Here is a 55,153-nt window from a genome sequence, read left to right as displayed (position 1 = left end):
CGGCGGAGGTGCCGTAGACCCAGATGAAGAGGCCGAAGGTGGCGATCATGACGATGTTGTTGAGGACCGGGGTCCACATCATCGCGCCGAACTTGCCGCGGGCGTTGAGGATCTGACCCATCACCACGTGCACACCCATGAAGAAGATCGTGGGCAGGCAGTAGCGGGCGAACGTGACGGCGACGCTGTTGGCCGCCGCGTCGTCGGCGATGGTGTTCGACATCAGCCGGATCAGCAGCGGTGCCGCGAAGACGGCGAGGGCGACGATCGCGCCGAGCGCGACCATCACGAGGGTCAGCAGGCGGTTGGCGTAGGCCTCGCCGCCGTCCTCGTCGTTCTTCATCGAGCGGACCAGCTGCGGCACGAAGACCGAGTTGAGACCGCCGCCCACGGTGAGGATGTAGATCATCGTGGGCAGGGTGTAGGCGATGGTGAAGGTGTCACCGAGCAGGGCGGCGCCCAGGGCGCCGGTGATCACGAGGCTGCGGACGAAGCCGGTGAGGCGGGAGACGAGGGTGCCCGCGGCCATCACGGCGCTCGACTTGAGCAGGCCGGAGGCGCGCCCGGACTTCTTCGGGGCGGGCGCGGGCAGGGGGTTCGGCTCCGTGGAGGGCGGAGGCACCTGGCCCGGCGTCTGCTGGTCCCGGTAGAGGTGGGCGAAGGCGTCGGGCTCCGGCTGGTCCTCCCCCGCCCGGGTCACCAGGTCGTCGACGCCGGTGAACTGGACGGTGCGGGCGTCGTCGCCGTACGGCAGGTGCCGCGACGGCCCGTCGGGCTCGGGCGCCGGGGTCTGCGCCCACACCCGGGGGTCCGGGGCGTGCGGGGGCGCGGCCGGCTGCTGGTAGAGCGGCTGCGGTTCCGCATAGGTGCCCGGCGGGGGCGGCGGGTGCGCGGCGCGGTCGTAGAGCGCCTCGGTCACCGGGTCCTGCGCGGAGAGGTCCCGGCCCTGGTACGGGTCCTGGGCGTAGGCGTCCTGGACGTACGGATCCTGGGCGTACGGGTTCTGCTGGATCGGTGCGTACGGGTCAGGCGCGGGCTGCTGCGGCGGCGGCACCGGCATGGGACCGGGTGCCGGTGCCGCGGGCGTCCCACCGGCGGGCGCGGTGCCGCCCGCGGCCTGACCGCGGTCACCGTCGTACGGCGCGTTCATGGTTACCCCACCTCATCGTCCCCGGCCGACCGGCCACGACATCGCTCAACGGTCCACTTTCTCACCCGGGCCCGACGGGTCGCCGCTTTCGGGACCGGTGTCCGGTGTCGGGTCACTCGGCTGCCCGGGATCGGCGTCCTCGGAGGCCTCGGCAGATGCCTCCGGGTCCGGGTCCGCGTCGGCTTCGGCCTCGCCCTCGGCGTCCGTGCCCGCCTCCGCTTCTTCGGCGTCGGCGTCGGCTTCGGCTTCCGCTTCGGCGTTGCGGGCGGCGGCCCGCTTGCGCTGGGAGTACATCCGCACACCGGCGAGGACCAGCAGGAGCACACCGCCGGCGATGACCAGCATCACCGTGGGGGTGATCTCGGAGACCTTCACGGTGAACTGCATCGGCGGGCCGTAAGGCGTGTTGTCCGCGGTGTAGAGCTGGGCCGTCATCGTGACCGGGCCGTTGGCGTTGGCCGAGGCGGGGAACTTCACCGACTGGCTGTGCCCGCCCTCGATCTTCACCGGGCGCTCGGCCCACGCCTCGCCGTCCACCTGCAGACGGGTCTTGTTGCTGGAGGTCAGCCGCAGCTTCAGGTCGTCCACGTCCTGGAGCAGCCTGTTCTGCACCGTCACGGGGATGGTGGCGCTCCGGCCGGAGAGCGTGAGGTCCGACTTCTCGATCAGCTGCACTTCGCGAGTCAGGCTCAGCAGGTACTGGTGCACGTCCTGGCGGTAGAGCGAGGCCGAGGCCGCCTGACCGCGCCACGAGGTCGACATCTCGCGGCTGATCGCGTTGGTGAAGGGCGGCACCACCCGGTCGGGGGCGGTCAGGATGACCTGGAAGTCGTCCAGCTCCTCGCGGGTGCGCTTCATCTGCTTGAACGCGTCGGCGTCGAGCTCCTGGGCGCGCAGCTTCTTCGGGTAGGCGCTGCCGCGCGGCACCTGCTGGGAGGCGTCCGTGTCCGGCGGGGCCACGGCGGCGCCCATCAGGTCCAGCGGCGTGGTCCAGCGCCCGGGGGCCAGGCCCTGGAGCGCCGTGGCCATGGTCTGCGCCTGTGCGGCGGTCGGCATGCGCTGCGGGGCGACCACGACACTGCGCTGGTCCTCGGGCCGCTCAAGGGTGACCGCGAGCGACTGGGCGAGGAAGGACTGGACGGCGAGGGTGGAGTTCTCGGTCCTGATCAGATCGCCGTCGAAGGCCGTCGAGAGGGTGGCGTCGCTGACGATGGCGGTCGTGCCGCCGCCGACCGGACGCGCCGCGGTCGGCGTGTACGGGAGGTCGTCGCGGAAGCTGTCGCTGCGGGCGATCACGTTGTGCGCGCCCGCCGAGGTGGCGACGGACATGATCGAGGGGTCGACCGCGCCGTCGACGGGCCAGGAGAAGTCGGTGGACGGCTTCACATGGAGGATGGTCTCGACCGTGGTCGTCGCGAGGGCCGTCGCCTGCTGGAGGTGACTCAGCGAGCCGGGGACGTCCTTGCCCCGGTGGGCCAGGGAGGCGAGGTCGGGGTCGGCGAAGGGCAGCGCGACGACCTTCTTGCCCTGGACCGCCCGCTCCAGGGAGTCCAGCCACTCCTCGGCGACGTTCTGGTTCTTGCCCGGGACCTCGGTCGTGCCGCTCTTGACCCGGTACGGCTTGGCCATGGCGTCGACGCTGGCGAGCAGGTCGGGGTCGATCACCCAGGTGACCGGGAGGTTCGTGCCCAGGCTCACCATCTCGTGGAGCCGGCCGCCGGGGGCGATCTCGGCCGCGAGGTCGTCGTTCTCGAAGACCGGGGTCTGCTGGAGGTCCGGGCCCGTCTCGGCGGAGACATGGGTGGTGGAGATCAGCGGCCACAGATAGGTGAGCTGGGTCTTCTTCTCGGTCTCCTCCGGCTGGTACGGGAGGAAGGTGCGCTCGATGCCCAGGACCCGGCTGTAGGGCTGGCCTGCGGTCTGCCCGGTGAGGGAGACCCCGAGCTGGTAGACGCCGGGATCGTCGACGCCCAGCTTGGAGACGGGGACGGAGAGCGTGAAGTCCTGACTGAGCCCGGCTCCCAGCTTCGGGATCTTGACCCGGTAGGCACCGCCGAGTGGATACGGATCGCTGCCGTCCCGGTAGCCACGGCGCCCGGAGACGTCCTCGATCTCGCTGCGGCTGGTCATCCGGGGGCCCACGCGCAGATCCACGGTGGCGTCGGTCACGGCCTGCTTGCCCTTGTTGGTGACCGAGCCGGTGAGGGTGAGCGTGTCGCCCTCCACCGGGGCGCTCGGCGTCAGCGTGTCGACCGACACATCGACGCTTCCGGTGCTGCTCGCGCTCTCGGCGGCCTGCGCCTCGGGCGCGGTGAGGCCCGGGAGGAAGCCCGCCAGCAACGGAGCCGCGAAGGCGAGGGTGATCAGGCGCCGCAAGCGGCGGCGGGCAGGTGAGGGACCGATCCCCTGGATAGCTGCCGCCTCGGCCACGCGTCGCCCGTCCTCGTCGTTGTCTGTGGTGCCTGTGGTGTCGGTGGTTCCCGGTTGCTGTGTCCAGGCATGGTAACGAGGCACGCGGCGGCCAAGTGCCGGGGACTGCTCCAGCCGATCGGGCGAAGGGCTCCGAAGGCGGCCGGGGAAGCGTCGGAAGCGCGGGAAAACGGGGGCATCGGTACGAGCTGGGGCACGTACCCTTTTCTGTTGTGCCGAACGCCAACGAAGACACCACGACTGCACTGAGCCAGGTGCAACACCGCGCGGTCAGTGAACTACTGCGCGTGTCCCCCGTCGCCGACGACCTCGCCCGCCGCTTCCAGGAAGCCGGGTTCAGCCTCGCACTGGTCGGCGGCTCGGTCCGCGACGCCCTTCTCGGCCGTCTCGGCAACGACCTGGACTTCACGACCGACGCCCGTCCCGAGGACGTGCTGAAGATCGTCCGACCCTGGGCCGACGCGGTCTGGGAGGTCGGCATCGCCTTCGGCACGGTCGGCTGCCAGAAGGACGGCTACCTGGTCGAGGTCACCACCTACCGCTCCGAGGCGTACGACCGCACCTCGCGCAAGCCCGAGGTCTCCTACGGCGACTCCATCGAGCAGGACCTGGTCCGGCGCGACTTCACGGTCAACGCCATGGCCGTGGCGCTCCCCGCGAAGGAGTTCATCGACCCGCACGGCGGCCTGGAGGACCTGGCCGCCCGGGTGCTGCGCACTCCGGGAACGCCCGAGGAGTCCTTCTCCGACGACCCGCTGCGCATGATGCGCGCCGCGCGTTTCGCCGCGCAGCTGGACTTCGAGGTGGCCCCCGAGGTCGTCACGGCCATGACGGAGATGGCCGAGCGGCTGGAGATCGTCTCCGCCGAGCGGGTACGTGACGAGCTCAACAAGCTGCTGCTCTCCGCACACCCCCGCAAGGGCCTGGGACTGCTCGTGGACACCGGCCTTGCCGCCTATGTGCTGCCCGAGCTTCCGGGGCTGCGGCTGGAGAGCGACGAGCACCACCGGCACAAGGACGTCTACGAGCACTCGCTGACCGTCCTCGACCAGGCGATCGACCTGGAGGAGGACGGCCCGGACCTGGTGCTGCGCCTCGCGGCCCTGCTCCACGACATCGGCAAGCCGCGCACCCGCCGGTTCGAGAAGGACGGCCGGGTCTCGTTCCACCACCACGAGGTGGTCGGGGCGAAGATGACGAAGAAGCGCATGACGGCGCTCAAGTACTCGAACGAGATGATCAAGGACGTCTCGCGTCTGGTCGAGCTGCACCTGCGCTTCCACGGCTACGGCACGGGCGAGTGGACCGACTCCGCCGTCCGCCGCTATGTACGCGACGCGGGCCCGCTGCTCTCGCGGCTCCACAAGCTGACCCGCTCCGACTGCACCACGCGCAACAAGCGCAAGGCCTCCGCGCTCTCCCGCGCGTACGACGGCCTGGAGGAGCGCATCGCGCAGCTCCAGGAGCAGGAGGAGCTGGACTCGATCCGTCCCGACCTCGACGGCAACCAGATCCAGGAGACCCTGGGGATCCGCCCGGGGCCGGCCGTCGGCCAGGCGTACAAGTTCCTGCTGGAGCTGCGGCTGGAGAACGGGCCGATGAGCCAGGACGAGGCCGTCGCCGCACTCAGGGAGTGGTGGGCGGCTCAGGGCGAGTAGCGCGAGCGCCGCTGTTTCACGCGCGATGTTTCACGTGAAACAGCGGAGGGCCGGCACCGGCGAGGGGCGATGTTTCACGTGAAACATCGCCCCTTCGTCGTCAGGTCCTGTGGGAGCTCCTGACGCTTCTCCATAGCGCCAGCGCGATGGACGCGTAGAGAAGGGCCACGAGGATCACCAGCGGCGCGGACCGGCCGTCCGGCGGCAGCATCAGCGCCGCGACCCCGGCTGCCCCGACGAAGGCGACGTTGAAGAGCACGTCGTAGAGGGAGAAGATCCGCCCGCGATAGGCGTCGTCCACCGAGGTCTGGACGACGGTGTCCGTCGCGATCTTCGCGCCCTGTGTGATCAGACCCAGCAGGAAGGCGGCCACGAGGAACGGCGTCCGGGCGAAGGTCAGCCCGAGAGCCGGGGTGAGCACGGCGGCTGCTCCCGCGCAGAGGGTCATCCAGCCGAACGGCCCCAGCTTCCCGACGGCCCAGGGCGAGAGGACGGCCGCCGCGAAGAAACCGGCACCGGAGGCGGCGACGGCGAGCCCGAGTACGGCCAGGCCCTCCGACTCCGTCGAGCTCCACGCGTACCGGCAGAGCATGAGAACGGTCACGAACAGGGAGCCGTAGCAGAAGCGCATCAGCGCGATGGCGGTGAGCGCCCGGGCGGCCGGGCGCCGCTCGGCGAGATGGCGCAGCCCGCTCGCCAGCCCCCGGGCGGTGGACTTCAGCGCGCTGGACAGGCGGGGCTGGACGCGGTCCGGGTCCGGGCCGAGGAGTCCGCGCGGGATCCGGAGCGAGACGAGCGCGGAGCAGAGGTAGAGGACGGCGCCGAGGAGGACGACGGCCGCGTCGGAGTTGTCGGCGACCAGTCGCACCCCGAAGGCGAGTCCGCCGCCGAGCGTGGCGGCGAGGGTGCCGGCGGTCGGGGAGATCGAGTTGGCGATGACCAGCCGCTCGTCGTCGACGACACGGGGGAGGGCGGCCGAGAGGCCCGCCAGGACGAAGCGGTTGACGGCCGTGACGGAGAGGGCGGAGGCGTAGAAGAGCCAGTCGGGTGGGGAGGCCAGGACCAGCAGCGCGGTGCCGCAGGCGAGGACGGCCCGCAGCAGGTTGCCGTACAGGAAGACCTGGCGCCGCTGCCAGCGGTCGAGCAGGACACCGGCGAAGGGGCCGACGAGGGAGTACGGGAGCAGCAGCACCGCCATGGCCGAGGCGATGGCCGCGGGGCTGGTCTCCTTCTCGGGGGAGAAGACGACGTACGTGGCCAGCGCGACCTGGTAGACGCCGTCGGCGCACTGGGAGAGCAGGCGTACGGCGAGCAGACGGCGGAAGTACCGCAGGCGCAGAAGGACGCGCAGATCACGCACGACGGACATGGCAGCAAGACTCACATACGAAGAGGGCCCCCGGGCAGTGCCACGGGGACCCTCGTCAGTGAGCTGTGCGACCGTCAGGTCAGCGCTCGACCTCGCCCTTGATGAACTTCTCGACGTTGGCCAGGGCCTCGTCGTCGAAGTACTGCACCGGCGGGGACTTCATGAAATACGACGTAACCCACTATCCCGACATCAGAAGTTCTAGCAGGTCAGAGGCCATCTTCTTGCGTTCAGCCTCTGGGAGAGTGGCCAGGATGGGAGAAATTTGGGAGATGATCTTGGGTTGGGGGTTGGCGAAGTGCTCCGTTAGCAGCCCGTCGAGAACACGCACGGGGGACCACGGGCACATCGCCGCTCGCGCGGCCAGGGCCTGGCGCCAAACATCGGTCAGCCCCTGCTTGAGCCGCAGCCGCATGCCGTTGGTGACGTGGGAATAGATGGCCGGCGTCGAGCCGTCGATGTGGCCCATCCGCTCGTCGATCAGAACCTTGGGTGCACCGAGCTCCTCCATGAGCGCCTTACCGGTATGCCGCATCCCATGAGGGGTGAGGTCCCGTTCGATCGGGACCCAGCACGCGTCCGCCTGCGAGGCAGAGTGACGGCCGCGTACCACTTGCCCGGGCCAAGGTTCTGCCCGCACACACACCGGCCGTGGAGGGTCCAGCGTGCCGCGGGAGGGATACCAGCCGCTCGCGGCCGGGACGAAGACGCTGTGCCGGAACTCGCCGCGGCTCCAGTGCGGCATGTACGTCGGCGGGCGGGCGCTGAGCAGCCTCGCTGCGGCGTCCTGCACGCGCGTCCGGGACTCGGCAGATACGGAGCCAGTACCAAGCGCCCGGCTCACCGTAGCGACGCCCACACCGGCCTCAGCGGCGATCTCCGCTCTTGTGATCCGGCTCTCGGGCGTCAGGTAGCTCGATCGGAAAACGAATCGTCGGCCATGGCACGCGCACGGCTCCGGGCGCGTGCGCTTGATGTGACCCCGGACCAGCTGGGTGAGCCAGTCCATGGAGTCGATGGTCCGGAAGCTGTCGTCCTTGGGCGGACACCATATGAGCGAGCCGTCGTTGAGCTCGTACAGCTGCGCTTCGACGCGGAACGTCTCGTCGCGGACATACTTCTCTTCGAGTCCGTTCACCTCGCCCCACCGCATCTGCGTGTAGGTCATGAGCACGATCATGACGAACTCGTCGTCTCGGCCGGTGAGGATAGACGCCCGCTCGGCGAGGAGGAGTGCGCCGAGGGCATCCGTGATCGCCTTCTCGGCCGTGCGAGTCGCCGAGCGGCCGGCACGCCGGCCGCGGCCCCGCCGGCGGCGTGCCGGGTTCGCCCCCTCCAGCTCACCCTCGTCGATCGCATCGTCGAGGATCAGAGCCAGAATCCTCCGGTACGTGGCTACGGATGATGCCGCGTAGAGCTGCCTTTCGGCGAGCTCCCACGCGTCGACCATGGCGCGGGTGATGTCTGTGAGCCGCAGGTGCGCGAAGGCAGGCAACAGGTGCGCCTCGATGTGGCTCTTGTAGTTCTCCATGGTGGACAGGGCCAGTGACTGGCGCGCGTACCAGCGGGCCACGTACTCGCCGAACATGGGCGCCAGGACCACGTCGGCGCCCGCCGGCTTCCCGCCTTCCCTCACCTTGGCTTCTGCATCGTTCGCGGCGCGGCGCGCTTCCCGCTCCGTCCGGTACTTGATTACCCGGCCGGACTCGTCCTTGACGCTCGGGTACGTCCCGTCAGCCGCCTTGTACCGTGCGCGGTAGTAGCTGCCACGCTTCTCGGGAAAGCCCATGTCCCCCTCCTGATGGCCCCCTGATCACGCCTATCGCGGTGCTGCGGCCTGGTGTACGAACTGCGCCAGGCCGAGGGTGAAGATCTCCCCGTGGTGGAGCTGCACGAGGCTGCCCTCGGCGAGCTGCGCCTGGACGGCCGCGTTCATGGCCGCAAGCATCTCCGGCAGGGTGAGCGACGGGTCGATGTAGAACGTGATCTGTCCGGGCCGCTCAACGATCGTCACCGGGAAGAGGGCCGGCATGGGCGCCTCGCGAAATCGGATCATCGGTCCCCCTCGGTGTCGGCTTTCTCGGCGGCCTCGATCATGGCGAGCCACTTCTTACGGTCCTTGGGCTCCATGCCCGCGAGGTGCGCCACGATGATCCGGACGTCATCGTCGTAGCCGGACAGCTCGGTGGCGTCGTAGCCGAGCCACTGAATCGCGGCCGCACGCTTGACCAGGGCAATCGGCTTGCCGATCGCAGCTGCGATTGCTTCGAGTCGGTCTTCCGACGGCGAGCTCGCTACGTTGTTGGTGGCGATCTTCTGCATGTACGGCTTCGAGATCGAGTGGCCGGCCCCCGCCGCCCGATCTGCCATGTCTTGGTAGGACGCGCCAGAATCGTTCGCTTCTCGCACCATGCGACTCAGCTCGTCACGATCCATCTCTCGTGCCAACCGATCCGGGATATGGGTGGCGTCCTGCGATCCGCTTCGGGTGCGTTCCGCTGCCATCGCTGCCTCTCTGGCGCTCGCGAGACCCATGCGTCTCGCGAGCACTGCTTCGTGATTTCCAAAACACCTGTTCAGGCGGGCCGATCGTCCCAACTTGCAGACGAATCGTCTACAGCTCACCGTAGCCGCTGCCCCCGATTTTGCCGAAGATTCACATCCGGCCGTTCTGATTCGTAGACGATTCGTTCCCTTGCGTGCTTAACTGTTCCCGTTCGTAGCCGCAATGGTCTGATTGGGAGACGGTGAGCACCCTTTATCGACTCCGCGACCGTGACGTTCTCAAGTTCGTCATGAAGCACCCCGGGCGCGGGGCGCCGTACAGCGTGGGGACCCTTGCCGAGGAGTCTGGCGTCCCGAGGTCGACGGTTGGCCATCTCGTCTCCGGAGGTCGTGTGACCTGCGGAGTGTTGGCCGCACACGACCTTGCGCAGGCTCTCGGGGTCGGTGTCCTGGTCCTTTTTGCGCCCCCTGCGTCTCCAGAATAGAACGATTCGTCCATCAAAGATGTGAGAGCTGAGAGGAAGTGGGTAGGCGTGAATCGTCGGACCCGTCCGTGCCCGCCGCACGGCCTGATCTATATCGAAGACACCGCGGCTGGCCCCGGGATTGCCAGTCGGCTGGGAATCGCTCCCGGCACCGTGCGCCGGTGGCGCTCCCTGGGACGGGGGCCGGCCACCTTCCGTATCGGTAAGCGGGTGGTTGCCCGGATCAGCGTCATCGACAACTACCTCGTCGAGCGCGAGCGCGAGGGGCTCCAGTCCCACGCGAGGGCTGCCTGATGAGTCGCCTCCCGGTCCTGCACACGCCCGAGGAACTCGCGGCCTCGATGCGCGTCTCGGCCTGGTGGCTGAAGGACCAGGCCAGGAAGGGTGCGATCCCCGCTATCAAGATCGCCGGTGCTTGGCGCTTCACGGAGCAGCACTACGTGCAGATCCTTCGGCAGCACGAGGCCGCTGTCCGTCCCAGCGCTATGCCCCCCACCTCGTCTCGAACGACGGCCACGGAGCGCTACGTCGGGGATCCGGCACCCGTCGCGACCCTTACGCCCCGCACGCCCCGCCGCCGCAGAACCGCGGCCTGAACAAACGGGGGCCGCGCGGACCCAGCCCGGTCCATGCGCGACCCCTCGGCACCTCAACCACGAATCGAGGAACCGTGACTCACCGTACCGAACCCCCTCCCGTCCCCTTCTCCGTCGTCCAGGCCGCGGACGGCACCTGCTGGCGCACCGCCGGCCGCGCGCCCGACGGCGAGCAGCTGTACGTCCTGGACGGGGTCGACGTCGAGACCTGCGCCCGCTGGGTCCGCGTCGGCGAGGCCGAGCTCGTCGAGCTCGTCGGCGCCCTCACGCCGGTCGTCGACCGGACCGAGGCGGGCGCCCGATGATCACCGCCGCCTGCGCCCTCGTCTGGCTCCTGGGTGTGCTCGCCGTCCGATACGCCCTCACCCGCAGCGACCGCCGTACGGGGGGTGGCCGCTGATGAGCACGCGACTCACCGCCGAGCGTCTCGCCGAGATCCGCGCCGGACGCCGCGAGTACCGGACCACCGAGCAGCTGGACCGGGACGTCGCCGCCCTCCTGGACGACCGAGAGGCGCTGCTCGCCGAGCGGACGGGGAAGGGCACCGCGACGACCGGCGGCGAGCTCACCCCGGCGCCGGCCTCCGGCCGCGCGCCCCGCGCCGAGTTGCAGTTCGCGGTGTGGGGCACGGTGCCCCTGCTCGGCGCCTCGCTGTGCGACCTGGACCCCGACTGGTACGGGCACACCTACCGCCAGATCGGCGGCTGGCTGCCCGACATGGTCGGCGTCGAGCTGCCGCACGGCACGGAGCGCCTGGAGCACGCCCACTACCCGGGCCACGTCATGCCCTGCGAGATCAACGTGCAGGTCAACACCCGCCCGACGCCGGACGGGGGCCGCTACATGACCGTCGAGTGGCGCCGCGAGGTCCCGCGATGACCGACCGCGCCCGCTCCCTGCCCCAGCTCGCCGTGGCCTGCCCGACGCGCGGGGCCGCGCCCGGCGAGCCCTGCACCAGCCACGGCGGTACCCGCCCGCGCCGGACCCACACCCACGTCTCGCGGCGCGCCGCGTGGGCCACCTCCCGGAAGGACACCCGCCGATGAACCCCCAGGACCACCACGCCCTCGCCGAGCAGCTGCTCACCCGGGCCGCCCGCTGGATGGACACCACGGGGACGCCCGACCTGACCCTCAGCGAGCGCCTGGCGCACCGGGGCGCCGACCTGGCGGAGGCTCAGGTGCACGCGACCCTGTCGACGCTGCTCCCGGTGCTCGCCCCGGTCGACCTGACCGTCTTCCGCGCGTCCCTCAACTCCCTGCCGCTCGGCCTGTACACCACCAGGGAGGCCGCCCGGGCCCACTGCGAGGTCCTCGTCCGTCGCGACACCACCGGCGGCTACCTCGGCTGGGTCCCGGACCACGGCGGCAACGACGCCTCCGAGGACCTGGTCGTCTTCGGCCCCGACGGCGACGCCGACGGCCCGGTCGAGACGATCACCGGCTACCTGGTCACGCCGCTGACCGTCGCGGCCTCGTACGACGCCGAGGCCGACGAGTGAGCGCCATCCAGACCGTGGCCAGGGACGGCATCGATCACGGGAGCACCCGCGGCTACTACCAGCACCGCGCCCGCAAGGTGCTCCCGTCCTGCCAGCCGTGCAGGGACGCGTACAACGCCGCCAACCGGGCCAAGCGGGCCGAGGCCCAGCGCTGGAACCGCGGCCTCGTCGGCCCGCCGGCGCCGCCCCGGCCGGTCCCGACCGGACGGGAGTGCCCGGCGGACGGCTGCGGCGAGCTCACCAGCATGCCGCAGCCGTCCACCGGGATGGTCGCCGTCTCGTGGCCGGGGTCGAGGGAGCCCGACCGCTGGTACTGCGCCGGAGCGTGCGCCACGTACGGCCGCGCCCTGGCCGAGGTCCGGGCGATCGAGGTCGGCCGTGGCTGACCTGCTCGCGCTCGGCCTCCTCGGCCTGCTGCTCCTCGGCGCCGCGACCCTCGCCGCCGCCCTCGTGTGCGCGACGGTCGCGGCCGGGCGGGCCCTGCGCCGCCGGCCCGTTCCCGAGCCGCTGCCCGCCGCCGAGCTCCCGGCCCCGCGCCTGTTCGTGTGGCTGGCGTGCCACACGCCCCGGTGCGGGCACCTGGAGACCGCGCACTACCCGGCCGGGCCCGGGTACGTGATGTGCGACCAGTGCGGTACGCACCGCCGCGCGCCCTCGTCGTGAGGCGCCGCCCGCCGCCGTGTGACCGCGTCGGGCCCCATGGCCTCGCGCGCGCCCGCCTGTTCGTCACCGGCTGGTGCTGCGACCGCCACACCCCCGCCGCCCTCGCCGGGCGCCCCGAGGCGCCGCCCGGGCCCGGCTGGCCGCCCGGCGCCTACATCTACGCCACCCCCAGCACCCGCACCACCACGGAGTAGCTCATGAGCACCATCCCGACCCCGGCCGACGTCTTCCGCCGCCAGGCCCACCCGCTGATCGCCCCCGGCCCCCACGACCCGGCCGTCGACGCCCCGTTCCGCCGCCTGTACGAGCGAGGGATCACCGGCTCCCGGCTCATCCCGACCACGCAGTTGGTCGCGCTCACCCTCGCGTCCCACGCCGACTGGACCACCGGCCGGATCCCCGACGGCGCCCAGCCGCACCTCGACGGCCTCGTCGCCGAGACCGCGCTCTCCGCCGGACGCGTCGTCGTCTCGCTCCAGATCCTGGAGAACCGCGGCTGGATCCGCCGACCGGAGCGCCGCGAGCGCTGGAACACCGCGCCCACCGAGCTCACCATCCCGGGCCCGATCCTGCGCCGCCTCCGCGAGCAGCACCCGGCCTGACCGGCCCCGGCCGGGGCCCCGCGCCCCGGCCCGCCCGGTCCCGCACCAAACGAGCAAGGAAGGACGACGTCGTGTCCAGCGATCACGTGCAGTCGGTCCGCAACGCCTGGATCAACCAGGTCAGGGACGAGGCGTTGCGCGCGCGGCGACCCGAGGTCTCCAAGGCCGCCCACATCGGGATCCTGATCGCCACGTACGCCAACGCCGACGGCTCCAGGGCGTTCCCCTCGAACGCCACCCTCGCCGCGGTCGCTGGCGTCAGCGAGGAGACCGTCACCCGGTGCGTGCGGCTGCTCCTGGCCGTCGAGCTCCTCGCCCGCCGGCGCCGCCCCAACCAGTCCTCTGTCTATCAGCTGCTCATCCCCTCCGCGCGCATCAACTGGGGCGAGCACCTGCACATATGGGGCGAGACAAGGCAGGCCAAGGCCCGGCGCAAAGCAAAGGCCGAGGCGCTTGCTGAACGGGAATCCGCCGAGGACCGGAACCCGTCCGGGGACGCGTCCCGGAACCCGTCCCCGGACGAGGTTCCGGAACCCGTCCCTGGCGGGGCTCCGGACACATCCGGTACCCGTCCCCGGACGGGTGCGGACACCGTCCCCGGACGCGGTCCGGAACCCGTCCCCGGCGGGGGCCTACCAGTTCCCCCTACTTCCAGTAGGGACCCACAACCTGACCAGACGACGGCCGATCATCCACCTCAGCCACAGGACGCGCGCGGGCGCGCGAGCGAGGAAACGATCCCCCAGCCCCAGCCCCAGCCCCAGCCCGAGGAGCACCGCCGCTGCGCGGACGGCTGCGGCCAGCCCGTCATCCGGCCCGACCGCACGGTGTGCACCGGATGCGAGCGCCGCGCCCAGAACACCAGTACGGGCCCCGTAGTGCCGGTGCAGGGCGCGTTCCTCATGGTCATGCCCTCCAGCGGCACCCCGGACGCCCCCAGCGCCCCACGGGCCCCTCACGCCCGCACCGACCCGTTCGCCCCGCTGCGGACCTGCGGCTGCGGGCGCGACTACCGCGCCCCCGAGCCCGGCCGCTGCGACGACTGCCTCGCCGCCGAGCGCGAGTACACCGCCGGCACCGCATGACCCACCGACCCACCCCGGAGACCCGATGACCACGCCTCAGGGCTCGACGCCGTGCCCGTCGTGCGGCAAGCCCATCCGCTGGGCCGTCACCGCCGCCGGCCGCCGCCAGGCCCTCAACGCGAACCCCGACCCGACCGGCAACGCCGCCGCGTACACCGACGGCACCGGCCGCCTGCGCGTCCGCGCCCTGACCGGCGAGCGCCCGGCCCTGGAGCACGCCGAGTGGCGCGCCATGCCGCCACGCCGCCACCTGCACCCGCCCCCGGCCCCGCCGCGCCGGGCCCCGGCAGACCAGCGGCGTGCGGCCCGCGCCGTGGCGGGGGTGGCAGCGGTGAGCACCACCCGCGCCACCGCGCCCGAGGAACACGGCGCCGACTGGCGCGAGTTCGGGCTGTGCCGCCAGGTCGACCCCGAACTCTGGTGGCCGGAGAAGGGCTCCTCGACGGCCGCAGCGCGGAAGATCTGCACCGCCTGCGAGGTCCGAACTCCCTGCCTGGACTGGGCCCTTGAGACCGGCGAGCCGGGCGTGTGGGGTGGCACCACCCCGAACCAGCGCAAGGCGATCCGCCGCGCCCGCAGCCCTCTCCGCCAGGCCGCCGAACCGCCTCGCACCGCCGCCTGACTCTCCCGCCTTCACTACCAGGAGCACCACGTGCCCGAGCACTACCCGACCATCGGGGCCGCGATCGGCGCCGCCCTCACCCACAACGCCGCCATGGCCGCGCGGAACCACACCACCCGCCCCGTCGAGCAGGAGCTCGGCGCCGGCAGGAACGCGCGGCTCGTCGCGGACATGGAGCGCCTCGGCGGATACCTGACGGCCGCCCGCCGCGCCTGCGGCGCTCCGTCCTGGCCCGACGTCCCCCGGGCCATCCGCCGTCTCGTCGTCGAGCGCGAGCGGGGCGTCCGCTACCGCCTGGCCTGGCGCAGCGCCCGCGCCCGGGCCCGCCGCGCCGAGGCCACCGTCGCCCGCGTCCTGGCGTGGTGCGACGACCTCGACGCCCTCCTCGTCGCGCGCCACATGGACCCGTACGCCGAGCACCCCCACGCCGTCGCCTTGCGGGAGCTGATCAGCCGCCACCCGGAGGACTCGTGAGCACCTGCCTGATCTGCACCCACTCCGCCGACCAGCCCCGTACGGCGTGCGCCCGGTGCGGCGACCGCCTGCGCGGCTGGCTCGCCGAAATCCCTCGACAGGTCGTCCTTCTGAGGGCGTCCCTGGAGCTCGGGGTCCGCCCCGCCCAGGGGTACGGCGGCGCCGGCCGTGCGCACGCCCCGCTACCCGTACGCGCCGACGTCCTCACCCTCCTCGGCCCCGCCGCGCCCGGCCCCGTACGGGACACCGCCGGCGACCAGGACGGGCCGGCCCCCGTCCACGCGATCCTGCACGCGTGGGCCGACCAGCTCGCCGACGACCTCGGCCACAACCTCCCGCCCATCAACCCTCGCGCCCCGTACGCCGCCTACCTCGCCCGCCACCTCGACCACGTCCTCCGTGCGTCCTGGGTCGCGCTGCTGCATGCCGAGCTCGCCGACGTCGTCCGCCGGATCCGGGCCATCACGAGCACCGAGCCCCGCCGCCGCCACCTGGACGCCCCCTGTCCCTCGTGTGCGTGCTTCGGCCTCGGGCTCACCGACTGGCAGCGGTACGTGGACTGTTCGGCGTGCGGCCGGCTGCTCACCCCCGAGGAGTACGCGGAGCATCGCGCCGCCGTCATGCCGGGCCTCGCACGGATCGGCATCCTCCTGGCCGCCGCCCAGCACACCCGGGAGGCATCGTGACGACCGCTGCGGCCCTGCCCGCCCACATCGCCGAGCGACGCCGCCAGGTCGCCGAGCTGCGGCGGGACAAGCTCACGATCCGGGACATCGCCAAACGCATAGGCGTGGGCCGGACCACCGTCCAGCGGGACATACACGCTCTGGAAGAGGACATGCAGACCCCTGCCGACCAGGACGAAGGGACGCCGGACGAGGCTGTCCCGCCGGGGCCCGAGGACACGGTGGGCCCGGACGGGACGGACGGCGGGACGGTGTCCGGCCGTCCCCAGGCCATGGCGCCCATGTCCCTCATCCTCGCCGCCGACCCGGCGCTCCTGGACGACCTCGCCGTACTGACCAGCACCGGCATCTGCCCCGAGGCCGCGGCTAGGCACGCCATCGGATTCATGGCCGCCGCCTACCGCCAGGCATGGGACGCCGGCATCTACCCCCACACCACCACCCCTGTGATCGGTCATTACACGTTCGCCACCCAGCGATCCACCCGAACTGAGGACAACTCCCCTACGCCGTAGGGATGATGACCCAAGGAGGACTGCATGACCCGAGACCTTCGATCGCCCCTGCCCCTCAGCACGTCGCCCGAGTACTACCTGCGGCTCGCCCGCAAGGGCGCCGCCGCTCGGGGCCAGCTCCTCGTCGAGCGCTACCGCCCCAGCGACGTCCGCCTGGAGGAGTACCTGCGCTTGCTGTACGGCGCCGTCATCTTCAACACCCCCGCTCTCGACCTGGAACCCCACGTCCTCAGCCTCGTCGTACGCACTGAGGACCAGCGGGCCCTCGACAACGTCGACCGGCTCTTCAACCTGCTGGACCGAGCGGCCCTCGCTTTTGCCTCCCTCGACGGTCCCACCCACACCGAGCGCCTGATCACCTACGCCAACCACGTTGAGCACACGGGCGCCCTGCGCTCCCATCCTCTGCATCAGTTCGCCGACATGCAGGTCAGCAACGCCCTCAGGTCCCACCGCATCTCGTCGGATGTCATGAGGGCCGTCGGCTTCCCCCGCGCCGCGGCTGTCGACCTGCTCACGGCTGTGGTGCGCCACGCCGAGGCGCTCCCCCCTGCCCCGCCGGCGCTGAACCGTGAGGCGATCTACCGAGGGCCCGACGGCAGCCACTACGTGATCGACAGCTACACCTCCCGCGGGCTCCTGGTGTTGCTGCGCCCCGTCAGCCAGGACCCGGACACCCGCGAGTGGAAGCAACCGCGGGACAGGTCGACCGTGGAAGTCCCCGAGGACACGGTCCGGCAGTACACCGTGGTGCCCCGTGAACCGCTGGCCGACCCCCGCATCACACGGCTCGGCACGCTGGTCCGCGACCTGTTGGCCGCGTACGAGACCGCCGCCGGACACCCCTTGGGCTCGGCCAAGGAAATCCGGGCCGCGCTCGCCGCCGTAGAGGCCATCCCCGGTGAGACACGGGCCCGTCAGTACAGCGCCTGGTCCGCCGGGAACCGGAACGGGTACAGCAGGGGCCGACGCCGCAGGTGACACGCCCCGCGGAATGCCGCTGGACATGATGGCCACGTAGCGCAACACTGATGCCAGCACCACACGTGTGCCCACACACCACCACGGCCCCCGCCACAGCAGCGGGGGCCGTCGCCGTTCCAGGAGGTGACCGTGGCCGACCTGTACACCGCCGCCGAGGCCGCCGCCCACGCGACCCAATGGCGCCGCTTCCTCTCCGCCGGTGCCGCCGCCGTCACTCCAGCCACCATCCGCTCCTGGGTCAACCGCGGCCACCTCACCCCCACCGGCCTCGACCACCGAGACCGCCCCCTCTACGCCCACAGCGACATCGCCCGCGCCGAGGCCGCCACCCGCGCCCGCGCCCTGCGCCTCGTCGGTGTCCCCGAGACCACCTAGGTCACAGGACGATCAACCAGCCGCGCGCCGCCCAGCCGTCGGCGAGGCTGTCCGAATGCGCAGGAACCTGACCACCATCCTCATCGCCACGGCCACGCTCGCCCTCACGCTCACTGCGTGCGGGAGCAGCGACGAGACCGCCGCCGACAAGCCCCCAGCGACGAGCACCACCCCCGACCCCACCATGAGCAAGGCGTTGGAGAAGGCCGGCATCCCGGCCAAGCCCGAAGGGGCTGAACGCGTGGCCCTGCTCGCCGCACTCAAGGCCGTGAACCCCGCGCTCGTCGCCGACGAGGACAAGGCCATCAGCAACAGCCGCAACCAGTGCTCGACGATCAACGGCGGGGGCAACGCCCAGTCCACCGCGAAGGCCCGGTTCAGCACGAACGAGCACGAGGTCACCGACGCCGAGGCCGTGGCGATCAACGCCGCCCTGAAAGCGACCCTCTGCGGCTGACCCGCCCCTCTACCGCCCGGCCCGTCCGCCCCGCTGCGGACGGGCCGGACCTGTACCGAGGGGAGTCATGGGTAAGCGGACCGACCTCACGGAGTACGGCTACCGCAAGGCCCGCGCCCGCTTCCTCGGCGACAACGACGTCTGCCACCTCTGTGGACACCCGCAGGCGGACACCGTCGACCACGTAGTGCCAGTGAGCAAGGGCACCGTGGACCCCAGCGACCAGGACAACTGGCTGCCCGCCCACGGCGTGAACGGCTGCCCGACCTGCGGGCGCAAATGCAACGGCGAGAAGAGCGACCGCGCCGCGCCCCGCCTCACCAACTCCCGCGACTGGTACGCCGGACCCTGATCAGGCAGCGTCCAGCCACGGGGGCGCGCCGACTCCCCGGAGACTCAGACGCGCTGTGCTCCCCTCGGCGGACGCCATCACGAGCACGCCGCCAGACCGCCCCTCGGGCAGCTCCAGCGTGCACATGCCATGGGGGACGTCGACCAGCTGCTCGACGGGTTCGGCGCCGCCGCACCATGACCGGAGAGTGGTCACCGAGTCGGGTGCTTCCGGCCCCACCACCTCGACCCAAAGGTCCACGCTCACAGGCACACGCTCGCCAGCACCACCGTCCGGAGCGAACAAACAGGCAGGGCCTCGGTATGTCCAGTTGGTCATGCCTGCCATCATGCACCCGCTCTGCCTTGGGAGCGGCCCGGCTCGGCGCGGCTCCGTTCTTTGGGCCAGGCCGCTCCCCAGCCCCGCGCCCAGCTTTTATTTTTCTCCCCCCGCCCCTGACCAGCCCGTATGCGACTCCCGGGCCCGACGTGAGGGGAGGTGGCGTGATGGCCGCACGCACGAGCGAGATCGGCCCCGGCGGCCTGTACGTCGGCCAGGCCGTGGCCCGCCTTCGTGACTCCCGCGGCTGGGACCAGGCCGCGCTCGTCGCTCGCCTCGCCGCCGTCGGCCTGGCGCTCTCCCAGCCGATCGTCTCCAGGGTCGAGGCCGGCACCCGGCGCGTCGACGTCGACGAGCTCCTCGCCCTGGCCGCCGTCCTCGGCGTCACCCCCGCCGCCCTCCTCCCGCCGGACGAGACCGCCGCCGCGGCGCCCCCGAGCACCGGCACGCTGCGGGGCGTGTCCCTCGACCTCGCCGTCGTCGACGAGCTCGGCGCGGTGAGCACGGCGCTCGCCGAGGACATCGTCGAGCTCGGCGACCTGACCGGGATGGAACCCACCCTCGCCGCGACCGCCGTGCGGCTGGCCGAGCAGATCGACGGCGGGCGACCCGTCCCGTGCGACGAGTGCGGCCACCTCGTCCGCGGCCTGACCGACGCTCGCACTCTCCCGCAGCTGACGCGAGAACTCCGGGCCACCGTCGCCGCGCTGCTGGAGGGACGTGCGACGGATGACGATGACGACGACGGCCTCGATGACCTCGGGGTCGTCTGAGACGTGGGCGCCGCCGGCCTCCTTCGCCGCCGACTTGCTGGAGCGCTACGGCCTGACGTGTCCGCCCCGCTGGGGCACGCCGCGCAACCCCGCGTTCCCCAGCCTCGGCCCGAAGCTGTGGAAGGTCATGGCTGCGCTGGGCGCCCCGCCGATGCCATGGCAGAAGTACGTCACTGACGTAGCCCTCGAAGTCGACCCGGCCACCGGCCTGTTCGTTCACCGCGAGGTCGGTCTCAGCGTCTCTCGCCAGCAGGGCAAGACCGAGCTCACCCTCGGTGCCCAGGTCCACCGCGCCCTCGCCTTCCCCCGGCAGAACATCATCTACGCCGCCCAGACCAGAGGCATGGCTCGGCAGCGCTGGGAGGATGAGTTCTGGGAGAAGATCAGCGCCTCGGCGCTGGCAAAGCGGGCCCGGATCAGGAAGAGCAACGGCAACGAGGCAATCCTGTGGGGGCCGACCCGGTCCCGCATGGGCATCACCGCCAACACGGAACGTGCGGCGCACGGTCCGCCGCTCGACCTCGGCTTCATCGACGAGGCGTTCGCGCACACCGATGACCGCCTTGAGCAGGCGTTCTCTCCGGCCATGCTGACCCGTGCCATGGCTCAGCTGTGGTGGGCAAGCGCGGGGGGCACCGAGGCGTCGACCTGGCTCAACAAGAAGCGGACTAAGGGCCGCGCCCTGATCGAGGCGCTGTGGGCGGCGCTCGCCGAAGACCTCGCCGCGGTCCGGCCGCGCGCCGCGTACTTCGAGTGGTACGCCCCCGAGGACATGCCCCGCGACGACCCGGCCACGTGGCGGGCGGCCCTGCCCGCGCTCGGCTTCACGGTCACCGAGGACACCATCCGGGCCGAGCTGGAGAAGCTCGACCCCGCCGAGTTCGACCGCGCGTACCTGAACCGCACCAGGAAGAGCACACCGCCGGACGACCCGAACATCCCCAAGAAGGAGTGGGCGCCGCTCGCCGACGCTGAGTCCCGCCCGGCCGCAGACGAGCTCGCCCTCGCCGTCGACATTGCGCAGGACCGGAGATACGCGAGCATCGGGGCCGCGATCCGCCGCCCGGACGGGCGCGTGCACCTGGAGCTCGTCGACCGGCGCGCTGGAACCGACTGGGTGGTGCCCGCGCTCGTGCGGCTGTCCCGGCTGTGGCGTCCGCTCGTCGTGGCGATCTCCGGCTCGGGCACTCCGGCCGGGTCGCTCGTCGACGAGCTCGTCGCGGCCGGCATCACCGTGCCCGAAAGGAAGGACAAGAAGCGGGACAAGTCCCACCGCGGGCACCTCGTCGTGCTGCGGTCCGGCGACATGACCGAGGCGTGCGGTCAGCTGGCCGACGCGCTGAACGAGGGCACCGTCGCCCACATCGACCAGGTCCCGCTCACGGCCGCCGTGTCCGGGGCCCGGACACGGCGCGTCGGCGACGCCTGGGTCCTCGACCGTACGACGTCGCTCGTCGACGTCGCCCCGCTCGTCGCCGTGACCGAGGCCCGGTGGGCGCTCATCCACCGTGGCCCCCTGGTGCTCGACGACTACGACGTGATGAGCAGCGTCGGTTGAAAGGAGGTGGCGTCATGCCGAGCTGGACACGGGCCCTGGCCGCGCCGTTCAGGCGCCTCGCCTTGGCGGCGCGGCGGGCGATCACGTCCGTGCCGTGGGTGGCCGGCGGGCCGTCGTCGACGCAGGTGTCGACCGAGCGTGCGCTCAGCCTGATCCCCGTCTTCGCGTGCGTACGGATCATCTCCGAGTCGGTCGCCACCCTGCCGCTGCAACTGTTCCGTCGTGACGGCTCGTCCCGCGAACCGCTCAACTACGTTCCCCAGCTGTTCTGGGCGCCGGACGCCCAAGGCGACCTGGTGACGTGGTTGTCGAAGTGCCTCACGTCGATGCTGCTGCGCGGTAACGCGTACGGCCTGATCACGCAGCGGGACCCGCTCGGGTTCCCGACCATGGTCGAGTGGCTGGACCCGGACGACGTCTGGGTCGACGAGACCAACCCGGTCCGGCCCGTGTACTACTGGCGCGGCCGGGTCGTCCCCCGCGAGGACCTCGTCCACATCCCGTGGGTCGTGCTGCCCGGGCATGTGGTCGGGCTGTCTCCGGTGTCCGCGTTCGCGCAGACGATCGGCGCCGGCCTCGTCACCACGCAGTACGGGCTGTCCTGGTTCGCCAACGGCGGCACCCCGCCGGCGGTGCTGAAGAACACCGGCAAGACCGTCACCCCGGACGAGTCGGAGGAGATCTCCGGCCGGCTCGCCGCGAGCATCCGCAGCCGCCGCCCGCTCGTCCTCGGCTCCGACTGGGACTTCACCGCCCTGTCGGTCTCGCCCGAGGAGTCGCAGTTCATTGAGTCGCTGCGGCTCAACGCCACCCAGATCGCTGCGATCTACGGCGTGCCGCCGACCAAGGTGGGTGGCGACTCCGGGGCCTCGATGACGTACTCGAACGTCGAGGCCGAGGCCAACGACCTCGCCAGCATGACGCTGCGCCCCTGGCTCGTACGGCTGGAGAACCAGTTCAGCCGCCTCATGCCCGGCCGGGAGTACGTGCGCTTCAACGTGGACGCCATGATCCGGACCTCGATCATCGACCGGTACACCGCGCACGGGATGGCCCTCGGCCAGGGCTGGAAGAACCGCGACGAGATCCGCACCACTGAGAACTTGTCGCCGCTCCCGCCGGGGGCCGGCGGCGAGGTCTACGGACCGCTCCCGACGCCCGCCGTTCCCGCGGGCGAGTAGGCCAAGGAGGAATGACCATGGGCGACGCCGAGCGCCGATTCACCCGCGGCCTCGTCGAGGTCCGCGCCGCCGACGAGGCCGGCACCGGCCGCCGAATCGGCGGCTACGCCGCCAAGTTCAACCGGCTGTCCCAGAACCTCGGCGGCTTCGTCGAGCGCATCGACCCCTCGTTCTTCGCCAAGAGCGAGGGCGACGGCTGGCCGGACGTGATGGCTCGCTACAACCACGACGACAACCGGCTCCTGGGGACGACCGAGGCCAAGACGCTGCGGCTCGCCGTCGACGGTACCGGCCTCGACTACAACGTCGACGTCCCCGCCTCACGCGAGGACGTCCTCGAACTCGTCCAGCGGGGCGACGTCCGGCGCAGCTCGTTCGCGTTCCGCACCTTCGCCGACGACTGGGGCCAGAGCGAGGACGGGTTCCCGCTGCGCACGCTGCTGTCCGGCGCGCTTGTCGACGTCGCCCCCGTCAACACCCCCGCGTACATGGACACCTCGACCGGCCTGCGCTCCCTGGCCGACAAGGCGGGCGCCGAGCTCGCCGAGGTCCGGGCAGCGGCCGAGGCCGGTGAGCTCGGCCGGTTCCTCGGGCCCAAGCCCCCGATCACCATCGACCTCGCGCCGAGCGGGCAGGGCGCCACCCACCCGCTCATCGCGGTACGGCAGCGGCGCGCCGAGCTGGAGAAGCGCCACACCTTCTGAGGCAGGGCGACACCCACCTCTCACCCATCCACCACCTGACCCCCTCGGCCACCGGCCAAGGGGGTCGTCGTCATGCCCGAAGGAGGGCACCATGCCCGAGTACGTGAAGCGGCTCCAGGAGCAGCGCGCCGGCCTGTGGGAGCAGGCCAAGGCCCTGCTCGACACCGCCGAGGCCGAGAAGCGCGATCTGACCGCCGACGAGGAGCAGACGTTCCAGCGCCTCAACGGCGACATGGACAAGATCGACGCGCGCGCCAAGGAACTGCTCGACGCTGAGCAGCGCCAGAAGGACGCCGACGCCACGTTCCGCCAGCTGCTCGACAGCCCGCCGGCGCCCGAGGCCCGCGGCGGCGCCGCCGACCCGGAGGTCACGCGCGTCCGCCAGTGGCTCACCGGCGCGTCCGGCAGCCGCTCGCTGGACATCGTCCCCGCCCAGAACATCCCGCTCGATCAGCGCACGCTGTCGAAGCTGACCGCCGCCGCCGGCGCCAACACCGTCCCGATCAGCTTCTACAACCGCCTCGTGGCGCACATGATCGAGACGTCCGGCATCCTCGCCGCGGGGCCGACCGTCCTGCGGACCGCGACCGGCGAGCAGATGCAGATCCCCAAGACGACCGCGCACTCGTCGAGCGCGACCCGAGTGGCCGAGGCCGCCCCGCTGCCGACCAACGAGCCCACGTTCGGCCAGGTCCCCCTCGACGCTTACAAGTACGGGTTCCTGCTCCAGGTCAGCCACGAGCTCGCCAACGACACGGGCGTCGACCTGCTCGGCTACCTCGCCATGCAGGCCGGGCGCGCGCTCGGCAACGGGTTCGGCGCCGAGCTCGTCACCGGCACCGGCTCGTCGCAGCCGAACGGTGTGCTCACCGCGTCGACGCTCGGCAAGACCGGCGCCGCATCCGTCGCCGGTGCGCCGTCCGGCGACGACATCATCGACCTCTTCTACAGCGTCATCTCGCCGTACCGGATGTCGGCATCCTGCGGCTGGATGATGCGCGACGGCACCGTCGGCACCCTCCGCAAGCTGAAGGACGGACAGGGCAACTACCTGTGGTCGCCGGGCCTCGAAGGGACGCCGGACACCATCCTCGGCAAGCCCCTGCACACCGACCCGAACATGCCGGCCGTCGGCCTCGGAGCGAAGTCCATCCTGTTCGGCGACTTCTCCACGTACTTCGTGCGGCAGGTCGAGGCCCTCCGGTTCGAGCGCTCGGACGACTACGCGTTCAACTCCGACCTGATCACCTACCGGGCGATCCTGCGCGGCGACGGCGACCAGGTCGACACCACCGGCGCCATCAAGAACTTCACCGGCAACGCCGCCTGATCACCAGGGCGGGCCCCGCCCGGGGCCCGCCCTCCGTCAGTCCCGCACCCCACCGAAGGAGCACACCCATGCGCGTACGGATGCGCGTCCAGATCAGCGGCACCCGCGACGGAGCCGAGTGGCCCGAGCGCGGCGGCACCATCGACCTGCCCGACGACGAGGCCGAGCAGCTGATCCGCTACGGCGCCGCCGAGGCCGACGAGCCCGCGCCCGACGACGCCCCGCCGACCGACACCGGTGAGACCGATCCCGACGTCGAGACCGCCGCCGCCCCCGACAGCACGGAGAAGCGGCCCGGCCGCTCGCGGACCGCCAAGGGGTGAGCGTGGCCACCGACTACGCGACGGTGGCCACCCTGCGGGAGATGCTGAACGTCCCCGCCGACGACACCTCCCGCGACAGCCTGCTCACCCGCGCGCTCGCCTCCGCGGCCCGGGGAATCGACACGGCCACCGGCCGCCGCTTCTACCTCGACGACACCGCGAGCGCGCGGGTGTACCGGCTCACCGGCCGCACCCTGTGCGACGGGGACGGCGAGCGGCTGCTCGTCGACGACATCGGCGCCCCGTCGGGCCTCGTCGTCGAGACCGGCACCGCCGGTGCGTGGTCGGCGGTCACCGACTACGAGACCACACCCGACAATGCGCACGCCCGCGGCCGGCCGGTCACCGGCCTGCTGCGGCCGAGCAGCTGGGGCGAGGGCACCACGCGCGTACGGGTCACCGCCCGGTGGGGATGGCCCGCGGTTCCCGACGAGATCCAGCAGGCCACCCTCCTCCAGGCCGCCCGCCTCTACCGCCGTAAGGACTCCCCCGAGGGGGTCACCGGCTCCGCCGAGTGGGGCGTCGTACGGCTGTCCCGTCGAGACCCCGACGTGTGGGCCCTGATCGAGCACTACATCGCCCCCGGCTTCGGATAGGAGCGGCCCACATGCAGATATCCAAGATCCGTACAGCCATCGCCGCCGCGGCACGGACGGTCGACCTGCCCGCCGGCACCGCCGCCCTCACGACAACCGGCCACGTGCCGGACGCGATCACCGCCCCGCACTTCTTCTGCGCCGAGTACTCGGTCGAGTTCGACAAGGCCATGCGCGGCGGCCTCGACGAGGCCGAGCTCACGTGCCGCGTGCTTGTCGGCAGGCCCGACGACCGCGCGGGCCAGGAGATCCTCGACGCTCTCCTCGACGGCTCCGGCCCCTCCTCGCTCAAGCAGGCGATCGAGGCCGCCCGCGGCGCCCCGGGCGAGTACGCCCTCGGGGGCCTGGCCGACGACCTGCGCGTCACCCGTATCCAGGGCTACCGCTGGTACGAGCACCAGGGCACGCAGTACGTCGGGGCCGAGCTCATGATCCGCATCATCGGGAAGGGGGCCCCGTGAGCAAGCAGATCTTGACCGACGTGAGGCTGTTCGCCGTCGGTGCCGATCTCTCCGGCGCCTCCAACAAGGTCGAGATCTCCGGCGAGGTCGAGGAGAAGGACGCCACCAACTACCGGTCAGCCGGGTGGAAAGAGGTGCTCGGCGGCCTCGGGTCCGCGGAGATCTCCGGCGAGGGCCAGTGGGAGGCCGGGGACCCCTCCCTCGTCGACGACGCCTCATGGGCGCAGCTCGGCGGCCTCGGGCCCTGGACCGTGTGCCCCACGGACTCCGTGGTCGGCGCGCTCGCTTACTTCACCAACGCGCTGCGCGCCGACTACAAGCTCGGTGACGCCGTCGGCGAGGTCGCGCCGTGGTCCGGGACCGCCAAGTCGTCGTGGCCGGTCGTGCGCGGGCAGATCGCCCACCCGCCCGGCACCGCCCGGACCTCGTCCGGGTCCGGGACGGCGCTCAACCTCGGGCCCGTGCCCGAGGGCAAGAAGTTGTACGCCGCGCTGCACGTGCTGTCGGCCGCCGGGACCACACCCTCGCTGTCGGTCTCGGTCGAGTCGGACGACGCCGCCGGCATGGCCACCCCCACCGCCCGCCTCACGTTCGCCGCCGCGACCGCCGCCGGCGGCCAGATCCTCCGCACCTCGGGCGCCGCCATCACGGACTCCTATGTCCGGGTGGCCTGGACCGTCGCCGGGACTTCCCCCTCGTTCATGTTCGCTGTCTCCCTGGGAATCAGGTAATCACCCATGCCCAAAATGGTCCTTACATCGGAGTTCCTCAGCATCAACGGCGTCGACCTCAGCGACTCCACCCGCAAGGCCGAGGTCGCGGCCGAGGTCGAGGAGAAGGACGTCACGACCTACGCCTCGGCCGGGTGGAAGGAGGTGATCGGCGGCCTCAAGAATGGTGAGCTCGGCTGCGAGTTCCTGAACGACTTCGCCGTCGGGAAGATCGACGCGCTCATGTGGTCACTGCTCGGCGCCGTCGTCCCGTTCGAGGTCCGCCCCACCAACGGCCCGGTGTCGCCGTCCAACCCCAAGTACACCGGCTCGATCTTGATCAAGGAGTGGAAGCCCATCGAGGGGTCCGTGGGCGACGAGGCCACCTCGGGCGTGAGCTTCCCGACGTCCGGCCCCGTGCTCCGCGGCACGACCTGATGGCGTCCGGCGGCCTGCCGTTCGAGCTCGGCGTCGAGTCCCACGAAGGCCTGGCCGCGCTCACCCGCGCCATCCGCGCCGAGGCCGACGGCAAGGAGCTCCGCAAGGACCTCGCGAGGAACATGCGGGAGTCCCTCAAGCCCGCCGCCGCCCTCGCGAAAAGCGGAATCATGTCGATGGCCTCGGCCGGCCCCGCCACCTCGCCCGGCCTCCGGTCCTCGATCGCCCGGAAGATCCGGCCCGAGGTCAAGCTCGGCGGACGGTGGTCCGGCGCCAGGATCAAGGCGTTCAAGACCAAGAACATTCGCCACTTCCCCAACGCGCCCAAGCGCACCAACCGCCCCCGCGGCTGGCGCCACCTCGTCTACGGCCGTCCCGACTCCTGGGTCACCCAGCACGGCAAGACGAAGTGGTTCGACCACTCGATGTCCGGCGTCGAGCCGAACGCCCGTGAGGCCGTCGAGCGGGCCATGGAGGACATGGCCCGCCGTCTCGCATCCCGAATCTGAAGGAGAACCCCGTGTACCTGATCTACAACCCCGAGGGCCAGGACGAGCCCATCCGCTGGCGGTACAACCCCAAGCGGATGATGTCCGTGGAGCGCGAGGACATCGAGAAGCGCACGAACCGCAACTTCTCCCAGTTCACCACCGACGTCCTCCAGGGCAACAGCCTGTGCCGCCGGGCCCTGCTCTTCACCTACCTGCGCCGCGACCACCCCAAGACGCGCTGGGAAGACGTCGACTTCGCGTGGGACGAGCTCACCCTGGAGTACTCCAAGCAGGAATGGAAGGCCATCCGCGACGAGGTCATGACGACCAAGGTCGGCGACGAGCTCGCCGACGCCCTCGCCGGAATCGACCGCCACATGGCGGAGGCCCATGACGAGCCGACCGACGAGGGAAAAGCGGAGCTGCCGATCGCCGGATAGCCCAGCTCGGCAACGCCGCCCACCTCCTCGGTATCCGCCCGTGGGAGTGGGACCTGATGACCGTCGAGCAGACCGACGCCGCCCTCGACTGGCTCGACGCCTACAAGGACGCGCAGGACGAGGCAGAGCAGCAGATGAGACGGAGGTGATCGGCCGTGTCGGACACCTCCCTCGTGTTCAACCTGGTCGCGCGCGACAGGACATCGGGCGAACTCTCCGCGATGGGGCAGCGGTTCAGCGCCGCCGCGACGACCATCGGCGCGGGCTTCGCCGCCGGGCTCGGCGCCGGCGTCTACACCGGCCTCGACATGGACGCCACCGCCGACAAGCTCGTCGCCCAGCTCGGCCTCGACCCCGCCCAGTCACAGAAGATGGGCACGGTCGCCGGCGGCCTGTACGCCGACGCCTACGGCGATTCCCTGGAGACGGTCAACATCGCCGTCGGCGCCGTGGCCACCTCCATCAAGGGCATGACGGACGCCTCGGCCTCCGACCTGGAGGCCGCCAGCGAGAAGGCCCTCAACTTCGCGAAGGCGTTCGACACCGACGTCGCCCAGTCGGTCACCTACGCCGGAACCCTGATCAACGCCCGGTTGGCTGGCGACGCCACCGAGGCGTTCGACCTCATGACCCGCGCCTCGCAGCGGGTACCCGCCGCGCTCCGCGAGAACGTCCTCGAAGCGGCCGACGAGTACGGGCAGTTCTTCAGCACCCTCGGGTACAGCGGGGAGCAGGCGTTCGGCCTCCTCGTCGACGCTTCCGCCAAGGGCCAGTACGGCATCGACAAGGCCGGCGATGCGATCAAGGAGTTCACGATCCTGTCGACCGACATGTCGACCGGATCGCAGGCCGCGTACAAGGCGATCGGCCTCGACGCGCGCACCATGGCGAACAGCATCCTGGCCGGCGGCACGACCGCGCAGACCGCGACGCAGAAGATCATCGACGGGATCCTGAAGATCAAGGACCCCGCTTCCCAGGCCTCCACCGCGCTCGCGCTGTTCGGTACGCCGCTGGAGGACATGAACGTCCGGGACATCCCCGCGTTCCTCAAGTCTCTCAAGGGCGGCTCCACCGCCATGGACGGATTCGCTGGGTCCTCGTCCAAGTTGGGCGAGACCCTCAACGGCAACGCCGCGCACTCCCTGGAGGCGTTCAAGCGCTCCGTGATGCTGGCGTTCGCCGACGCCGGCGGCGCCGTCGCTTCCTTCGCCATGGACCACAAGGGGCTGACGAGCGGACTGGCGTACACCCTCGCGGGCCTGGCCGTCGTCGTACTGACCGTGGCCGCCGCACAGCGCGTGTACGCGACGTACACCGCCATCTCGACTGCGGCGACGAACCTGATGAACAGCTCGACGTACCGGGCGATCGCCGGGTGGGGCCGCATGATGGCCGTCGGCCTCATGGCCTATGCCCGGATCGCGGGCGCCGCCATCGCTTCGGCGGCGGCGACCGCCGGCGCGTGGATCGGCTCCGCGCTCGCGTCCATCGGCACGTGGGTCATGGCCGTTGTCCGTGCCGGCATCACCGCTGCGGCCCAGTTCGCGATGATGGCCGGCCGCGCCGTCATCTGGGCCGTGACCATGGCCGCTCAGTGGCTGATCGCGATGGGCCCGATCGGCTGGGTCATCGCCGCCGTCATCGGGCTCGTCGCCCTGGTGATCGCCAACTGGGACACGATCAAGGCCTGGAGCGGGAAGATCTGGGACTGGATATGGGCGAAGGTCCAGGGTGCCGTCCGGTCGGTCCTCGCCGGGGTGGCCTGGCTCGCCGCAATCCCGGGCAAGGTCGCGGACTGGTTCGGCAGGGCCAAGGAGTGGGCCATCCGCAAGCTGGCGGAGATGGTCGTGTGGATGCGCGGCCTGCCCGGCCGGATCGGCTCCGCCGTCGGCAACCTGGCCGGCCTGCTCGTCGACAAGGGCAAGGACGTCGCGCGCGGGTTGTGGCAGGGCATCAAGTCCATGGGCGGCTGGCTCAAGGACCAGCTCATGAGCTTCGCCAGGAACATGGTCCCGGGGCCGATCGCCAAGGCGCTCGGGATCGCGTCGCCGTCGAAGGTGACCACGGAGCAGGGCCGGTGGATCGCCCGGGGCCTGGTCGTCGGGCTCATGGGCTCCGCGAAGCAGGTTGCAGCTTCGGCCGGGCACCTGGCCGGCATCGTCCGCAGTGCGCTCGCCCCGGGCCGCGGGCAGCGCGCCGCGCTCGCCCGCATCGATCTCGGCGAGGCCGCGCTCACCCGTCTCGCCACCCGCGAGGTGGCGCTCGCGGCCCGACTCAAGGCCGCCACCAAGTCCCTCGCCGACCAGGTCAAGGCCCGCGCCGCCCTCGCCGCGACTGTCCGCAAGGGGGTGCTCGACGCCGCGAACGTCACGCAGAACGTCGAGGGCCCCGTGTCCGCGTCGAGCATCTGGGCCAATCTCACCCAGCGCCTGGCGCAGGCCCGGCAGTTCGCCGCGCAGCTCGCCACGCTGCGGGCCAAGGGGATTCGGTCGGACCTGATCGCGCAGGTCGCGCAGGCCGGCGTCGAGCAGGGTTCGGCAGCAGCGACGGCGCTGGCCGCCGCGTCCAGGTCAGAGGTGCAGCAGATCAACCGCACCCAGGCGGACCTCGTCGCCGCGGCGGGGAAGGCCGGCGCCGTCGCGGGCGACGCGATGTACGGGGCGGGGATCCAGGCCGCGCGCGGCCTGGTGCAGGGGCTACGTGCGCAGCAAGCGGCGATCGAACGGCAGATGCTCACCATCGCCAGGACGATGCAGTCCGCGATCAAGCGGGCGCTCGGGATCGCGTCGCCGTCGCGGGTCATGGCCGCACTCGGCCAGTGGATCCCCGCCGGCCTCATGCAGGGCATCGACGCGGGACGGCCCGAGCTGACCCGCACTATGGGCGCGCTCGTCGACGCCCCGCCCGCCGCTGCCGCGCTCGCCTCGGGCAGGCAGCTCGCGCCCGCCGCGGCGCCGCTCACCCGCGGCGGGATGGCCGGCGGGGTGGTCGTCGTCCGGCTGGAGACGACCGGCGCCGACTCCGCCGTCCGCACGCTGCTCCAGAAGATCGTTCGCGTCGAGGGGCGCGGGTCGGTCCAAGTCGCCTTCGGGCAGTAAGGAGGTGGGGACATGGCGTTCCCGACGACGCCGCTCGACGTCCGCGTCGAGCTCCAGGTCGGCGGTACCTGGACGGACATCACCGTGGACAGCTACACCCGCTCGCCGATCGGGATCGAGTGCGGACGCTCCGAGGAGAGCGTCCGCACCAACCCCGGCAAGCTGTCGCTGGAGATCAACAACCGCTCCGGGAAGTACAGCCCGCGCAACCCACGCTCGCCGTACTTCGGCCTGATCGGGCGCAACACCCCGGTGCGGATCTCCGTCAAGGGTGCCGAGTCGTACCTCGCGCTCGATGCCTCCCGCGCCGGTGCCGCCTCGACGCCCGATCACGCCTCGCTCGGGATCACCGGCGACCTCGACGTCCGCGTCGAGGCTCAGGCCGACTGGTACTCGGTCGACCTGAACCAGACCCTCGCAGGGCAGTGGGGCGCCGACGGTAACCGGGCCTGGATGGCCCGCGTCTACCAGGGCGCGATCACCCTGTTCTGGACCACGGGCGGTACCGTCGCGACGCAGCTGTTCGCCCAGTTCCCGCTCCCGGCGCTGCCCCGGCGTGCCGCTCTGCGTCTCACCCTCGACGTCAACAACGGCGCCGGCGGGTACACGGCCGCGGCGCACTGGGCGCGCAGCCTGGCGGACCCGTGGACGCTCATCAGCACCGCCACCGGCACGGGCGTGACGAGCATCTACAACTCCACGGCCGCGCTGGAGATCGGCCCGACGCAAGCGGGTACGACGCCGCTACGGGCGCCGCTCGTCGGCCGCGTCTCCCGGGCCGAGGTCCGCAACGGCCTCGGCGGGACCATCGTGGCGGCGCCCGACTTCCGGGCCCTGCCCGAGGGGACGACGAGCCTCGTCGACTCCACCGGCAAGACCTGGACGGTCGCCGCTCCGGCGCGAGTGAGTGACCGCGAGTACCGGTTCCACGGGGACATCTCCGCCTGGCCGGCGCGCTGGGACGTCTCCGGCAACGACCGGTGGGTGCCCATCGAGGCCGCCGGCATCCTGCGCCGCCTCGGCCAGGGAACCAAGCCGCTCGCCTCGACCCTGCGGCGCCGCATCCCCTCCGGCAACCCGCTCGCCTACTGGCCCATGGAGGAAGGAGCGAGCGCCACCCGCGCGCCCGCCACCGACCCGCGCGTCGCCGGGGCCACCTACACCGGCCTCGACTGGGCCGCCGATACCTCCCTGCCCGGCTCCCTGCCGCTGCCGAAGCTGAAGTCGGCGTCGAGCTTCCGAGCTACCGTCCCGGCCTCGCCCACGGCCGGGTGGCAGATCGAATGCGTCTACTTCCTGCCCACCATGCCGGTGGTGCCGACGGAGATCATGCGCATCGGCGTCGCCGGATCGGCCATGCGGGCCGCCGTCGTCTACGCCTCGACCGCCGGAATCCGCATCGAGGCCCGCGCCGCCGACGACACCGTCCTCGCCTTCTTCCTCTACAACGACCCGGCCGCCGTCGCCGACTTCACCGGCGTGTGGAACCGGCTGTCCATCTTCACCAGCGACGCGGGAGGCGGGGTCACCCGCATCCAGGCCGCCTGGCGGGACACCTCCAACTCGGGCGGCTACTGGACCGCCGGCACCACGTTCACCGGCACCATGGGCAGCGCCACGCAGATCCTCGGCAGCTGGAGCACCGCCACCGAGGGCATGTCCATCGGGCACATCGCCGCGTTCGCCGTGCCCGGTGTCGGCCTGAACCCCGGCGTCACGATCTACGAGAACGCCGACGACGGATTCGACGGCGAGCAGGCCGCCGCCCGCATGCTCCGCCTCGCCTCCGAGGAGAGCGCCACCGTCGCCCTGACGTACGCCCGCGGCGGACAGGCCACGGCCGCCATGGGCCCGCAGCTACCGGCCGCCCTCCTCACGCTCCTCCAGGACGCCGCCGACGCCGACGGCGGCATCCTCGGCGAGGCCCTCGACGACACCCGCCTCGTCTACCGCGACCGGTGGACCCTCTACAACCAGACCCCTGTCCTCGTCCTCGACTACACCGCGAACGGAGAGATCGGGCCCCCGCTGGAGCCGACCGAGGACGACCAGAAGACCCGCAACGACATCACCGTCAGCCGCGTCGGCGGCTCTTCGGGGCGGGCCGTCCGCGAGACCGGGCCTCTGTCCATCCAGCCCCCGCCGTACGGGGTCGGGGTGTACGAGGAGTCGGTCACACTGAACCTGGCCGAGGACCACCAGGCCGAGCAGATCGCCGGGTGGCGGCTGAACCTGGGCACCTGGGACGAGGCCCGCTACGCGAGCGTCCACCTCATGCTCCACGCAGCCCCGCACCTCATCCCCGCCTACCTGAGCCTGCGCAACGGCGACCGCATCCGGATCACCAACCCCCCGCCGTGGCTGCCGCCGGGCCCGATCGACCTGATCGTGCAGGGGTGGGCTGAGGTCCTCGACCAGTTCACGTGGGACGCCGTCCTCACCTGCACCCCGGCCGGTCCGTGGACGGTCGGCGTCGTCGGCGACCCCGTCCTCGGCCGCCTCGCCACCGACGGCTGCACCCTCGGCGCCGGCATCTCCGCGACGGCGACCACGCTCACGCTCGTCTCGTCAGTGGGCCGCTGGGTCGACTCCGCCGCCTACCCGGCGCGCTTCCCGCTCGACGTCCTCGTCGGCGGCGAGCGCATCCGGCTCACCGCGATCACGGGGACCACGCTCACCCAGACCGCCACCGGCACCCGGGCCGTCAACGGCATCACCAAGGCCCATGCGGCCGGCGCCGTCGTCCAGGTCGCCGACCCTGCCCGCATCGCCCTCTAAGGAGGTGGCCCTCGCATGGCCCTCGCAGGCGACATCATCACCGCCAGCATGCTCACGGTCCCCTCGAACGAGGCCGAGGACCCTGTCGTCGGCAGGACCACGTCCAGCGGCGCATACGCCGACGCGTCCAGCGGGCCGCTCTCCGCCGCCGTCACCGTGCCCGTCTCGGGCCGGGTCGCCGTCGAGATCCGCTCGACGCAGCGGAACTCCTCGACCGCCAACACCATCACGTCGTGGGTGGCCGTCGGCTCCGTCTCCGGCACCGTCTACAGCCCCAACGACAACGCCGCCTTGATCACCCCGGGCGCCAACAATCAGCCGCTCGACCTGCGCAAGCACCTCGGCGGCCTCACCCCGGGCGAGACCCTCACGGTCACGATCAAGCACCGCGTCAACAACATCTCGACCCAAGGGATCTTCGACTACCGCCTCATCCTCATCGAGAGCTTGTGGGGGTAGTCCTCCGCCCTGCTCACCGGCCCGCCACCGTGCGGGCCTTTCTGCTTTCCAGGAGGACTCATGGCCGTTCCCACGGTCGGACGCATCGTTCACTACATCGACCCCGAGGAGGTGTGCAAGGCCGCGCTCGTCACCGCCGTCCGCGAGGACGGAACCGTGTCCGTGACCATCTTCGGCGCCGAGGGCGGCATGGCCGCTTTCCCCGACGTGCCCGGCTCCGAGGCCGCGCCGCACCCGCACGGCTCGTGGCACTGGCCGGAGGTGGCGTGATGGCAGCACCCCTGACCGCGGACCGCCTCGTCGCCGCGCTCCGCGCCGAAGGCGTCACCGTCGTCGAACACGACGGCTGGCGCACCCACAACCGCAACCACGCCGGCGACTGGGGCCCGGTCGTCGGCGTCATGATCCACCACACCGTGAGCAGCGGCACCGCCGCCTCGGTCCGCATCTGCAACGACGGCTACGAGGGCCTGCCCGGGCCGCTGTGCCACGGCGTCATCGCCAAGGACGGCACCGTCCACTTGCTGTCGGCCGGCCGCGCCAACCACGCCGGCGGCGGCGACCCGTCCGTCCTTCAGGCCGTCATCACCGAGACGTACGGGACCCGGCCCCCGGCGCCGCGCGAGCACCAGGGCAGCGCGGGCGCGATCGACGGCAACTCCCGCTTCTACGGCTTCGAGTGCATCAACCTCGGCAACGGTGTCGACCCGTGGCCGCCCGCGCAGCTGCTCGCGATCGAGCGGGTCTCGGCCGCGCTGTGCCACGCGCACAGCTGGGGCGCCCGCTCCGTGATCGGGCACTCCGAGTGGTCCGACTGGAAGAACGACCCCCGCGGCTTCGGCATGCCCGCGATGCGCGAGCGCGTCCAGCGGCGCCTCGGCCAGGACCCGGCCAAGCCCAAGCCCCCGACGACGACGCCGACCAAGCCCCCGGCCTACGAGCCGTTCCCGGGCACCAGCTTCTTCCGGTCCGCGCCGTCCTCGCCGGTCATCACCGCGATGGGCCGCCGCCTGGTCGCCGAGGACTGTGGCCGGTACAAGACCGGCCCGGGCCCGCGCTGGACGGAGGCCGACCAGCAGTCGTACGCGGCCTGGCAGCGCAAGCTCGGCTTCTCCGGCACCGACGCCGACGGCTGGCCCGGCCGCGCCTCCTGGACCGCCCTCAAGATCCCCAAGTCCCGCTGAAAGGCACACCCATGAACCTGCTCGCCTCCGTCCTGCGTACGGCCGTCCCCCTCCTCGCCGGGTGGATCCTCACCGTGACCGGCGCCCTCGGCATCGAGACCGACCAGCCCGCCATCGTGGCCGGCGTGACCGCGGCCGTCACCCTCGCCTACTACATGCTCCTGCGCCTGGCGGAGCTCGCCGCCGAACGGATCGGCTGGGAGCCCGTCCGCCTCGTCGCAGGCCTGCTGCTCGGCTGGGCCCGCCCGCCGGCCTACACACCGCCCACCGGAACGGTCCCGGTGCGCATCCACTTCGACCAGGCCGCCCTGCGTGCCGATGTCGGCGAGGCACTGCGGGCCGCCGCCCGGGATGCGGGCGGCCGCCCGTGACGCCCGAGGACACCAGCGTCGCGCTGGAACTGGAACGCCTCCGCGGGTCCATGGAGAAAGGATTCGCCCGGGTCGACGGCTCCCTCGCGCTCCTCGTCCAGCGCTCCGACCAAACCGACAAGCAACTCGCCGACCACGAGACCCGCCTCGACACCCTGGAGAGGGCGCGGTGGCCGCTTCCCTCTCTGGCTGCCGCCACTGGCGTGATCGCCCTCGCGCTCACGGCCTACGGACTCACCGCCCGGTGAAATGCACCGTTTCCCCTCCAGCGCCCGAAAGGGACGGGCACGCTGGGTAGATGAGCGATGACAAGATCAGCCCTCAGGTGCTGCAGCACGCAATGTGCGGTGCGTGCGGGTGCAACGTGCTCCCGGACGAGATCACCTCAAACGATCACCTTCCCCCGGCTCTTGGCCGGATCCGCGCCGCCGACATGGGGGATGAGAAGCCCCGGGCCCGCGAGACCGACGTGATCGCTGAGCACACCCTGACTGCCTACAGCGCCGATGGCACCGAGCTGTTCATCCTGAGCTGCGTCGGCACAATGCCCGTACCTGCGGTTGGCGAGGTGATCGGGCTGCACGATGAGTGGGTTCGCGTGGTCAGCGTCCTGACTCGCTACGGCCGATCCATGGGACGCCCCAGCATTTTCACGCAGATCGTCGTCGAGTCAGACGACGAGCCGGACGACAAGTCCTAGCAGCTGAAGCACTGATGCCCCCTCCCGCCTTCGGGCGGGAGGGGGCATTCAGCGTTTCCCCAGCACCTCCGGGGAGTACGTTCTGGGTGTCGAGGTCAGAACGAGGAGCCCAGTATGCCTGAGCAGCCCAGCCCCGAACCCACACCTGAGACATTCGCCCAGCGCGCCCGCCGAGCCCGCGACCGGGCCGGCCTCACCCGCCCCGTTGCCGGCGGCCTGGTCGGCCGGTCAGCCGAATGGGTCAAGGGAGTCGAGAACGGCACGATCGGAATGCCCCGCCTGCCCATGCTGATTCGCCTCGCAACCATGTACGAGTGCGACATCGCCGACCTGACCGGAGACGACCGCATCGCCGCCGCCACCTACACGAAGGCCGCCCACGCCGAACTCCCTGCCATCAAGCGGGCCCTCACCACCTACTGGCTCGTCCCCGCAGACCGGGAGCCTGAGTCTGCGGAGGTGCTTGCAGCTCGGGTGAGGCAGGCCTGGACGCTGTGGCACGCCGCGGGCGACCACAGGTCGCGGATCGCTGCGCTGCTGCCCGACCTCCTCGCCGACACCCAGCACTCTGTTCGGGCCCTGGGCGGCCCGGACCGCCGCCGCGCGCTGGTCGTGCAAGCCCAGGCGTACCACCTGGCGCAGCTGTTCCTCAGCTTCCAACCCGTGCCCGACCTGATCATGTTGACCGGCGACCGATCGATGACCGCCGCACAGGACGCCGACAGCCCCCGCGCCATCGCCGGCGCCGCCTGGTACATGAACCACGTCCACCGCGACGCGAACGAGGCGGCGGAGGCCCGCGTCGAACTGGCAGAGCAGGCATCAGCGTTGCTCCGGCAGGACAACGACGATGACCTCGCGCGCTGGGGACTCCTGCAACTCGCCGTTGCCCTGAGCTACGCCAAGACCGGCCGCGCCGGGGACGCGTGGCGGTACTGGGACCGCGCGAACGATGCTGCCCGCCGCCTCGGCGACGGCTACGCACACCCCTGGCTGATCTTCGGGCAGGGCATCGTCGATGGCTACGCCATCACCATGTACAACGACCTCATGCAGCCGGGCAAAGCCCTCGATGTCGCCCTGGCGCTCGACCTCGACCAGGTACCGTCCGCGACGCGCCGTTCGTACCACCTCGTCGAGACCGCACGCGCCCACGGAATGCAGGACGAGGGCGTGGCCGCAGTCGCCCTACTCCAGAAGGCTTTCCGGGAGTCGCCGGAAACCCTCCGGTACAACGTGTACACCCGCATGGTCCTGCCGGAGTTGGCGAAGACTGGGCCCCGCATGGTCCGGGCCGACGCTCGCACCCTGGCGCAGGAACTCGGCGTGGCCGTGTGATCACGTAGGAGGTAGAAACCCTACCCCCCGGCGTAGGGGTAGGACCCCTACCCCCTGCTCGGTCCACCCGCCCCTACCGTCGTAGACACCGCAGGGCACGACGGTAGGGAGCGAGCATGGACGAGCAGCCCCAGCACGACAGGCCGGCCGAGGCACTGGTCGTCGTCGACCTCGTCGGCGCGCTCGCCACGGCGGCCGACGGCATAGAGGGGCACGTCGAGGCGGAGGCCGAGCGGTACATCACCGCCGCCGTCAAGCTGGAGCACCACTGCCCGAGCGACGTGGTCATCGCCCAGATCACGAACAACCTGCTCACGTACTGCTCGTCCCTCGCCATCGGGGTCTCGCAGATCCCGGAGGACCAGCGGCCCGAGCGCGGAACGGCCGCCGTGCGGATGTGGATGGAGCTCGTCGCGGCCGGACCGCAGGACGGCCCGCTCGGGAACTGGAGCCACGCGCGTCAGCTCGGCATCGCCGGCCGCGCGCTCCTCCAGGCCCTCCACGAGCACCGGCACGCCAGCAGCCGTCGCGCAAGGTTCGTCGGCCGGACCGAGCTGCCGCCGGTGCCCGCGGAGTCGCCGTGACGGAGCTCCGACGACAGATCTGCTACGTCCTGATCGTCCTCAGCCTGCTCGGCCTCATCGCCATCGGCATCACCACCTGAAGCTCCCGCCCCGGGCGCACATCCATCCCGGGGCGGAGGCGGGCGCCTGCGAGACGTGCGCCCGCGCACAGCCCCTGTCCAGCCGGACAGGTCATGCACCACCCATCGAGAGAAGGGAACGGAACATGGCACAGGACATCACCCGATGGACGGTCATCGCGGGCAACGAGGAGAACAGCTCCGGCGAGACCGGCTCGGGCAGTGACGGGCAGGAAGGCAACCCGTCGCAGGGCTGCGGCGACAACTAGCAAGGTGCGATGACCGCCAGCTCCGCTCTGGCAGGATCGGGGCGGAGCTGGCTACGTGAGGAGCGAGGAATGGCGCGGCACATCGCTGGCGAGGGACGGGTCACCGTCTTCCCGCTGTTGCACAACTGGCCTGAGGGCATTTCCGGGGTCATCGCGTACACAACCACTGGACACTTCGGCGACACGGCGGTCATGGGGTACATCCCGATCCCGGAAGTCCCGGACGTATCCCTGCTGAACGTGGCAGCACGACACCTTCCGTCGGCCGCCAATCCGGAGGCTCACGCCGTGTGGGCCCTGTGTACGGGCTGGAGCGCCCGGACCGTGATGAAGCCCGGAACGCTGGACATCCCTGAGGCAAAGTGGGAGCTGGAGATCGAGGCCACGACGGCCCCGAAGGAGCAGGTCTACGGCCACAGCCGTCTGCACGTCGGGCGGTTCTCCATGCCGGACGACACCCTCATGGATGCCGCCCGCGCGCTACTCCCCGCCCTCGCTGGCTGACTAGACCACCCCGGCCGGGGCTTACGCGACGTTTTTGTCCTCGCTGGTGGCCCACCAGACCATGAGTTGATTCGTCGACCTCATGCCCAAGGTGTCGCGGAGAGCTTCGAGCTCTCGCCCCACCTCGCGCCCGCTCACCCCCAGCTGGGTAGCGACAGCGGACTGGGTATCGCCCTTGGCCAGGCCGCGAAGGATCATTCGCTGGACAGGGGTCGAAACCGCGTCGTCAAGGGCGGCCTGTGCCTCCTGCCACGGCGTAGCTCGACTCCAGTAGCTCTCGAAAACATCGCGGGCGAACGCGGTTGCTGCCACGTCCTGGATGTGCCAGCCGGCGGCATCGTCGCTCTCGGGCACGTGGTTCTTCACGAAGAGATCTCGCCCGGCCAGGACCATGCGCGGGGGGAGGTCTTGCCCGACGCGTACTTCCCCACCGTGCTCCAGGACGAAGGTGGCGTACTCCGCAGTCGGTGGATGCGTGAGGGCGGCTGAGGGGTAGAGCGAGCGGACTGGTACGCCGCGCTCCAGGAGTGCGCGCGCCCGGCGGATACCGTCCTGGAGTGCGGCGGGGGACCGGTCGCTGGGTACTCCGGGCTGCGCGGTGAGAAGGCCGTCGTGGGTGTCGGCGAGAACGTGGGCGATCCGCTGGTTGATGAGGTGTCTACTCTGCACCCGCTCGCTCACCGGGCCGCCGTAGTAGCGGCCGGGGTCGTAGTGGCGCGCCAGCGTTTCCAGGTTCGAGACCTGACCCATCTGCTGGAGGGTCGCCGCCAGGGCCGCGTGGTGGGAGGCGAGGTGCTGCTGGGCAACCACCCTCGGGTCCACGGCGACGTACTCATCCCCGACCTGCGTGACCAACCCGATCGACACCAGGTGAGCTACGGCCTCCGGGGCGTCGACTGGCTGCCCCTCCGCGATGGCGCGGTAGGTGGCCTCCTCTTCGGTGGTCACCGTGAGGACGCTCGCCGCGATTTCCATACCGCCGCCCCTGTTCTTGTCCACTTTCGGACCTGTCTCATATTTCCTGGACGGAGCCCCTGGCATACGCCAAACGCACATGTCAGCCTAGGGGTCACGTCAAGGGCGTGTATGTATGTTCGATTTGTGATCGATACTCTAGGAGATCATGTTGAAGCAGAGGGCTACCAAGATCATTCTCGCTGTGCTGTTTTCCGCCGTCGGCGTCGCGGGCACCGCGGCCACGGCGCAGGCCGCCGATCCGGGCTGGGACGCTCCGATCGTGAACTCCGCCGACCCGGGTTGGGACGCCCCGGTCATCACCTCCGTCGACCCGACGCCCCCGCAGCGAGTCAACGACCCCGGCTGGGACTAAGCAGGCGCATCCATCCCGCTCGCCCTGCCAGTCCCCACCTGGCTGGGCGAGCGGTGTATTTGACCGATCCGCGCAACGTCGAGCCCTGAGGGGGTCACGCCGGCCTGCGCGGCTGCCACAAGGTGAGGTTCGCTCATGAACGCCGCCCCGGCGGTGGTGCCCCGGTCCTTCACGGCTGGGAAGCAGGTTGAACAGCAGGTACGTAGTGGGGCTCCTGGCGGGCCCGGCAGGAGTGCGCCGTCTCGCGTTGCGATAGCGGGGGGCCAGGGCCCAGAGAGGATCTCGCCAGCGGAGGTTCTCGCTGCGTACTCATGGAGCCACAACGGCCGCTGCTTTCGGTGTCGCGAGGGCGGTCGCCGCGTGACGCTCGTAGCGACGGTTCGAGTCCCGCACATGGCCGGCCCCGTCGCCTACCCCCTGGCGATGTGCGGAAGGTGCGTACTTGCGCAGGAAGAGCGGATGGAGGTGCGTGCGCGGGCGAGAGGTCTGCCGTACGCCCCGGGCGGCATCCGCCCCGCTTGCTGAACGTGGGGCGTCTCCGTTTCTCCCCGGGAGAAATTTGGGAGATGATCATGAAGTGGGCCCCGACGCAGGCCGTCGAATCCTTACCCTAACCAAAGAGGTCCCCGGCGCACGCGTGTGCGCCGGGGACCTCTTTGGTTAGGGTGTCGTCCCGGCACTGGAGACATAGAGTGCCAGGTCACAGGGGCTATGCCCTCAGCGCTCGACCTCGCCCTTGATGAACTTCTCGACGTTGGCCAGGGCCTCGTCGTCGAAGTACTGCACCGGCGGGCTCTTCATAAAATACGAGGACGCCGAGAGGATCGGGCCACCGATGCCCCGGTCCTTGGCGATCTTCGCGGCGCGGACGGCGTCGATGATGACACCGGCCGAGTTCGGGGAGTCCCAGACCTCCAGCTTGTACTCGAGGTTCAGCGGGACGTCGCCGAAGGCACGGCCCTCAAGGCGGACGTACGCCCACTTGCGGTCGTCGAGCCACGCCACGTAGTCCGACGGACCGATGTGGACGTTCTTCTCGCCCAGCTCGCGGTCGGGGATCTGCGAGGTGACGGCCTGGGTCTTCGAGATCTTCTTGGACTCGAGGCGGTCGCGCTCCAGCATGTTCTTGAAGTCCATGTTGCCGCCGACGTTGAGCTGCATGGTGCGCTCAAGACGGACACCGCGGTCCTCGAACAGCTTGGCCATCACGCGGTGCGTGATGGTGGCGCCGACCTGGGACTTGATGTCGTCGCCGACGATCGGGACACCGGCCTCGGTGAACTTGTCCGCCCACTCCTTGGTGCCGGCGATGAAGACCGGGAGAGCGTTGACGAACGCGACCTTGGCGTCGATGGCGCACTGCGCGTAGAACTTCGCGGCGTCCTCGGAGCCCACGGGCAGGTAGCAGACGAGCACGTCGACCTGCTGGTCCTTGAGGACCTGGACGACGTCCACGGGAGCCTCGGGGGACTCCTCGATGGTCAGGCGGTAGTACTTGCCGAGACCGTCGAGGGTGTGGCCACGCTGGACCGTGACGCCCTTGTTCGGGACGTCGCAGATCTTGATGGTGTTGTTCTCGCTGGCGCCGATGGCGTCGGAGAGGTCGAGGCCGACCTTCTTCGCGTCCACGTCGAAAGCGGCCACGAACTCCACGTCGCCGACGTGGTAGTCGCCGAACTGGACGTGCATCAGGCCGGGCACCTTGGTCGCCGGGTCGGCGTCCTTGTAGTACTCGACGCCCTGGACCAGCGAGGCGGCGCAGTTGCCCACGCCGACGATGGCTACGCGAACCGAACCCATTCCGGTTGCTCCCTGTGTGTCGTGGAAGCCCTGCTGGCGCAGGGTTTCACTTGGCGGTGTCGTCGGACGGATCCGGCCGGGTACTGCCCCCGTGCCGGGGCAGGCCGCCCGTTTCTCCAGAATCGTTGTCGTGCCGAGCGGGGGCGTCGGGACGTGATCGCTGATCCCGTCCCGCCCGCTCGCTCTCGATGAGCTCGTTCAGCCAGCGCACTTCGCGCTCCACGGACTCCATTCCGTGGCGCTGGAGCTCAAGCGTGTAGTCGTCGAGACGCTCGCGCGTACGGGCCAGAGAGGCGCGCATCTTCTCCAGGCGCTCCTCCAGCCGGCTGCGGCGGCCCTCCAGCACCCGCATCCGCACGTCGTGCTCGGTCTGGCCGAAGAAGGCGAAGCGGGCGGCGAAGTGCTCGTCCTCCCAGGCGTCGGGGCCGGTGTGGGAGAGGAGCTCTTCGAAGTGCTCCTTACCTTCGGCCGTCAACCGGTAGACGATCTTGGCGCGGCGTCCTGCGAGTGATGCGGCCAGCGCGTCCTCGGGAGCGCTGCCCGGCTCCTCGATCAACCAGCCGTTGGCGACCAGCGTCTTGAGGCAGGGGTACAGGGTTCCGTAGCTGAAGGCCCGGAAGATCCCCAGCGAGGTGTTGAGCCGCTTGCGCAGCTCGTAACCGTGCATCGGGGCCTCGCGGAGCAGGCCGAGAACGGCGAACTCAAGGATTCCTGAGCGCCTGCTCATTCGCCGCCTCCTCCGCTCTCGGGGTTCGCCTGTCGGAACCGCAAAACTCTTATAGCGAGTCGATGTGCCGTGCTGATGTATCGACTCGATACATCCCGACGATAGAACGGCCCCTGTGCTGCGACAAGTGGGGCGCGAGTGACCGGCGTCACATCGTCAATTCACAGCGTTCGACTTGCCGGATTTGGGGTGAAGTCCGTCTGTAGGTGGGTTTTGGCCGTGCGTAGTCTGTGCGGCATGCAGACCACCGGGAACCGAGCGACGCCGCAGGGCGTCAGTGAAGCGGGTGACCGGCTGCGGCACGGTGGGGCTTTTTCCGAGGTCCGGCCGTGTGCATTTCGGGGGGACCGGAACTCAACTGCCGCTTCCAGGCGTACGCGCCTGCCCGAGGAGTAGTCGTTCGATGAGCGAGCACCGTCGCAAAATGCAGCAGCCGCAGCCGCCGAGTGGCGGTCGCGCTGCGGCCCGGCGCGCGGCCCAGCAGCCCATGGGCCGCAGGTCGGCCCCTGGCAGTGATGCCGGTTTCGAGTCCCCTTCGGACTCGTACGGACCGCCTTCCGTCCATGGGGAGGAGCAGCGTCCCTACGGGGGGCGTGCCGAGGCCCGGCGAGCCGCCCAGCGGGGCGGTCGCCGGCGTGCGCCCGAGGCCGGCGGCCCCGGAGGCCCGAGCGGCCCCGGCGGCGGGCGGCGCGGTGGTGGCGGCGGCGGTCAGGGCGGCGGTCCCGGGCGCGGCCGCGGCGGCCGTCCGCCCGGCAAGAAGAAGTTCATCGACTACCCGCGCTTCGGCAAGTACGGGTGGCGCCGCTGGGTGCCCTCCTGGAAGCTGGTCACGGGCCTGTTCGTGGCCTTCTGCGGCAGCCTCATGGGCGCGGCCACCATCGCGTACGCCATGGTGGGCATCCCGGACGTCGACAAGTCCGCCGTCGCGCAGAACAACGTCTACTACTGGTCCGACAACACCGTGATGGCCGCGACCGGTGGTGAGGTCAACCGGCAGATCGTCGGCATCGAGCAGATCCCGAAGGCCATGCAGGGCGCGGTGGTCTCGGCCGAGAACAAGACCTTCTGGACCGACTCGGGCATCGACCCGATGGGCATCGGTCGCGCCGTGTGGAACATGGCCAAGGGCGGCGAGACCCAGGGTGGCTCGACGATCACCCAGCAGTACGTGAAGAACAACCGGCTCAACGACCAGTCGCAGACCGTGACCCGTAAGGTGAAGGAACTCTTCATCTCGATGCGTGTCGGCAACGACCTGGAGAAGCCCGCGATCATGGCGGGCTACCTCAACACGTCGTACTACGGACGTGGTGCCTACGGCATCCAGGCCGCGGCCCGCACGTACTTCGGCACGGACGCCAGCAAGCTGAACCCCAGCCAGTGCGCGTTCCTCGCCTCGCTGCTCAAGGGCGCTACCTACTACGACCCGGCCGGCTCCCCCGAGATCGACCCGCAGGCCTCGGCTCAGGCGAACCGCGTCCGCGCCGAGAAGCGCTGGAAGTGGATCCTCGACGAGATGGTCAAGGACGGGAACCTCGAGGCCACCGAGCGCGCCAAGTACACCAAGTTCCCCACGGTGAAGGGCCGGACGCCGGGCGCCCAGCTGGGCGGCCAGGTGGGCTACCTGGTGCGGACGGCCGAGGCGAACTTCCTCAACAACAACGACAGGAACATCGACGCCCAGCAGCTCGCCCAGGGCGGCTTCGAGATCCACACCACCTTCGAGAAGAAGAAGGTCATGGCCCTCGAGAAGGCCATCAAGAAGGTCTACGACGAGCACATCGACCCGAAGAAGCGCCCGAAGGAAGACACCCACGTCCAGTTCGGCGGCGCCTCGGTCGACCCGAAGACCGGTGCGATCGTGGCGATCTACGGCGGCACCGACGCCACCAAGCACTTCACCAACAACGCCGACCAGACCGGTGCCCAGGTCGGATCGACCTTCAAGCCCTTCGTGCTGGCCGCGGCGATGCGCGACGGTGTGCGGGACAAGAAGCTGGGCCCGGAGCAGGGGCCGTCCTCGCGGACGATCGTCGACCCCGACAAGAGCCTGTACAGCGGCAAGAACAAGCTGGTGATCAAGCGGTACGACGGCTCGATCTGGCGCGACGAGAAGAACAACGAGTGGCTCCAGACCAATGACGACGACGCGAGCTATGGGAACATCGACCTGCGTGTGGCGATGGAGCGCTCCGCCAACTCGCCGTACGTACAGCTCGGCATGGACGTCGGCATCGACAAGGTCCGCCAGTCGGCCATCGACGCCGGTCTCCTGGAGTCCTCGCTGATCAAGGCCGACGTGCCGTCGTTCTCGCTCGGTATCTCCTCCCCGAGCGCGATCCGCATGGCCGGCGCCTACTCGACCTTCGCGAACAACGGCGAGCACAACGACCCCTTCTCCGTCACCAAGGTGCTGCAGAAGGGCGAGGTCGTCTACAAGCACGAGGCCGCGCCCAAGCGCGCGTTCTCCACGGCCGTCGCCAGCAACGTCACCGACGTGCTGAAGGACGTCGTGAAGAAGGGCACCGGTAAGAAGGCCGCGCTCGACGACCGCGATGCAGCCGGCAAGACCGGTACGACCGACGGCAACAACTCGGCCTGGTTCGTGGGCTACACCCCGCAGCTGTCGACCGCCATCGACATGTACCGCTTCGCGGACGACGAGACGATCAAGGACCGTAAGTTCGAGTCCATGTTCGGCACCGGCGCCCAGCCGAAGATCCACGGTTCGTCGTTCCCGTCGCAGATCTGGCACGACTACATGACCGAGGCCCTGAACGGCACCGCCCCGGTGAACTTCCCGGCCCCCGAGGACCTGGGCGCCGAGGCGGTCTTCGGCGGCGGCGCGGTCAGCCCGACGCCGACGCCGACGGACACCCCGTCCGAGACGCCGTCCTCCACGCCTCCCACCACGATGCCGCCCACGACGAAGCCGACCAAGACGGCGGACCCGGGCAAGACCTGCTCCGTGTGGGACTGGCCGTGCGACCCGAACGGCGGCACCAGCAAGGGGACCGACAATGGCGGCGCGTCCAGCGGCGGCGCCACCACGACACCCCCGCCGACGCCCACGGACACCTCCAGCACCGATCCCACGACCTCGGGCGGCGCGGGCGGCGGAAAGCCCAACGGCGGCACCAGCTGGGGCGGCCTGGGCGGCTGATCCGCCCGCCGGCCCGAGGGCCGCGCACACCGTCGAGGGCCGCCGCGCCCGGTCCGTACCCCGTGTACGGGACCGGCCGCGGCGGCCCTCACCGTTTTCCCAGGCCCGTACGGCAGGATGTCCCCCATGCCGAGCCTCCAGAAGACGAGCCCTCCGCGGGAACCGGCGGTGGTCCGCCCCACGCGCAGCGACGACGTGGCCGCCGCGGGCAGCGAACTGATCGGCGGACCGATCGGCCGCAGGGCGCTGCTGGGCGCCGGACAGCTGACCCCGGTGCGCGTGGTGGCGCTGGTGGCCATCGGGATGTTCGCGCTCGGCATGGTGCAGAAGCTGCCCTGCTACAACTGGGCCTGGTTCCGCGGCACCACCTCCCAGTACACCCACGCCTGCTACTCCGACATCCCGCACCTCTTCTCGGGGCGCGGGTTCGCGGACGGTCTGGTGCCGTACTTCGACCGGATCGGTGGCGACATACCGTTCCTGGAGTACCCGGTCCTGACCGGTCTCTTCATGCAGGTCGCGGCCTGGCTGACGCCCGGCGGCACCCTGACGGAGCGCGAGCAGGCCTACTGGATGGTCAACGCGGGCCTGCTCCTGGTGTGCACGGCCGTCCTCGCCGTGTGCGTGGCCAGGACCCACCGCAGGCGCCCCTGGGACGGCCTCCTCGTGGCGCTCGCGCCCGCCCTGGCGCTGACCGCCACGATCAACTGGGACCTGCTGGCCGTCGCCCTGACCGCCGCCGCGCTGCTGATGTGGTCGCGCGGCCGCGCCCTGGGCGCCGGCGTGCTGCTGGGGCTCGCGACGGCCGCCAAGTTCTACCCGATACTGCTGCTCCTGCCCCTGTTCCTGCTCTGCTGGCGGGCCGGGAGATGGCGCGCGTTCGGCACGGCGCTGCTCGGGTCGGTGGGGGCGTGGCTGGCGGTGAACCTGCCGGTGATGCTGCTCGCGCCCGAGGGCTGGAAGCAGTTCTACGTCTTCAGCACGGACCGGAACGTCGACTTCGGCTCCTTCTGGCTGCTCCTCAGCCAGACCACCGGCCGCCAGGTGCAGCCGTCGACCGCCAACATCTGGGCGCTGCTCCTGATGGTGCTGGCGGCCGTCGGGCTCGCGATCCTGACGCTCTCCGCGCCGCGCAGGCCCCGGCTGGCCCAGCTGGCCTTCCTGATCGTGGCCGCCTTCGTGCTCACCAACAAGGTCTACTCGCCGCAGTACGTCCTGTGGCTGATCCCGCTCGCCGCGCTCGCCCGGCCGCGCTGGCGCGACTTCCTCGTGTGGCAGGCGTGCGAGGTCATGTACTTCCTGGCCATCTGGTTCTACCTGGCCTACACGAGCAGCGGGAACAAGCAGGGCCTGCCGACCGACGGCTACCAGTTCGCGATCGTCCTGCACCTGCTCGGCACCCTGTACCTGTGCGCCCTGGTCGTGCGCGACATCCTCGCGCCGGACCGGGACCCGGTCCGGCAGGACGGCTCGGACGACCCCTCGGGCGGTGTCCTGGACGGTGCGGAGGACGTCTTCGTCCTGGGTGCCGCCGTGCCCGGGGACGTACCCGCCGGCGACCCCTGGGCGGCTCCTGGCGGCTCCTCCCGGGAGTGAGCGCGGCCAGAGACATGAGAGCGGCCCCCGGGTGATCCCGGGGGCCGCTCTCACGTGGTCGTACGGTGCCTGTCGGCTCAGCGCTCGACGATCCGGTCGTACTGCGTCGTGGTGTGGCGCAGATGGGCGACCAGCTCGTCGCCGACCTTCGGCTCCTGGGCGTCGGCGGGCACGAACAGGATCGACACCTGCATGTGCGGCGGCTCGGCGAACCAGCGCTGCTTGCCGGCCCAGACGAACGGGGAGAGGTTCCGGTTGACGGTCGCGAGACCGGCGCGGGCCACGCCCTTGGCGCGCGGCATCACCCCGTGCATCGCCTTGGGGGCCTCCAGACCGACACCGTGCGAGGTGCCGCCGGCCACCACCACGAGCCAGCCGTCGGACGCGGCCTTCTGCTGGCGGTAGCCGAAGCGGTCCCCCTTGGCGACCCGGGTGACATCGAGGACCGAGCCCCGGTAGTCCGTGGCCTCGTGGTCGCCCAGCCACAGCCGGGTGCCGATCCGGGCCCGGAAGCGGGTCTGCGGGAACTGCTGCTGGAGCCGGGCCTGCTCCTCGGCGCGCAGGTGGCTGACGAACATGGTGTGCAGCGGCAGCCGCGCGGACCGCAGCCGGTCCATCCAGGCGATGACCTCCTCGACGGCGTCGGTGCCGTCCGGGCGGTCCAGGGGCAGGTGCAGGGCGAAGCCCTCAAGACGTACGTCCTCGATGGCGGCGTGCAGCCGGCCGAGGTCCTCCTCGTGGACGCCGTGGCGCTTCATCGAGCTCATGCACTCGATGACGACACGGGCGCCCACCAGGGCGTGCACGCCGTCCACGGAGGACACCGAGCGGATCACCCGGTCCGGCAGCGGTACGGGCTCCTCGCCGCGCCGGAACGGGGTGAGCACCAGGAGGTCGCCGCTGAACCAGTCCTTGATCTTGGCGGCCTCGTACGTGGTGCCCACCGCGAGCATGTCGGCGCCGAAGCGGGCGGCCTCGTCGGCGAGCCGCTCGTGGCCGAAGCCGTAGCCGTTGCCCTTGCAGACCGGGATGAGTCCGGGGAACTGGTCGATGACCGTCTTCTGGTGCGCCCGCCAACGAGCGGTGTCGACGTAGAGGGAGAGCGCCATGGCCGGCCCGGGACCTTTCTGGTGGCTGCGGTGTGTCAGCTGCGGTGGGTCAAAGGTGTGTACGTGTGTACGAGACTACGCAAGCCTCGGGGCCGGCGTCAGCGGCGCGACATGTAGATGTCCAGCGCCTTGTGCAGGAGCTTGTTGAGCGGGAAGTCCCACTCGCCGACGTACTCGACGGCCTCGCCGCCCGTGCCGACCTTGAACTGGATCAGACCGAAGAGGTGGTCGGTCTCGTCCAGCGAGTCCGAGATGCCCCGGAGGTCGTAGACGGTGGCGCCCATCGCGTAGGCGTCGCGCAGCATCCGCCACTGCATCGCGTTCGAGGGCCGGACCTCGCGGCCGATGTTGTCGGAGGCGCCGTAGGAGTACCAGACGTGGCCGCCGACGACGAGCATGGTGGCGGCGGACAGGTTCACGCCGTTGTGCCGGGCGAAGTAGAGCCGCATGCGGTTGGGGTCCTCGTTGTTGAGGACGGTCCACATGCGCTGGAAGTACGAGAGCGGGCGCGGGCGGAAGTGGTCGCGGACGGCCGTGATCTCGTACAGCCGCTGCCACTCGGCGAGGTCCTCGTAACCGCCCTGGACGACCTCGACACCGGCCTTCTCGGCCTTCTTGATGTTGCGGCGCCACAGCTGGTTGAAGCCCTTGAGGACGTCGTCGAGCGAGCGGTTGGCGAGCGGGACCTGGAAGACGTAGCGGGGCTGCACGTCGCCGAAGCCGGCGCCGCCGTCCTCCGCCTGCTGCCAGCCCATCTTCCGCAGCCGGTCGGCGACCTCGAAGGCCCGCGGCTCGATCTGGGTGGCCTCGACGTCCTTCAGACGCTTGACGTCCGGGTCCTGGATGCCGGACTTGATGGCGGTCGCGTCCCAGCGGCGGATGACGACCGGCGGGCCCATCTTCACGGAGAAGGCGCCCTGCTGCTTCAGATGCGCCAGCATCGGCTGCAGCCAGTCGTCGAGGTTCGGGGCGTACCAGTTGATGACCGGGCCCTCGGGCAGGTAGGCCAGGTACCGCTTGATCTTCGGCAGCTGGCGGTAGAGCACCAGACCGACGCCGACGAGCTCGCCCGCCTTGTCGAACCAGCCGAGGTTCTCCGAGCGCCACTCGGTCTTCACATCCGCCCACGCCGGGACCTGGCAGTGGCTCGCCGCGGGCTGGCTCTGGATGAATGCCAGATGCTGCTCACGGCTGATGGTCCTCAGGGTCAGGCTCATGCGGGGCGCTCCTCGGCAGGTGTGTCCCCATCGGTCAGGGGCTCCGGCTCTCGCGCCGAAGCCTACTGTGACCGGGGAGCGCCCCTGATGGGACGTGTGTCCCTCAGAGCCGGTCGGGCCCGTCGGGCCCTTCGCGGCCGATCAGGTGAGGCCTCCGTAGAACATGCCGAGGTAGAAGCCCACGGCCGAGGCGCCGAGGCCGACGATCAGGACGAAGCGCTCCCTGGTGGTCACGGAGATGAACTGACCGACCGCGCCGGTCAGGATGCCGATCAGGCCGGCCCAGGACGCCAGCACGTGCAGGCTGTGGAACTGGGCGGTGATGAAGGACAGGAGTCCGAGGAAGATCGTCACCGCCATCAGGGTGTCCTGGAGCGGGTGCGCTTTGCCGTCCGTGGCGAAGAGGGAGTGTCCGGGGTCGGGTCGCATTGCCTGTGCCATGGGGCACCTCCTGGCGTGGCTGCCGGAAGGCGGCGCACTGTGACGCCGCCGACATCCGTTGTGTACAGATTGCGTCCCCTCACCACAGGATTTCAACCGCAGGGCGATGTGCGGGTACTCTGTACGGTCTGCACCGGTGTCTGCCCAGGTTCACCCTGGCCTCCGACGGAACCCTCGCTCGCCGAGGGTGATTGTCGGTGGTGACGGATACCGTTGCTCACGCATCACGACCCTCCTGCCACGGAACGACCGTGGCCGCTGAGTCCAAAGGAGGTGGGTTCCACATGCGTCACTACGAGGTGATGGTCATCCTCGACCCCGATCTGGAGGAGCGCGCTGTCGCCCCCCTGATCGAGAACTTCCTCTCCGTCGTCCGTGAGGGCAACGGAAAGGTCGAGAAGGTCGACACCTGGGGCCGTCGTCGTCTCTCGTACGAGATCAAGAAGAAGCCCGAGGGCATCTACTCGGTCATCGACCTGCAGGCCGAGCCTGCGGTCGTCAAGGAGCTCGACCGCCAGATGAACCTGAACGAGTCGGTCCTCCGGACCAAGGTCCTCCGCCCCGAGACCCACTGAGCTTTCCGCTCACAGGTTTCCGGGTTCGAGTAGCAGTAAGCAGCCAGAAGCAATCCCGCCGAGAGGTTCACCCATGGCAGGCGAGACCGTCATCACGGTCGTCGGCAATCTTGTCGACGACCCCGAGCTGCGCTTCACCCCGTCCGGTGCGGCGGTCGCGAAGTTCCGTATCGCGTCCACTCCCCGCACCTTCGACCGTCAGACCAACGAGTGGAAGGACGGCGAAAGCCTCTTCCTGACCTGCTCGGTCTGGCGTCAGGCGGCGGAGAACGTCGCCGAGTCGCTTCAGCGAGGCATGCGCGTCGTCGTGCAGGGCCGGCTGAAGCAGCGGTCCTACGAGGACCGCGAGGGCGTCAAGCGCACGGTCTACGAGCTGGACGTCGAGGAAGTCGGCCCCAGCCTGAAGAACGCCACGGCCAAGGTCACCAAGACCACGGGTCGCGGTGGCCAGGGTGGTTACGGCGGCGGGCAGCAGGGCGGCGGCGGTGGCGGCGGTAGCTGGGGTGGAAACTCCGGCGGTGGCCAGCAGGGCGGCGGAGCTCCCTCCGACGACCCCTGGGCCTCCAGCGCCCCGGCCGGCGGTCAGCAGCAGCAGGGCGGCGGTAGCTGGGGTGGAAACTCCGGCGGCGGCTACTCGGACGAGCCCCCCTTCTAGGGCACGCCCCCCGGAAGAAGCTCGTACCCAAACTTCTTGATCACACAGGAGAAACACCATGGCGAAGCCGCCTGTGCGCAAGCCTAAGAAGAAGGTCTGCGCATTCTGCAAGGACAAGGTCGCGTACGTCGACTACAAGGACACGAACATGCTGCGGAAGTTCATTTCCGACCGCGGCAAGATCCGTGCCCGTCGCGTGACCGGCAACTGCACGCAGCACCAGCGTGACGTCGCCACGGCCGTCAAGAACAGCCGTGAGATGGCGCTGCTGCCCTACACGTCCACCGCGCGATAAGGGAAGGGTGACCGAAAAATGAAGATCATCCTCACCCACGAGGTCTCTGGCCTCGGTGCCGCTGGCGACGTCGTGGACGTCAAGGACGGCTACGCTCGCAACTACCTGGTCCCGCGTGGTTTCGCGATCCGCTGGACCAAGGGTGGCGAGAAGGACGTGGCGCAGATCCGCCGCGCCCGCAAGATCCACGAGATCGCGACCATCGAGCAGGCCAACGAGATCAAGGCCCAGCTCGAGGGCGTCAAGGTCAAGCTGGCCGTTCGCTCCGGCGACGCCGGCCGCCTCTTCGGCTCCGTGACCCAGTCCGACGTCGCTTCGGCGATCAAGGCTGCGGGCGGTCCGGACGTGGACAAGCGTCGTGTCGAGCTCGGCTCGCCGATCAAGACGCTGGGCGCGCACCAGGTCTCCGTGCGTCTGCACGCCGACGTGGTCGCGAAGCTGGGCGTCGAGGTCATCGCCGCCTAAGACTGCCCTCGGCAGTCTCAGCTCAGCAGTGAGGAAGGGCCGCACCCCTCGGGGTGCGGCCCTTCCGCTGTTTCACGTGAAACATCATGCAGGCGAATCATGATGTTTCACGTGAAACAGCGCTGATCGGTCAGTGCGGGCCCCGGTCAGCGGCTGGCACCCGTGACGATCCAGCGTCCGGAGCGGGCGCGGAGCCAGAGGGTGACCAGGCGGACCGTCATCATCAGCGTCATCGCTCCCCAGAGCGCGGTCAGCCCGCCCCCGAGCGTGGGGATCAGCAGGGCGACGGGAGCGAAGACGGCGAGGGTCAGGAGCATGGCCCAGGCGAGATAGGGGCCGTCCCCCGCGCCCATGAGGACGCCGTCGAGGACGAAGACCACCCCGGAGACGGGCTGGGAGAGCGCCACGACCAGGAGGGCGGGGAGCAGGGTGTCCTGGACCGCGGGGTCGCTGGTGAACAGCGGGATGAAGAGCGGGCGGGTGACGATGAGCAGGAGCCCGAGCACGACCCCGGAGAGCACGCCCCACTGCACCATCCGGCGGCACACCTGGCGGGCGCCTTCCGCGTCGTCGGCGCCGAGGTAGCGGCCGATGATGGCCTGGCCGGCGATGGCGATGGCGTCGAGGGCGAAGGCCATCAGGCTCCACAGGGACAGGATGATCTGGTGCGCCGCGACGTCGGCGTCGCCGAGCCGCGCGGCGACGGCCGTGGCGATCATCAGGACCGCGCGCAGCGAGAGCGTACGGACCAGGAGCGGGGCTCCGGCCTGGGCGCAGGCCCGGATGCCGGCCGCGTCCGGGCGCAGCGAGGCGCCGTGGCGGCGGGCGCCGCGGACGACCACGAAGAGATAGGCGGCGGCCATGCCGAACTGGGCGATGACCGTGCCCCAGGCGGATCCGGCGATGCCGAGCCCGGCTCCGTAGACCAGCCCGACGTTGAGGGCGCCGTTGGCGGCGAAGCCGGCGATGGCGACGTAGAGGGGCGTCCTGGTGTCCTGGAGGCCGCGCAGGACGCCGGTGGCGGCGAGGACGACGAGCATGGCCGGGATGCCGAGGATGGAGATCCGCAGATAGGTGATCGCGTAGGGGGTGGCGGTGTCGGAGGCGCCGAAGAGCTCCACGAGCCAGGGGGCCGTGGGCAGGGTGAGCGCGACGACCCCGGCGCCCAGGAGGAGGGCGAGCCAGATGCCGTCGACGCCCTGCCGGATGGCGGACGGGAGGTCGCCCGCGCCGACGCGGCGGGCGACGGCCGCCGTGGTGGCGTAGGCGAGGAAGACGAAGACGCTCACCGCCGTGGAGAGCAGGGTCGAGGCGATGGCGAGTCCGGCGAGCTGGGGTGTGCCGAGGTGCCCGACGATGGCGCTGTCGGCCAGCAGGAACAGGGGCTCGGCGACGAGTGCGCCGAAGGCCGGGACGGCGAGCGAGACGATCTCGCGGTCGTGTTGCCGTCGGACGGCCTTGGGGGGCGCGGGGGCCTGATGCATGGGGTCAATCTAATCTTCCACAGGTAAGAGATGCAATGACCTTCCAACCCTTACTTGTGGAGGGAGTGGGCCTTCGGGTGTGCGCCGTTTGTTCTGATCTTGGTCCGGACGGCGAAGTTTTTCTCCCCCACAGCCAGTGGATGGAAAAACCGCAGGTCAGATAGGCTCGGACGAGGGCGGTATGAGTTTGTCCACATGGCTGTCCCCCGGTCCGTGCACAGGTTCTGGGGAGTTCTCCACAGCATCCGGGCCTTCACCCACAGGCCCTGTGGATAACCAGATTGGCTGACGGTGCCCGCGGGCCTACCGTGGTCCGGCGCACGACGCGCCAGAAGCGGAGTCAAAGCCTCTCGTTTGTCCGAGCCGTGGCGTAAGAAAGAGTGGCACGGCGAGGTCCGCGAAGCGGACGGGAGGAGGTGGCTTGGTGAGCAGTCCCGAGCCCATGGACGATCCCTGGGCCGACAGCGGTCCCGGTGACCGGCTGCCCACCCGTACCCGCGGCGAAGGCCGGGGCCGGGGGCGCGGTCGTGAGGACCAGCACGAGCGCGGCAGCGAGGACGGCTGGGACTCCGGGATCTCCGGCTTCGAGCGGGTCCCCCCGCAGGACCTGGACGCCGAGCAGTCCGTCCTCGGCGGCATGCTGCTCTCCAAGGACGCCATCGCCGACGTCGTCGAGATCCTCAAGGGCCACGACTTCTACAAGCCGGCCCACGAGACGGTCTACGCGGCCATCCTCGACCTGTACGCGAAGGGCGAGCCCGCCGACCCCATCACGGTCGGCGCCGAGCTCACCAAGCGCGGCGAGATCACCCGCGTCGGCGGCGCCTCCTACCTGCACACCCTCGTCCAGTCGGTGCCCACCGCCGCCAACGCCTCCTACTACGCGGAGATCGTCCACGAGCGGGCCGTGCTGCGGCGCCTCGTCGAGGCCGGCACCAAGATCACGCAGATGGGATACGCGGCCGACGGCGACGTCGACGACATCGTCAACCGCGCCCAGGCCGAGATCTACCAGGTCACCGAGCAGCGGACCACCGAGGACTATCTGCCGCTCGGCGACATCATGGAGGGCGCGCTCGACGAGATCGAGGCGATCGGCTCCCGCAGCGGCGAGATG

General features: G+C 70.6%; 64 protein-coding genes (2 of these 64 only partly in view). 51 read left to right on the top strand and 13 right to left on the bottom strand.

Translation table 11 applies throughout. The annotated features are described in order from the left end of the window. Together murJ and ABTZ54_RS07765 are read right to left on the bottom strand one after the other, a co-directional pair. Positions 1-1,150: the 5' portion of a murein biosynthesis integral membrane protein MurJ gene (gene murJ, locus ABTZ54_RS07770; protein ID WP_351658400.1), read on the bottom strand. Its footprint begins 1,064 nt before the window's first position; 1,150 of the gene's 2,214 nt are visible here — the first part of the coding sequence; its start codon is at positions 1,148-1,150; the stop codon falls past the left edge of the window. A gap of 45 nt (positions 1,151-1,195) precedes the next feature. Next, the gene (locus ABTZ54_RS07765; RefSeq protein WP_351658397.1) at positions 1,196-3,580 is read right to left on the bottom strand and encodes a DUF6049 family protein; all 2,385 of its coding nucleotides are present in this window, start codon (positions 3,578-3,580) and stop codon (positions 1,196-1,198) included. A gap of 212 nt (positions 3,581-3,792) precedes the next feature. On the opposite strand from ABTZ54_RS07765, the gene ABTZ54_RS07760 reads away from it, so the two are divergent. Then, a complete protein-coding gene (locus ABTZ54_RS07760; RefSeq protein ID WP_351658395.1) occupies positions 3,793-5,238 on the top strand; it encodes a CCA tRNA nucleotidyltransferase in 1,446 nt (481 codons plus the stop codon). Positions 5,239-5,338: 100 nt separating this feature from the next. Here the strand turns inward: ABTZ54_RS07760 and ABTZ54_RS07755 are convergent, their stop codons facing one another. The 4 genes from ABTZ54_RS07755 to ABTZ54_RS07740 all read right to left on the bottom strand — a co-directional run bounded on the left by ABTZ54_RS07755 (position 5,339) and on the right by ABTZ54_RS07740 (position 9,112). Then, complete coding sequence (locus ABTZ54_RS07755; RefSeq protein WP_351658392.1) at positions 5,339-6,607, bottom strand: MFS transporter; 1,269 nt, start codon at positions 6,605-6,607, stop codon at positions 5,339-5,341. A 181-nt stretch (positions 6,608-6,788) separates the two neighbouring features. Continuing rightward, positions 6,789-8,396, bottom strand: a complete 1,608-nt coding sequence (locus ABTZ54_RS07750) for a LacI family DNA-binding transcriptional regulator (protein ID WP_351658389.1) — start codon at positions 8,394-8,396, stop codon at positions 6,789-6,791. A 30-nt stretch (positions 8,397-8,426) separates the two neighbouring features. Further along, a complete protein-coding gene (locus tag ABTZ54_RS07745) occupies positions 8,427-8,663 on the bottom strand; it encodes a hypothetical protein (protein WP_351658387.1) in 237 nt (78 codons plus the stop codon). Next, the gene (locus tag ABTZ54_RS07740) at positions 8,660-9,112 is read right to left on the bottom strand and encodes a hypothetical protein (protein ID WP_351658385.1); all 453 of its coding nucleotides are present in this window, start codon (positions 9,110-9,112) and stop codon (positions 8,660-8,662) included. The genes ABTZ54_RS07745 and ABTZ54_RS07740 overlap by 4 nt, the downstream gene beginning before the upstream one ends. 533 nt (positions 9,113-9,645) lie before the next feature. Here ABTZ54_RS07740 and ABTZ54_RS07735 point away from each other — a divergent pair. The 42 genes from ABTZ54_RS07735 to ABTZ54_RS07530 all read left to right on the top strand — a co-directional run bounded on the left by ABTZ54_RS07735 (position 9,646) and on the right by ABTZ54_RS07530 (position 39,179). Beyond that, positions 9,646-9,891 carry a helix-turn-helix transcriptional regulator gene (locus tag ABTZ54_RS07735; protein ID WP_351658382.1) on the top strand — a complete coding sequence of 82 codons (246 nt, stop codon included), beginning with the start codon at positions 9,646-9,648 and terminating at the stop codon, positions 9,889-9,891. A gap of 376 nt (positions 9,892-10,267) precedes the next feature. Then, positions 10,268-10,498 carry a hypothetical protein gene (locus ABTZ54_RS07730; RefSeq protein WP_351658380.1) on the top strand — a complete coding sequence of 77 codons (231 nt, stop codon included), beginning with the start codon at positions 10,268-10,270 and terminating at the stop codon, positions 10,496-10,498. A gap of 94 nt (positions 10,499-10,592) precedes the next feature. Continuing rightward, positions 10,593-11,072 carry a hypothetical protein gene (locus tag ABTZ54_RS07725; protein ID WP_351658378.1) on the top strand — a complete coding sequence of 160 codons (480 nt, stop codon included), beginning with the start codon at positions 10,593-10,595 and terminating at the stop codon, positions 11,070-11,072. Then, complete coding sequence (locus ABTZ54_RS07720; protein ID WP_351658375.1) at positions 11,069-11,239, top strand: zinc finger domain-containing protein; 171 nt, start codon at positions 11,069-11,071, stop codon at positions 11,237-11,239. Before ABTZ54_RS07725 ends, ABTZ54_RS07720 begins: the two co-directional genes overlap by 4 nt. Next, complete coding sequence (locus ABTZ54_RS07715; protein WP_351658371.1) at positions 11,236-11,694, top strand: hypothetical protein; 459 nt, start codon at positions 11,236-11,238, stop codon at positions 11,692-11,694. Before ABTZ54_RS07720 ends, ABTZ54_RS07715 begins: the two co-directional genes overlap by 4 nt. Further along, a complete protein-coding gene (locus ABTZ54_RS07710) occupies positions 11,691-12,080 on the top strand; it encodes a hypothetical protein (protein ID WP_351658368.1) in 390 nt (129 codons plus the stop codon). The genes ABTZ54_RS07715 and ABTZ54_RS07710 overlap by 4 nt, the downstream gene beginning before the upstream one ends. Then, positions 12,073-12,357, top strand: coding sequence for a hypothetical protein (locus ABTZ54_RS07705; RefSeq protein WP_351658365.1), 285 nt, complete (start codon positions 12,073-12,075; stop codon positions 12,355-12,357). The genes ABTZ54_RS07710 and ABTZ54_RS07705 overlap by 8 nt, the downstream gene beginning before the upstream one ends. Continuing rightward, the gene (locus ABTZ54_RS07700; RefSeq protein WP_351658362.1) at positions 12,354-12,551 is read left to right on the top strand and encodes a hypothetical protein; all 198 of its coding nucleotides are present in this window, start codon (positions 12,354-12,356) and stop codon (positions 12,549-12,551) included. The genes ABTZ54_RS07705 and ABTZ54_RS07700 overlap by 4 nt, the downstream gene beginning before the upstream one ends. 3 nt (positions 12,552-12,554) lie before the next feature. Next, on the top strand, positions 12,555-12,959 hold the full coding sequence (locus ABTZ54_RS07695; protein WP_351658360.1) for a hypothetical protein: 405 nt from the start codon (positions 12,555-12,557) through the stop codon (positions 12,957-12,959). Between the two features lie 71 nt (positions 12,960-13,030). Beyond that, positions 13,031-14,044 (top strand): helix-turn-helix domain-containing protein, encoded by a 1,014-nt coding sequence (locus tag ABTZ54_RS07690; protein WP_351658357.1) that lies wholly within the window; start codon positions 13,031-13,033, stop codon positions 14,042-14,044. A gap of 322 nt (positions 14,045-14,366) precedes the next feature. Beyond that, positions 14,367-14,666 carry a WhiB family transcriptional regulator gene (locus ABTZ54_RS35690; RefSeq protein WP_502997203.1) on the top strand — a complete coding sequence of 100 codons (300 nt, stop codon included), beginning with the start codon at positions 14,367-14,369 and terminating at the stop codon, positions 14,664-14,666. Between the two features lie 30 nt (positions 14,667-14,696). Then, positions 14,697-15,140, top strand: coding sequence for a hypothetical protein (locus tag ABTZ54_RS07680; protein ID WP_351658350.1), 444 nt, complete (start codon positions 14,697-14,699; stop codon positions 15,138-15,140). Next, entirely contained in the window at positions 15,137-15,826 is a 690-nt protein-coding gene (locus ABTZ54_RS07675; RefSeq protein ID WP_351658348.1) for a hypothetical protein, read from the top strand. Before ABTZ54_RS07680 ends, ABTZ54_RS07675 begins: the two co-directional genes overlap by 4 nt. Further along, entirely contained in the window at positions 15,823-16,341 is a 519-nt protein-coding gene (locus ABTZ54_RS07670) for a helix-turn-helix domain-containing protein (protein WP_351658346.1), read from the top strand. The genes ABTZ54_RS07675 and ABTZ54_RS07670 overlap by 4 nt, the downstream gene beginning before the upstream one ends. 24 nt (positions 16,342-16,365) lie before the next feature. Further along, positions 16,366-17,322 carry a hypothetical protein gene (locus ABTZ54_RS07665; RefSeq protein ID WP_351658344.1) on the top strand — a complete coding sequence of 319 codons (957 nt, stop codon included), beginning with the start codon at positions 16,366-16,368 and terminating at the stop codon, positions 17,320-17,322. A gap of 132 nt (positions 17,323-17,454) precedes the next feature. Then, complete coding sequence (locus ABTZ54_RS07660) at positions 17,455-17,700, top strand: MerR family transcriptional regulator (RefSeq protein WP_351658341.1); 246 nt, start codon at positions 17,455-17,457, stop codon at positions 17,698-17,700. Positions 17,701-17,755: 55 nt separating this feature from the next. After that, positions 17,756-18,157: a hypothetical protein gene (locus ABTZ54_RS07655; RefSeq protein ID WP_351658338.1), complete on the top strand. Its 402-nt coding sequence runs from the start codon at positions 17,756-17,758 to the stop codon at positions 18,155-18,157. A 67-nt stretch (positions 18,158-18,224) separates the two neighbouring features. Further along, positions 18,225-18,509: an HNH endonuclease gene (locus ABTZ54_RS07650; protein WP_351658336.1), complete on the top strand. Its 285-nt coding sequence runs from the start codon at positions 18,225-18,227 to the stop codon at positions 18,507-18,509. Positions 18,510-18,994: 485 nt separating this feature from the next. Beyond that, the gene (locus ABTZ54_RS07645) at positions 18,995-19,600 is read left to right on the top strand and encodes a helix-turn-helix domain-containing protein (RefSeq protein ID WP_351658332.1); all 606 of its coding nucleotides are present in this window, start codon (positions 18,995-18,997) and stop codon (positions 19,598-19,600) included. Continuing rightward, entirely contained in the window at positions 19,557-21,158 is a 1,602-nt protein-coding gene (locus ABTZ54_RS07640) for a terminase large subunit domain-containing protein (protein WP_351658329.1), read from the top strand. Before ABTZ54_RS07645 ends, ABTZ54_RS07640 begins: the two co-directional genes overlap by 44 nt. A 14-nt stretch (positions 21,159-21,172) precedes the next feature. Further along, positions 21,173-22,339: a phage portal protein gene (locus tag ABTZ54_RS07635; RefSeq protein WP_351658327.1), complete on the top strand. Its 1,167-nt coding sequence runs from the start codon at positions 21,173-21,175 to the stop codon at positions 22,337-22,339. A 17-nt stretch (positions 22,340-22,356) separates the two neighbouring features. After that, a complete protein-coding gene (locus tag ABTZ54_RS07630; RefSeq protein ID WP_351658324.1) occupies positions 22,357-23,043 on the top strand; it encodes an HK97 family phage prohead protease in 687 nt (228 codons plus the stop codon). Between the two features lie 91 nt (positions 23,044-23,134). Beyond that, positions 23,135-24,373 (top strand): phage major capsid protein, encoded by a 1,239-nt coding sequence (locus ABTZ54_RS07625; RefSeq protein WP_351658321.1) that lies wholly within the window; start codon positions 23,135-23,137, stop codon positions 24,371-24,373. Positions 24,374-24,441: 68 nt separating this feature from the next. Beyond that, positions 24,442-24,696, top strand: a complete 255-nt coding sequence (locus tag ABTZ54_RS07620) for a hypothetical protein (protein WP_351658317.1) — start codon at positions 24,442-24,444, stop codon at positions 24,694-24,696. Between the two features lie 2 nt (positions 24,697-24,698). Beyond that, positions 24,699-25,292, top strand: coding sequence for a phage gp6-like head-tail connector protein (locus tag ABTZ54_RS07615; RefSeq protein ID WP_351658314.1), 594 nt, complete (start codon positions 24,699-24,701; stop codon positions 25,290-25,292). Positions 25,293-25,303: 11 nt separating this feature from the next. Then, positions 25,304-25,753, top strand: a complete 450-nt coding sequence (locus ABTZ54_RS07610) for a hypothetical protein (RefSeq protein ID WP_351658311.1) — start codon at positions 25,304-25,306, stop codon at positions 25,751-25,753. Next, on the top strand, positions 25,750-26,484 hold the full coding sequence (locus ABTZ54_RS07605; protein WP_351658308.1) for a hypothetical protein: 735 nt from the start codon (positions 25,750-25,752) through the stop codon (positions 26,482-26,484). Before ABTZ54_RS07610 ends, ABTZ54_RS07605 begins: the two co-directional genes overlap by 4 nt. A 15-nt stretch (positions 26,485-26,499) precedes the next feature. Further along, positions 26,500-26,901, top strand: coding sequence for a phage tail protein (locus tag ABTZ54_RS07600; RefSeq protein WP_351658305.1), 402 nt, complete (start codon positions 26,500-26,502; stop codon positions 26,899-26,901). Next, positions 26,901-27,410 carry a hypothetical protein gene (locus ABTZ54_RS07595; protein WP_351658301.1) on the top strand — a complete coding sequence of 170 codons (510 nt, stop codon included), beginning with the start codon at positions 26,901-26,903 and terminating at the stop codon, positions 27,408-27,410. Before ABTZ54_RS07600 ends, ABTZ54_RS07595 begins: the two co-directional genes overlap by 1 nt. Positions 27,411-27,421: 11 nt before the next feature. Further along, positions 27,422-27,832, top strand: coding sequence for a hypothetical protein (locus tag ABTZ54_RS07590; protein ID WP_351658298.1), 411 nt, complete (start codon positions 27,422-27,424; stop codon positions 27,830-27,832). Positions 27,833-27,987: 155 nt separating this feature from the next. Then, positions 27,988-30,933: a phage tail tape measure protein gene (locus ABTZ54_RS07585; RefSeq protein WP_351658295.1), complete on the top strand. Its 2,946-nt coding sequence runs from the start codon at positions 27,988-27,990 to the stop codon at positions 30,931-30,933. Between the two features lie 12 nt (positions 30,934-30,945). Then, positions 30,946-33,711 (top strand): hypothetical protein, encoded by a 2,766-nt coding sequence (locus ABTZ54_RS07580; protein WP_351658293.1) that lies wholly within the window; start codon positions 30,946-30,948, stop codon positions 33,709-33,711. A gap of 15 nt (positions 33,712-33,726) precedes the next feature. Beyond that, positions 33,727-34,170: a hypothetical protein gene (locus ABTZ54_RS07575; RefSeq protein ID WP_351658289.1), complete on the top strand. Its 444-nt coding sequence runs from the start codon at positions 33,727-33,729 to the stop codon at positions 34,168-34,170. Between the two features lie 60 nt (positions 34,171-34,230). Further along, positions 34,231-34,440 (top strand): hypothetical protein, encoded by a 210-nt coding sequence (locus ABTZ54_RS07570; RefSeq protein WP_351658287.1) that lies wholly within the window; start codon positions 34,231-34,233, stop codon positions 34,438-34,440. After that, a complete protein-coding gene (locus ABTZ54_RS07565; protein WP_351658284.1) occupies positions 34,440-35,354 on the top strand; it encodes a peptidoglycan-binding protein in 915 nt (304 codons plus the stop codon). Before ABTZ54_RS07570 ends, ABTZ54_RS07565 begins: the two co-directional genes overlap by 1 nt. An 11-nt stretch (positions 35,355-35,365) precedes the next feature. Next, the gene (locus ABTZ54_RS07560; protein ID WP_351658282.1) at positions 35,366-35,725 is read left to right on the top strand and encodes a hypothetical protein; all 360 of its coding nucleotides are present in this window, start codon (positions 35,366-35,368) and stop codon (positions 35,723-35,725) included. A gap of 50 nt (positions 35,726-35,775) precedes the next feature. Further along, complete coding sequence (locus tag ABTZ54_RS07555; protein ID WP_351658585.1) at positions 35,776-35,973, top strand: hypothetical protein; 198 nt, start codon at positions 35,776-35,778, stop codon at positions 35,971-35,973. A gap of 50 nt (positions 35,974-36,023) precedes the next feature. After that, positions 36,024-36,425 (top strand): hypothetical protein, encoded by a 402-nt coding sequence (locus tag ABTZ54_RS07550; protein ID WP_351658278.1) that lies wholly within the window; start codon positions 36,024-36,026, stop codon positions 36,423-36,425. Positions 36,426-36,539: 114 nt separating this feature from the next. Continuing rightward, the gene (locus ABTZ54_RS07545) at positions 36,540-37,763 is read left to right on the top strand and encodes a helix-turn-helix domain-containing protein (RefSeq protein WP_351658275.1); all 1,224 of its coding nucleotides are present in this window, start codon (positions 36,540-36,542) and stop codon (positions 37,761-37,763) included. A 116-nt stretch (positions 37,764-37,879) separates the two neighbouring features. Next, a complete protein-coding gene (locus ABTZ54_RS07540; protein ID WP_351658272.1) occupies positions 37,880-38,347 on the top strand; it encodes a DUF6415 family natural product biosynthesis protein in 468 nt (155 codons plus the stop codon). Positions 38,348-38,552: 205 nt separating this feature from the next. After that, positions 38,553-38,675: a hypothetical protein gene (locus tag ABTZ54_RS07535; RefSeq protein ID WP_351658268.1), complete on the top strand. Its 123-nt coding sequence runs from the start codon at positions 38,553-38,555 to the stop codon at positions 38,673-38,675. A gap of 69 nt (positions 38,676-38,744) precedes the next feature. Beyond that, positions 38,745-39,179: a hypothetical protein gene (locus ABTZ54_RS07530; protein ID WP_351658265.1), complete on the top strand. Its 435-nt coding sequence runs from the start codon at positions 38,745-38,747 to the stop codon at positions 39,177-39,179. A gap of 21 nt (positions 39,180-39,200) precedes the next feature. Here ABTZ54_RS07530 and ABTZ54_RS07525 read toward each other — a convergent pair whose 3' ends face one another. After that, entirely contained in the window at positions 39,201-40,178 is a 978-nt protein-coding gene (locus ABTZ54_RS07525; RefSeq protein WP_351658262.1) for a helix-turn-helix transcriptional regulator, read from the bottom strand. A 160-nt stretch (positions 40,179-40,338) separates the two neighbouring features. Between ABTZ54_RS07525 and ABTZ54_RS07520 the strand changes: the two genes are divergently transcribed. Further along, a complete protein-coding gene (locus ABTZ54_RS07520; protein WP_351658259.1) occupies positions 40,339-40,509 on the top strand; it encodes a hypothetical protein in 171 nt (56 codons plus the stop codon). Between the two features lie 717 nt (positions 40,510-41,226). Here ABTZ54_RS07520 and ABTZ54_RS07515 read toward each other — a convergent pair. Further along, positions 41,227-42,309: an inositol-3-phosphate synthase gene (locus tag ABTZ54_RS07515; RefSeq protein WP_351658255.1), complete on the bottom strand. Its 1,083-nt coding sequence runs from the start codon at positions 42,307-42,309 to the stop codon at positions 41,227-41,229. A 46-nt stretch (positions 42,310-42,355) separates the two neighbouring features. Further along, a complete protein-coding gene (locus tag ABTZ54_RS07510) occupies positions 42,356-43,036 on the bottom strand; it encodes a PadR family transcriptional regulator (protein ID WP_132915773.1) in 681 nt (226 codons plus the stop codon). 403 nt (positions 43,037-43,439) lie between these two features. Here ABTZ54_RS07510 and ABTZ54_RS07505 point away from each other — a divergent pair, with 403 nt between their 5' ends. Both ABTZ54_RS07505 and ABTZ54_RS07500 read left to right on the top strand, forming a co-directional pair. Beyond that, a complete protein-coding gene (locus tag ABTZ54_RS07505) occupies positions 43,440-46,199 on the top strand; it encodes a transglycosylase domain-containing protein (RefSeq protein ID WP_351658251.1) in 2,760 nt (919 codons plus the stop codon). A 126-nt stretch (positions 46,200-46,325) separates the two neighbouring features. After that, positions 46,326-47,795 (top strand): glycosyltransferase family 87 protein, encoded by a 1,470-nt coding sequence (locus ABTZ54_RS07500; RefSeq protein ID WP_351658249.1) that lies wholly within the window; start codon positions 46,326-46,328, stop codon positions 47,793-47,795. A 77-nt stretch (positions 47,796-47,872) separates the two neighbouring features. On the opposite strand, the gene ABTZ54_RS07495 is transcribed toward ABTZ54_RS07500, so the two are convergent. The 3 genes from ABTZ54_RS07495 to ABTZ54_RS07485 all read right to left on the bottom strand — a co-directional run bounded on the left by ABTZ54_RS07495 (position 47,873) and on the right by ABTZ54_RS07485 (position 50,562). Further along, positions 47,873-48,904: an alanine racemase gene (locus ABTZ54_RS07495; RefSeq protein ID WP_351658247.1), complete on the bottom strand. Its 1,032-nt coding sequence runs from the start codon at positions 48,902-48,904 to the stop codon at positions 47,873-47,875. A 98-nt stretch (positions 48,905-49,002) separates the two neighbouring features. Further along, positions 49,003-50,121, bottom strand: a complete 1,119-nt coding sequence (locus ABTZ54_RS07490) for a lipid II:glycine glycyltransferase FemX (protein ID WP_351658245.1) — start codon at positions 50,119-50,121, stop codon at positions 49,003-49,005. Positions 50,122-50,262: 141 nt separating this feature from the next. Further along, complete coding sequence (locus ABTZ54_RS07485) at positions 50,263-50,562, bottom strand: hypothetical protein (RefSeq protein ID WP_351658243.1); 300 nt, start codon at positions 50,560-50,562, stop codon at positions 50,263-50,265. Positions 50,563-50,846: 284 nt separating this feature from the next. Here ABTZ54_RS07485 and rpsF point away from each other — a divergent pair, with 284 nt between their 5' ends. The 4 genes from rpsF (at position 50,847) to rplI (ending at position 52,552) form a co-directional block, all read left to right on the top strand. Next, positions 50,847-51,137 carry a 30S ribosomal protein S6 gene (gene rpsF / locus ABTZ54_RS07480; RefSeq protein WP_005482942.1) on the top strand — a complete coding sequence of 97 codons (291 nt, stop codon included), beginning with the start codon at positions 50,847-50,849 and terminating at the stop codon, positions 51,135-51,137. A 73-nt stretch (positions 51,138-51,210) separates the two neighbouring features. Next, positions 51,211-51,792 (top strand): single-stranded DNA-binding protein, encoded by a 582-nt coding sequence (locus ABTZ54_RS07475; RefSeq protein ID WP_351658241.1) that lies wholly within the window; start codon positions 51,211-51,213, stop codon positions 51,790-51,792. Between the two features lie 58 nt (positions 51,793-51,850). Then, the gene (gene rpsR, locus ABTZ54_RS07470) at positions 51,851-52,087 is read left to right on the top strand and encodes a 30S ribosomal protein S18 (protein ID WP_128983236.1); all 237 of its coding nucleotides are present in this window, start codon (positions 51,851-51,853) and stop codon (positions 52,085-52,087) included. 18 nt (positions 52,088-52,105) lie between these two features. Further along, a complete protein-coding gene (rplI, locus tag ABTZ54_RS07465) occupies positions 52,106-52,552 on the top strand; it encodes a 50S ribosomal protein L9 (RefSeq protein WP_351658236.1) in 447 nt (148 codons plus the stop codon). Positions 52,553-52,698: 146 nt separating this feature from the next. On the opposite strand, the gene ABTZ54_RS07460 is transcribed toward rplI, so the two are convergent. Further along, positions 52,699-54,036, bottom strand: a complete 1,338-nt coding sequence (locus ABTZ54_RS07460) for an MATE family efflux transporter (protein ID WP_351658233.1) — start codon at positions 54,034-54,036, stop codon at positions 52,699-52,701. Between the two features lie 442 nt (positions 54,037-54,478). On the opposite strand from ABTZ54_RS07460, the gene dnaB reads away from it, so the two are divergent. Continuing rightward, positions 54,479-55,153, top strand: partial view of a replicative DNA helicase gene (gene dnaB / locus ABTZ54_RS07455; RefSeq protein WP_351658583.1) — the 5' end (the start) only. 789 nt of this gene lie beyond the right edge of the window; only the first 675 of its 1,464 coding nucleotides appear in the window; the start codon lies at positions 54,479-54,481; its stop codon lies beyond the right edge, outside the window.

The sequence above is a fragment of the Streptomyces sp. NPDC094032 genome (assembly GCF_040303965.1).
GTDB lineage: Bacteria > Actinomycetota > Actinomycetes > Streptomycetales > Streptomycetaceae > Streptomyces.
Note: the sequence above shows the minus strand (reverse complement) of the source record. Positions and strands in the feature narration are given on the sequence as shown.

Bases quoted from the DNA above. Each gene is read 5' to 3' on its own strand.
- ABTZ54_RS07755 (WP_351658392.1), bottom strand. From the start codon at position 6,607: ATGTCCGTCGTGCGTGATCTGCGCGTCCTTCTGCGCCTGCGGTACTTC.
- ABTZ54_RS07750 (WP_351658389.1), bottom strand. From the start codon at position 8,396: ATGGGCTTTCCCGAGAAGCGTGGCAGCTACTACCGCGCACGGTACAAG.
- ABTZ54_RS07745 (WP_351658387.1), bottom strand. From the start codon at position 8,663: ATGATCCGATTTCGCGAGGCGCCCATGCCGGCCCTCTTCCCGGTGACG.
- ABTZ54_RS07740 (WP_351658385.1), bottom strand. From the start codon at position 9,112: ATGGCAGCGGAACGCACCCGAAGCGGATCGCAGGACGCCACCCATATC.
- ABTZ54_RS07725 (WP_351658378.1), top strand. From the start codon at position 10,593: ATGAGCACGCGACTCACCGCCGAGCGTCTCGCCGAGATCCGCGCCGGA.
- ABTZ54_RS07720 (WP_351658375.1), top strand. From the start codon at position 11,069: ATGACCGACCGCGCCCGCTCCCTGCCCCAGCTCGCCGTGGCCTGCCCG.
- ABTZ54_RS07715 (WP_351658371.1), top strand. From the start codon at position 11,236: ATGAACCCCCAGGACCACCACGCCCTCGCCGAGCAGCTGCTCACCCGG.
- ABTZ54_RS07695 (WP_351658360.1), top strand. From the start codon at position 12,555: ATGAGCACCATCCCGACCCCGGCCGACGTCTTCCGCCGCCAGGCCCAC.
- ABTZ54_RS07665 (WP_351658344.1), top strand. From the start codon at position 16,366: ATGACCCGAGACCTTCGATCGCCCCTGCCCCTCAGCACGTCGCCCGAG.
- ABTZ54_RS07655 (WP_351658338.1), top strand. From the start codon at position 17,756: ATGCGCAGGAACCTGACCACCATCCTCATCGCCACGGCCACGCTCGCC.
- ABTZ54_RS07650 (WP_351658336.1), top strand. From the start codon at position 18,225: ATGGGTAAGCGGACCGACCTCACGGAGTACGGCTACCGCAAGGCCCGC.
- ABTZ54_RS07645 (WP_351658332.1), top strand. From the start codon at position 18,995: ATGGCCGCACGCACGAGCGAGATCGGCCCCGGCGGCCTGTACGTCGGC.
- ABTZ54_RS07640 (WP_351658329.1), top strand. From the start codon at position 19,557: ATGACGATGACGACGACGGCCTCGATGACCTCGGGGTCGTCTGAGACG.
- ABTZ54_RS07635 (WP_351658327.1), top strand. From the start codon at position 21,173: ATGCCGAGCTGGACACGGGCCCTGGCCGCGCCGTTCAGGCGCCTCGCC.
- ABTZ54_RS07630 (WP_351658324.1), top strand. From the start codon at position 22,357: ATGGGCGACGCCGAGCGCCGATTCACCCGCGGCCTCGTCGAGGTCCGC.
- ABTZ54_RS07625 (WP_351658321.1), top strand. From the start codon at position 23,135: ATGCCCGAGTACGTGAAGCGGCTCCAGGAGCAGCGCGCCGGCCTGTGG.
- ABTZ54_RS07620 (WP_351658317.1), top strand. From the start codon at position 24,442: ATGCGCGTACGGATGCGCGTCCAGATCAGCGGCACCCGCGACGGAGCC.
- ABTZ54_RS07610 (WP_351658311.1), top strand. From the start codon at position 25,304: ATGCAGATATCCAAGATCCGTACAGCCATCGCCGCCGCGGCACGGACG.
- ABTZ54_RS07600 (WP_351658305.1), top strand. From the start codon at position 26,500: ATGGTCCTTACATCGGAGTTCCTCAGCATCAACGGCGTCGACCTCAGC.
- ABTZ54_RS07595 (WP_351658301.1), top strand. From the start codon at position 26,901: ATGGCGTCCGGCGGCCTGCCGTTCGAGCTCGGCGTCGAGTCCCACGAA.
- ABTZ54_RS07580 (WP_351658293.1), top strand. From the start codon at position 30,946: ATGGCGTTCCCGACGACGCCGCTCGACGTCCGCGTCGAGCTCCAGGTC.
- ABTZ54_RS07575 (WP_351658289.1), top strand. From the start codon at position 33,727: ATGGCCCTCGCAGGCGACATCATCACCGCCAGCATGCTCACGGTCCCC.
- ABTZ54_RS07570 (WP_351658287.1), top strand. From the start codon at position 34,231: ATGGCCGTTCCCACGGTCGGACGCATCGTTCACTACATCGACCCCGAG.
- ABTZ54_RS07565 (WP_351658284.1), top strand. From the start codon at position 34,440: ATGGCAGCACCCCTGACCGCGGACCGCCTCGTCGCCGCGCTCCGCGCC.
- ABTZ54_RS07560 (WP_351658282.1), top strand. From the start codon at position 35,366: ATGAACCTGCTCGCCTCCGTCCTGCGTACGGCCGTCCCCCTCCTCGCC.
- ABTZ54_RS07555 (WP_351658585.1), top strand. From the start codon at position 35,776: ATGGAGAAAGGATTCGCCCGGGTCGACGGCTCCCTCGCGCTCCTCGTC.
- ABTZ54_RS07550 (WP_351658278.1), top strand. From the start codon at position 36,024: ATGAGCGATGACAAGATCAGCCCTCAGGTGCTGCAGCACGCAATGTGC.
- ABTZ54_RS07545 (WP_351658275.1), top strand. From the start codon at position 36,540: ATGCCTGAGCAGCCCAGCCCCGAACCCACACCTGAGACATTCGCCCAG.
- ABTZ54_RS07540 (WP_351658272.1), top strand. From the start codon at position 37,880: ATGGACGAGCAGCCCCAGCACGACAGGCCGGCCGAGGCACTGGTCGTC.
- ABTZ54_RS07535 (WP_351658268.1), top strand. From the start codon at position 38,553: ATGGCACAGGACATCACCCGATGGACGGTCATCGCGGGCAACGAGGAG.
- ABTZ54_RS07530 (WP_351658265.1), top strand. From the start codon at position 38,745: ATGGCGCGGCACATCGCTGGCGAGGGACGGGTCACCGTCTTCCCGCTG.
- ABTZ54_RS07515 (WP_351658255.1), bottom strand. From the start codon at position 42,309: ATGGGTTCGGTTCGCGTAGCCATCGTCGGCGTGGGCAACTGCGCCGCC.
- ABTZ54_RS07510 (WP_132915773.1), bottom strand. From the start codon at position 43,036: ATGAGCAGGCGCTCAGGAATCCTTGAGTTCGCCGTTCTCGGCCTGCTC.
- ABTZ54_RS07505 (WP_351658251.1), top strand. From the start codon at position 43,440: ATGAGCGAGCACCGTCGCAAAATGCAGCAGCCGCAGCCGCCGAGTGGC.
- ABTZ54_RS07500 (WP_351658249.1), top strand. From the start codon at position 46,326: ATGCCGAGCCTCCAGAAGACGAGCCCTCCGCGGGAACCGGCGGTGGTC.
- ABTZ54_RS07495 (WP_351658247.1), bottom strand. From the start codon at position 48,904: ATGGCGCTCTCCCTCTACGTCGACACCGCTCGTTGGCGGGCGCACCAG.
- ABTZ54_RS07490 (WP_351658245.1), bottom strand. From the start codon at position 50,121: ATGAGCCTGACCCTGAGGACCATCAGCCGTGAGCAGCATCTGGCATTC.
- ABTZ54_RS07485 (WP_351658243.1), bottom strand. From the start codon at position 50,562: ATGGCACAGGCAATGCGACCCGACCCCGGACACTCCCTCTTCGCCACG.
- rpsF (WP_005482942.1), top strand. From the start codon at position 50,847: ATGCGTCACTACGAGGTGATGGTCATCCTCGACCCCGATCTGGAGGAG.
- ABTZ54_RS07475 (WP_351658241.1), top strand. From the start codon at position 51,211: ATGGCAGGCGAGACCGTCATCACGGTCGTCGGCAATCTTGTCGACGAC.
- rpsR (WP_128983236.1), top strand. From the start codon at position 51,851: ATGGCGAAGCCGCCTGTGCGCAAGCCTAAGAAGAAGGTCTGCGCATTC.
- rplI (WP_351658236.1), top strand. From the start codon at position 52,106: ATGAAGATCATCCTCACCCACGAGGTCTCTGGCCTCGGTGCCGCTGGC.
- ABTZ54_RS07460 (WP_351658233.1), bottom strand. From the start codon at position 54,036: ATGCATCAGGCCCCCGCGCCCCCCAAGGCCGTCCGACGGCAACACGAC.